58 protein-coding genes and 1 riboswitch (1 of these 59 running past the window's edge) are annotated in these 57,671 nt (G+C 50.2%); of the genes, 56 read left to right on the top strand and 2 right to left on the bottom strand.

Translation table 11 applies throughout. The features are described 5' to 3' along the window. The 6 genes from KJS63_RS25720 to rsmI all read left to right on the top strand — a co-directional run. Positions 1-48, top strand: the final stretch of a protein-coding gene (locus tag KJS63_RS25720) for a YaaR family protein (protein WP_068621676.1). It extends 396 nt beyond the left edge of the window; only the last 48 of its 444 coding nucleotides appear in the window; the start codon falls outside the window, past its left edge; its stop codon occupies positions 46-48. Between the two features lie 80 nt (positions 49-128). After that, positions 129-1,121: a DNA polymerase III subunit delta' gene (holB, locus tag KJS63_RS25715; protein WP_213621617.1), complete on the top strand. Its 993-nt coding sequence runs from the start codon at positions 129-131 to the stop codon at positions 1,119-1,121. Positions 1,122-1,336: 215 nt separating this feature from the next. Then, entirely contained in the window at positions 1,337-2,137 is an 801-nt protein-coding gene (locus KJS63_RS25710; protein WP_068621679.1) for a PSP1 domain-containing protein, read from the top strand. Between the two features lie 77 nt (positions 2,138-2,214). After that, positions 2,215-2,541, top strand: coding sequence for an initiation-control protein YabA (locus KJS63_RS25705; protein ID WP_374706316.1), 327 nt, complete (start codon positions 2,215-2,217; stop codon positions 2,539-2,541). Positions 2,542-2,603: 62 nt separating this feature from the next. Continuing rightward, entirely contained in the window at positions 2,604-3,359 is a 756-nt protein-coding gene (locus KJS63_RS25700) for a tRNA1(Val) (adenine(37)-N6)-methyltransferase (RefSeq protein ID WP_213621616.1), read from the top strand. After that, a complete protein-coding gene (gene rsmI / locus KJS63_RS25695; protein WP_213621615.1) occupies positions 3,356-4,255 on the top strand; it encodes a 16S rRNA (cytidine(1402)-2'-O)-methyltransferase in 900 nt (299 codons plus the stop codon). Before KJS63_RS25700 ends, rsmI begins: the two co-directional genes overlap by 4 nt. 154 nt (positions 4,256-4,409) lie before the next feature. On the opposite strand, the gene KJS63_RS25690 is transcribed toward rsmI, so the two are convergent. Then, complete coding sequence (locus KJS63_RS25690; protein ID WP_068621685.1) at positions 4,410-4,664, bottom strand: AbrB/MazE/SpoVT family DNA-binding domain-containing protein; 255 nt, start codon at positions 4,662-4,664, stop codon at positions 4,410-4,412. Between the two features lie 316 nt (positions 4,665-4,980). Here KJS63_RS25690 and KJS63_RS25685 point away from each other — a divergent pair, with 316 nt between their 5' ends. From KJS63_RS25685 to lysS, 49 genes are all read left to right on the top strand, one after another. Then, on the top strand, positions 4,981-6,267 hold the full coding sequence (locus tag KJS63_RS25685; protein ID WP_068621686.1) for an HD domain-containing protein: 1,287 nt from the start codon (positions 4,981-4,983) through the stop codon (positions 6,265-6,267). Between the two features lie 19 nt (positions 6,268-6,286). After that, complete coding sequence (locus tag KJS63_RS25680; RefSeq protein ID WP_213621614.1) at positions 6,287-7,054, top strand: TatD family hydrolase; 768 nt, start codon at positions 6,287-6,289, stop codon at positions 7,052-7,054. A gap of 276 nt (positions 7,055-7,330) precedes the next feature. Then, positions 7,331-7,534: riboswitch (cyclic di-AMP (ydaO/yuaA leader) on the top strand. 256 nt (positions 7,535-7,790) lie between these two features. Beyond that, positions 7,791-8,936: a resuscitation-promoting factor gene (locus KJS63_RS25675; RefSeq protein ID WP_213621613.1), complete on the top strand. Its 1,146-nt coding sequence runs from the start codon at positions 7,791-7,793 to the stop codon at positions 8,934-8,936. A gap of 259 nt (positions 8,937-9,195) precedes the next feature. Further along, complete coding sequence (gene rnmV / locus KJS63_RS25670) at positions 9,196-9,741, top strand: ribonuclease M5 (RefSeq protein WP_213621612.1); 546 nt, start codon at positions 9,196-9,198, stop codon at positions 9,739-9,741. Positions 9,742-9,744: 3 nt separating this feature from the next. Beyond that, positions 9,745-10,629 (top strand): 16S rRNA (adenine(1518)-N(6)/adenine(1519)-N(6))-dimethyltransferase RsmA, encoded by an 885-nt coding sequence (gene rsmA / locus KJS63_RS25665; RefSeq protein WP_280520855.1) that lies wholly within the window; start codon positions 9,745-9,747, stop codon positions 10,627-10,629. 58 nt (positions 10,630-10,687) lie between these two features. Continuing rightward, complete coding sequence (yabG, locus tag KJS63_RS25660; protein WP_244862773.1) at positions 10,688-11,614, top strand: sporulation peptidase YabG; 927 nt, start codon at positions 10,688-10,690, stop codon at positions 11,612-11,614. 296 nt (positions 11,615-11,910) lie between these two features. Beyond that, positions 11,911-12,192 (top strand): biofilm formation stimulator Veg, encoded by a 282-nt coding sequence (gene veg / locus KJS63_RS25655; protein WP_068621698.1) that lies wholly within the window; start codon positions 11,911-11,913, stop codon positions 12,190-12,192. Between the two features lie 164 nt (positions 12,193-12,356). Then, a complete protein-coding gene (locus KJS63_RS25650) occupies positions 12,357-12,536 on the top strand; it encodes a small, acid-soluble spore protein, alpha/beta type (protein ID WP_068621700.1) in 180 nt (59 codons plus the stop codon). A 153-nt stretch (positions 12,537-12,689) separates the two neighbouring features. Then, positions 12,690-13,544 (top strand): 4-(cytidine 5'-diphospho)-2-C-methyl-D-erythritol kinase, encoded by an 855-nt coding sequence (ispE, locus tag KJS63_RS25645; protein ID WP_068621702.1) that lies wholly within the window; start codon positions 12,690-12,692, stop codon positions 13,542-13,544. 141 nt (positions 13,545-13,685) lie between these two features. Beyond that, a complete protein-coding gene (gene purR, locus KJS63_RS25640) occupies positions 13,686-14,525 on the top strand; it encodes a pur operon repressor (protein ID WP_213621611.1) in 840 nt (279 codons plus the stop codon). Between the two features lie 171 nt (positions 14,526-14,696). Next, positions 14,697-14,981 carry a septation regulator SpoVG gene (gene spoVG / locus KJS63_RS25635; RefSeq protein ID WP_068621707.1) on the top strand — a complete coding sequence of 95 codons (285 nt, stop codon included), beginning with the start codon at positions 14,697-14,699 and terminating at the stop codon, positions 14,979-14,981. A 134-nt stretch (positions 14,982-15,115) separates the two neighbouring features. Then, positions 15,116-16,513, top strand: coding sequence for a bifunctional UDP-N-acetylglucosamine diphosphorylase/glucosamine-1-phosphate N-acetyltransferase GlmU (gene glmU, locus KJS63_RS25630; protein WP_068621709.1), 1,398 nt, complete (start codon positions 15,116-15,118; stop codon positions 16,511-16,513). 210 nt (positions 16,514-16,723) lie between these two features. Further along, a complete protein-coding gene (locus tag KJS63_RS25625; RefSeq protein WP_068621711.1) occupies positions 16,724-17,677 on the top strand; it encodes a ribose-phosphate diphosphokinase in 954 nt (317 codons plus the stop codon). A 128-nt stretch (positions 17,678-17,805) separates the two neighbouring features. Continuing rightward, positions 17,806-17,964 (top strand): hypothetical protein, encoded by a 159-nt coding sequence (locus KJS63_RS25620; protein ID WP_157692518.1) that lies wholly within the window; start codon positions 17,806-17,808, stop codon positions 17,962-17,964. 223 nt (positions 17,965-18,187) lie between these two features. Further along, positions 18,188-18,748, top strand: coding sequence for an aminoacyl-tRNA hydrolase (pth, locus tag KJS63_RS25615; protein WP_213621610.1), 561 nt, complete (start codon positions 18,188-18,190; stop codon positions 18,746-18,748). Positions 18,749-18,834: 86 nt separating this feature from the next. After that, complete coding sequence (gene fin / locus KJS63_RS25610) at positions 18,835-19,065, top strand: anti-sigma-F factor Fin (RefSeq protein WP_082927057.1); 231 nt, start codon at positions 18,835-18,837, stop codon at positions 19,063-19,065. Between the two features lie 138 nt (positions 19,066-19,203). Further along, positions 19,204-22,728, top strand: a complete 3,525-nt coding sequence (gene mfd, locus KJS63_RS25605; RefSeq protein ID WP_213621609.1) for a transcription-repair coupling factor — start codon at positions 19,204-19,206, stop codon at positions 22,726-22,728. Continuing rightward, on the top strand, positions 22,715-23,830 hold the full coding sequence (locus KJS63_RS25600; protein WP_213621608.1) for a peptidylprolyl isomerase: 1,116 nt from the start codon (positions 22,715-22,717) through the stop codon (positions 23,828-23,830). Before mfd ends, KJS63_RS25600 begins: the two co-directional genes overlap by 14 nt. Positions 23,831-24,046: 216 nt before the next feature. Next, entirely contained in the window at positions 24,047-24,589 is a 543-nt protein-coding gene (spoVT, locus tag KJS63_RS25595) for a stage V sporulation protein T (protein ID WP_068621721.1), read from the top strand. Positions 24,590-24,816: 227 nt separating this feature from the next. Further along, the gene (locus KJS63_RS25590; RefSeq protein WP_213621623.1) at positions 24,817-26,583 is read left to right on the top strand and encodes a putative polysaccharide biosynthesis protein; all 1,767 of its coding nucleotides are present in this window, start codon (positions 24,817-24,819) and stop codon (positions 26,581-26,583) included. A gap of 438 nt (positions 26,584-27,021) precedes the next feature. After that, positions 27,022-28,536, top strand: coding sequence for a bifunctional methyltransferase/pyrophosphohydrolase YabN (gene yabN / locus KJS63_RS25585; protein ID WP_213621607.1), 1,515 nt, complete (start codon positions 27,022-27,024; stop codon positions 28,534-28,536). Positions 28,537-28,737: 201 nt separating this feature from the next. Next, entirely contained in the window at positions 28,738-29,010 is a 273-nt protein-coding gene (locus KJS63_RS25580) for an HU family DNA-binding protein (RefSeq protein WP_068621727.1), read from the top strand. Further along, positions 29,010-29,291: an RNA-binding S4 domain-containing protein gene (locus KJS63_RS25575; RefSeq protein ID WP_213621606.1), complete on the top strand. Its 282-nt coding sequence runs from the start codon at positions 29,010-29,012 to the stop codon at positions 29,289-29,291. Before KJS63_RS25580 ends, KJS63_RS25575 begins: the two co-directional genes overlap by 1 nt. A gap of 148 nt (positions 29,292-29,439) precedes the next feature. Further along, positions 29,440-29,721, top strand: a complete 282-nt coding sequence (gene yabP, locus KJS63_RS25570) for a sporulation protein YabP (RefSeq protein ID WP_068621731.1) — start codon at positions 29,440-29,442, stop codon at positions 29,719-29,721. Beyond that, on the top strand, positions 29,718-30,287 hold the full coding sequence (gene yabQ, locus KJS63_RS25565; protein ID WP_213621605.1) for a spore cortex biosynthesis protein YabQ: 570 nt from the start codon (positions 29,718-29,720) through the stop codon (positions 30,285-30,287). The genes yabP and yabQ overlap by 4 nt, the downstream gene beginning before the upstream one ends. Before the next feature lie 20 nt (positions 30,288-30,307). Continuing rightward, positions 30,308-30,658, top strand: a complete 351-nt coding sequence (locus tag KJS63_RS25560) for an FtsB family cell division protein (protein WP_213621604.1) — start codon at positions 30,308-30,310, stop codon at positions 30,656-30,658. Between the two features lie 115 nt (positions 30,659-30,773). Continuing rightward, positions 30,774-31,271 (top strand): S1 domain-containing RNA-binding protein, encoded by a 498-nt coding sequence (locus KJS63_RS25555; protein ID WP_068621737.1) that lies wholly within the window; start codon positions 30,774-30,776, stop codon positions 31,269-31,271. A 444-nt stretch (positions 31,272-31,715) separates the two neighbouring features. Continuing rightward, positions 31,716-34,223 carry a stage II sporulation protein E gene (spoIIE, locus tag KJS63_RS25550; RefSeq protein WP_213621603.1) on the top strand — a complete coding sequence of 836 codons (2,508 nt, stop codon included), beginning with the start codon at positions 31,716-31,718 and terminating at the stop codon, positions 34,221-34,223. Positions 34,224-34,419: 196 nt separating this feature from the next. After that, positions 34,420-35,160 (top strand): vWA domain-containing protein, encoded by a 741-nt coding sequence (locus KJS63_RS25545; protein WP_213621602.1) that lies wholly within the window; start codon positions 34,420-34,422, stop codon positions 35,158-35,160. Continuing rightward, the gene (locus KJS63_RS25540; RefSeq protein WP_213621601.1) at positions 35,123-36,076 is read left to right on the top strand and encodes a serine/threonine protein kinase; all 954 of its coding nucleotides are present in this window, start codon (positions 35,123-35,125) and stop codon (positions 36,074-36,076) included. The genes KJS63_RS25545 and KJS63_RS25540 overlap by 38 nt, the downstream gene beginning before the upstream one ends. Positions 36,077-36,170: 94 nt before the next feature. Continuing rightward, positions 36,171-37,628, top strand: a complete 1,458-nt coding sequence (tilS, locus tag KJS63_RS25535; protein WP_213621600.1) for a tRNA lysidine(34) synthetase TilS — start codon at positions 36,171-36,173, stop codon at positions 37,626-37,628. Positions 37,629-37,680: 52 nt separating this feature from the next. Continuing rightward, the gene (gene hpt / locus KJS63_RS25530) at positions 37,681-38,220 is read left to right on the top strand and encodes a hypoxanthine phosphoribosyltransferase (protein ID WP_068621745.1); all 540 of its coding nucleotides are present in this window, start codon (positions 37,681-37,683) and stop codon (positions 38,218-38,220) included. Positions 38,221-38,320: 100 nt separating this feature from the next. Next, entirely contained in the window at positions 38,321-40,441 is a 2,121-nt protein-coding gene (gene ftsH / locus KJS63_RS25525; RefSeq protein ID WP_213621599.1) for an ATP-dependent zinc metalloprotease FtsH, read from the top strand. A gap of 276 nt (positions 40,442-40,717) precedes the next feature. Beyond that, positions 40,718-41,656 (top strand): quinolinate synthase NadA, encoded by a 939-nt coding sequence (gene nadA / locus KJS63_RS25520; protein WP_213621598.1) that lies wholly within the window; start codon positions 40,718-40,720, stop codon positions 41,654-41,656. A 38-nt stretch (positions 41,657-41,694) separates the two neighbouring features. Further along, positions 41,695-43,308, top strand: a complete 1,614-nt coding sequence (nadB, locus tag KJS63_RS25515) for an L-aspartate oxidase (RefSeq protein WP_213621597.1) — start codon at positions 41,695-41,697, stop codon at positions 43,306-43,308. Then, positions 43,298-44,164, top strand: a complete 867-nt coding sequence (gene nadC / locus KJS63_RS25510) for a carboxylating nicotinate-nucleotide diphosphorylase (RefSeq protein ID WP_213621596.1) — start codon at positions 43,298-43,300, stop codon at positions 44,162-44,164. Before nadB ends, nadC begins: the two co-directional genes overlap by 11 nt. Positions 44,165-44,169: 5 nt before the next feature. After that, entirely contained in the window at positions 44,170-44,937 is a 768-nt protein-coding gene (locus KJS63_RS25505; RefSeq protein WP_068621755.1) for a type III pantothenate kinase, read from the top strand. A gap of 77 nt (positions 44,938-45,014) precedes the next feature. Then, a complete protein-coding gene (gene hslO, locus KJS63_RS25500) occupies positions 45,015-45,902 on the top strand; it encodes an Hsp33 family molecular chaperone HslO (RefSeq protein ID WP_213621595.1) in 888 nt (295 codons plus the stop codon). A gap of 308 nt (positions 45,903-46,210) precedes the next feature. Then, the gene (gene cysK / locus KJS63_RS25495; RefSeq protein ID WP_068621759.1) at positions 46,211-47,149 is read left to right on the top strand and encodes a cysteine synthase A; all 939 of its coding nucleotides are present in this window, start codon (positions 46,211-46,213) and stop codon (positions 47,147-47,149) included. A 461-nt stretch (positions 47,150-47,610) separates the two neighbouring features. Next, on the top strand, positions 47,611-49,230 hold the full coding sequence (locus tag KJS63_RS25490) for an anthranilate synthase component I family protein (protein WP_213621594.1): 1,620 nt from the start codon (positions 47,611-47,613) through the stop codon (positions 49,228-49,230). After that, positions 49,227-49,808 (top strand): aminodeoxychorismate/anthranilate synthase component II, encoded by a 582-nt coding sequence (gene pabA, locus KJS63_RS25485; protein WP_213621593.1) that lies wholly within the window; start codon positions 49,227-49,229, stop codon positions 49,806-49,808. The genes KJS63_RS25490 and pabA overlap by 4 nt, the downstream gene beginning before the upstream one ends. Next, positions 49,805-50,692, top strand: a complete 888-nt coding sequence (pabC, locus tag KJS63_RS25480; RefSeq protein ID WP_213621592.1) for an aminodeoxychorismate lyase — start codon at positions 49,805-49,807, stop codon at positions 50,690-50,692. The genes pabA and pabC overlap by 4 nt, the downstream gene beginning before the upstream one ends. Continuing rightward, positions 50,689-51,549 carry a dihydropteroate synthase gene (gene folP, locus KJS63_RS25475; protein WP_244862772.1) on the top strand — a complete coding sequence of 287 codons (861 nt, stop codon included), beginning with the start codon at positions 50,689-50,691 and terminating at the stop codon, positions 51,547-51,549. The genes pabC and folP overlap by 4 nt, the downstream gene beginning before the upstream one ends. 17 nt (positions 51,550-51,566) lie before the next feature. After that, positions 51,567-51,929, top strand: coding sequence for a dihydroneopterin aldolase (gene folB, locus KJS63_RS25470; RefSeq protein WP_213621591.1), 363 nt, complete (start codon positions 51,567-51,569; stop codon positions 51,927-51,929). Between the two features lie 9 nt (positions 51,930-51,938). Continuing rightward, the gene (folK, locus tag KJS63_RS25465) at positions 51,939-52,487 is read left to right on the top strand and encodes a 2-amino-4-hydroxy-6-hydroxymethyldihydropteridine diphosphokinase (protein ID WP_213621590.1); all 549 of its coding nucleotides are present in this window, start codon (positions 51,939-51,941) and stop codon (positions 52,485-52,487) included. Further along, positions 52,439-52,663, top strand: a complete 225-nt coding sequence (locus tag KJS63_RS25460) for a helix-turn-helix domain-containing protein (RefSeq protein ID WP_068621774.1) — start codon at positions 52,439-52,441, stop codon at positions 52,661-52,663. The genes folK and KJS63_RS25460 overlap by 49 nt, the downstream gene beginning before the upstream one ends. 7 nt (positions 52,664-52,670) lie before the next feature. Further along, positions 52,671-53,672, top strand: a complete 1,002-nt coding sequence (gene dusB / locus KJS63_RS25455; protein WP_068621776.1) for a tRNA dihydrouridine synthase DusB — start codon at positions 52,671-52,673, stop codon at positions 53,670-53,672. Between the two features lie 240 nt (positions 53,673-53,912). Continuing rightward, the gene (gene greA / locus KJS63_RS25450) at positions 53,913-54,389 is read left to right on the top strand and encodes a transcription elongation factor GreA (protein WP_068621778.1); all 477 of its coding nucleotides are present in this window, start codon (positions 53,913-53,915) and stop codon (positions 54,387-54,389) included. Between the two features lie 95 nt (positions 54,390-54,484). Then, positions 54,485-55,996, top strand: coding sequence for a lysine--tRNA ligase (gene lysS / locus KJS63_RS25445; protein WP_068621779.1), 1,512 nt, complete (start codon positions 54,485-54,487; stop codon positions 55,994-55,996). 60 nt (positions 55,997-56,056) lie between these two features. On the opposite strand, the gene KJS63_RS25440 is transcribed toward lysS, so the two are convergent. Beyond that, positions 56,057-56,674: a TetR/AcrR family transcriptional regulator gene (locus KJS63_RS25440; RefSeq protein ID WP_213621589.1), complete on the bottom strand. Its 618-nt coding sequence runs from the start codon at positions 56,672-56,674 to the stop codon at positions 56,057-56,059. Positions 56,675-56,766: 92 nt separating this feature from the next. Here KJS63_RS25440 and KJS63_RS25435 point away from each other — a divergent pair, with 92 nt between their 5' ends. Continuing rightward, positions 56,767-57,318, top strand: a complete 552-nt coding sequence (locus KJS63_RS25435; protein ID WP_068621784.1) for a 2TM domain-containing protein — start codon at positions 56,767-56,769, stop codon at positions 57,316-57,318. The last annotated feature ends 353 nt before the right edge of the window (positions 57,319-57,671 follow it).

The raw sequence follows: 57,671 nt of genomic DNA, 5'->3' as shown, positions 1-57,671 counted from the left end.
CAGAAGATCGGAGAAATTCGGGGGATGCTGATCAATCTGACCTTTTAGGAGCCGAATTGGGTAGGACATGCCGTCCTATCCTTGGCTTATTCACGGGCTAAAGGCCAATGCAGAGGAAGAGAGGAATTATGTCTTTCAAAGAAATTGTCGGGCAGGAAGCGGCCAAGAAGCTGCTGCAAAATGCGCTTAGGCAAAATAAGATTTCACATGCTTATCTGTTCAGTGGTCCTGCAGGGAGTGGTCAGAAAGAGATGGCCTTGTCGTTTGTGCAGGCCCTTTTCTGCACTGAGGGTGGCGAAGACGCCTGCGGAGAGTGCCTGGAATGCCGAAAGTTGCTTCATGGCAATCATCCAGACCTCCATCTGATTGAGCCTGACGGAAACTCTATAAAAATCGACCAAATCCGCGACCTGCAGCGGATTTTCTCTTATCGTTCGGAGAGCGGCAATGTGAAGGCCTATATCATTCAGGATGCTGAAAAGATGACGGTGCAGGCATCGAACAGCCTGCTTAAATTTCTTGAGGAGCCGCCTTCGCCGGCTGTGGCTATCCTGTTGTCGGATAATGGGCGGGCATTGCTTCCCACCATTCAGTCCAGGGCCCAGCTTGTCCCTTTTACGGCGCTTAGTCCCGGAATGATGATGCAGATTTTGACCGGTGAGGATTATCCGGGAGCATTGGTCCGGGCAGCTGTACATTTAGCGGCGGGATTAGGCGCTTGCAGGGAGCTTTTGCAGCAGAATTGGTTTGCAGAAATCAGAAATGTAGTGGTACAATTGGGGAAGGAATCGACGGGCAGAGCGGGCTCAGCTCTCATTACAGCTCAGCAGGGCGTAATGAAGGCGGGGCTTGGTGACCACCTGGATATCCTATTCGACCTGTTTCATTTGTGGTTTAAAGATATGATTCATGCCATGTATCATAAGCACGATAGTATCGTTTTCATAGATGAGTGGGAGTTTATCTCCAATTATGCCAGAACACGCAGCGCCGAAGAATGGGTCTCCTGTATGGCGCTGGCCGCAGACAGCAAGAAGAAGCTGCGGTACAATATGAATGGCCAGCTATGTCTGGAGCAGTTCCTCATCGCTTTGTCGGACAGGAACTCAGCCGGTGCTTAAGTGGCGGCTAGTATGGAATGAACATGGTTAGTTCGGTCCATAGAGTAGGACAAACTTTCTCCCACATATATGGATGGAACAGATTCATGGTTCCTCCGTATAGGTTTAGAATTTGGTGGTATGGATGAAATCAAGCCGGAGATGGTTTAAGATTCACCCATATCCGGGCGGGTAATTCTGCCGGATTAGCACAAGCTATACGAGGGGGTTAGTTTTTGTACACTGTAGTGGGTGTCCGTTTCAAAAAAGCGGGCAAAATATATTACTTCGATCCACTGGAGCTCGCCGTTGAGAAGGAGAACTGCGTCATTGTCGAAACGGCACGGGGGATCGAGTATGGTAAGGTTGTCGTCGGAAAGAAGACGGTGGATGAGTCGGACGTGGTTCTGCCGCTGAAGAAGGTTATCCGCGTCGCAGACGGAGCTGATGCCAAAGTTGTTGAGGAGAATAAGCTTGCGGCGAAGAATGCATTCGCCACTTGTTTAAATAAAATCAAAGACCACGACTTGAAAATGAAACTGGTTGATGTGGAATTTACTTTTGACCGTAATAAAATTATATTTTATTTCACGGCGGAAGGAAGAGTCGATTTCCGGGAATTGGTGAAGGATCTGGCGAGTATTTTCCGGACAAGGATTGAACTGCGTCAGATTGGGGTAAGAGATGAAGCTAAGATGCTTGGGGGAATTGGCCCATGCGGACGAGTGCTCTGCTGTTCATCCTGGCTTGGGGATTTCGAGCCGGTGTCGATCAAGATGGCCAAGGATCAAAGCTTGTCCTTGAATCCAACGAAGATTTCGGGTCTATGCGGCAGATTGATGTGCTGCCTGAAATTTGAGCATGATAATTATGAAAGCACCAAAGAGGAGCTGCCTTCTGTAGGCAAGCTGGTCATCACATCCCTCGGTGAGGGGAAAGTGGTTGGCATTAATGCCGGCTCACGGACCGTGCATGTACAGCTCTTTGAAATCAGCAAGGTTAAAGAACTTCCATTGGATGACGTTGTTGTCAAGTAAACCATAGAGATGATTCTTGGGGTGGGGACTTGGAAAAAAAAGATATTTATACAAACCTGCTTGATTTGGAATCAAAAATGGAAAGCCTCCACAGCGAACTTGGAATCCTCAAGCTCGAAGTGAAGAAGCTGCTCGAGGAGAACCAGCGTTATTCGCTGGAGAATGAGCAGCTGCGCAAAGTGCTGAAGCGGGAAGCTGAGGCAGGTGGGCAGCCGCCTGTACAGACGGAGAGTCATCCGGAGCTGCACGAGCATGGCGAGCATATCGACATCGATATTGTCGGTGAAGGTTACGACAATCTGGCCCGTCTATATCACGAAGGCTTTCATATTTGTAATGTGTATTATGGACATCTGCGTACAGAAGGCGATTGCCTTTTCTGCTTGTCGTTTCTTAATAAATAACAACCGTAGGAGCTACTCCTACGGTTTTTTTCAAATTTGAATAGATTGGACGTATTAATCTTATGTATACAGTACCGGTGTATGATCAAGAGAGGGTGGATGACTTGCTCACTCATGATCTTCATATTATTCAAAGTGATGAGGTATTCAGCTTCTCGATGGACGCTGTCCTGTTGGCCCGATTTGCGGCAGTTCCCAAACATGGCCGAATTTTGGACTTATGTACAGGCAATGGAGTTGTTCCCCTGCTTCTTTCGACAAGGACGGAGGCCCAGATTGAAGGTATTGAAATTCAAGAGCGGTTGGCGGATATGGCGGACCGAAGTGTAAGGATGAACGGACTGGAGAGCCAGATTAAAATCAGACATGGGGATCTGCGGGGCCTGCCGAATCAGGAGGGGCCTGGAGCCTATCATGCGATTACGGTGAATCCTCCTTATATGCCGCTTCAGAAGGGGGATATTAAACTCAATATTCACCAGGCTATAGCCCGGCATGAAATTCACTGCAGCCTGGAGGAATTGATGCAGGCCTCCATGCGGCTGCTTCGCAATGGGGGGAAGTTCTCTATGGTACATAAGCCGCAGCGTCTCGGTGAGATTATCACTTTAATGAAGAAATACCGTCTTGAGCCTAAGCTGGTGCGGTTTGTACACCCGCGTCAGCACCTGGAGGCCAATATGGTTCTGATTGAGGGAATACGGGACGGAAAGCCGGATATGCGGATTCTCCCACCACTGGTGGTGTATCAGGAGAACGGAGAATACTGTCCGGAGATTATGAACATCTATTACGGATCAAATGAGGGAACAAAATGAGCATACAAGTACAGAAAAGTTTTGAGTCGGAGAAAGGGAAAGGAAAAGATTCGCTAACAGGCAAGCTGTTTCTGGTGGCGACGCCCATTGGCAACTTGGAGGACATAACCTACCGCGCGGTTCGTACACTGCAGGAGGCTGATATCATTGCAGCCGAGGATACAAGACAGACCCGTAAGCTGTTATCCCACTTTGAGATATCACCCAAACGCCTGCTCAGCTATCATGAGCATAACAAAGCCGCAAGCGGACCAGAATTGATCAGACTTATAATAGAAGGAAATGATTTGGCACTTGTTAGTGATGCGGGTCTTCCAGCGATTTCAGACCCTGGGCAGGACCTGGTGAAGCTGGCAGTGACTGAAGGTATTCCGGTGATTCCAATCCCTGGGGCCAATGCCGCTTTATCAGCTCTCATTGTCTCGGGACTTCCTACGGACCGGTTCCAATTTGCCGGGTTTTTGCCGCGGGACAAGAAGATCAGGGAACAATTGCTCTTAAGCCTGCGGGATTTTGAAGGAACCGTGCTGCTGTACGAGTCTCCCCATCGGATTATCAAGACACTGCAGCATATTTTAGATACTTGCGGAGATAGAAACATCGCCATGGCCAGGGAACTGACCAAGCGGTATGAGGAAGTGACCCGGGGGCTTATTAGTGAGTGTCTGAGCTGGCTGGGAGAGCATCCCCCTCTGGGAGAATACTGTATCGCCGTGGAAGGGGCTAAGCCCGGGGAAGTTCAGGAGAGAGGCGGATTATGGTGGCAGCCCCTGACCATTGATGAACACGTGAATCATTACGAGCAGGAAGAAGGCCTGAGCCGGAAAGAGGCTATGAAAAAAACAGCAGCTGATCGCGGAGTAGCCAAGAGGGATATCTACAACGCCTTATTATAAAGAAACAAAAATAAGCCTTCATCATGAAGGCTTAGCTGCGTACAACAAAAAAACGACCTCCTTCAGGCCGGGTTCAAGCCTGGAGAAGGTGCCAAGGAGATATGAAAAAGGTTAGAATTAACAGTTTAAGTAAATCTATTATATCCTATTTTCTTTAGTTTGTCACAGGTGCAGGAATTTCAGAAAGACACTCATGACACACAATTTTGCCTTTGAAGTAAGTGACATTCTCAGCGTTGCCGCAGAAAATGCAGGCAGGTTCGTACTTCTTGAGCATGATGCGTTCCCCGTCCACATAGATTTCGAGCGCATCTTTCTCGCCAATACCTAGAGTGCGGCGCAATTCAATGGGAATAACCACCCGTCCTAGCTCGTCTACTTTTCTTACAATACCTGTTGATTTCATCATAACCGATGATTGCCCCTCTCGCTATAATTTAAAAATGTCATAATTCGACACGGTTCTCTGTTTTATGATATTTATAATACCAACGATTGCCAAAACAGTCAACATGTTTAAAGGCATAATGCTATATTTTTCTTTGAGTATTATACCGGAACCCAAACAGGGCTTTGGACAGCACCGTTAAGGAATACTGACGCAGCGTTCGACATTTTGGAAATCGGCTTGTTTATATATACGACATTATTCGACAAAAGTTGTCGACAAATTTCATTTTTTTTAAAATTTTTTATAAAAAAGTTTGGAGAAGGAGTTGGGGATGATGAATTTTTTACTTTCTGAGGAAAAGGTATTTAAAGATCCGGTACATAATTATGTTCATGTTCAAGATGATCTAATCTGGTCACTAATTAATACCCCGGAATTTCAACGGCTTAGAAGAATCCGGCAGTTAGGCACTTCCTATCTTACTTTTCACGGGGCCGAGCATAGCAGGTTCTCCCACTCCTTAGGGGTATATGAAATTACACGCCGAATCATTTCGCAGTTCGAGCGTTCCTCCTATTCGGATTGGCCGCAAGAGGAGCGGCTGGTCGCTTTGTGTGCAGCCCTTCTGCATGATCTTGGACACGGACCGTTCTCCCATTCGATCGAGGAAGCCTTCCATATGAATCATGAAGATTGGACATGCCGGATCATACTCGGGAATACCCACGTTAATAACATATTGAAACGGGAAGGCGAGGATTTTCCGGAGAAGGTTGCGGCAGTTATAAGGAAGGACTATGATAAGGCCATTGTGGTCAATCTGGTATCAAGTCCGCTGGATGCCGACCGGATGGATTATTTGCTGAGGGATGCCTATTTCACCGGGGTCAATTATGGAACCATCGATATTGACCGGATTCTGCGGATGCTCCGCCCCTTTCAGGGTAGAGTGGTTGTTAAGGAGTCCGGCATGCATGCTGTGGAAGATTACTTGATGTCCAGATATCAAATGTACTGGCAGGTATACTTCCACCCGGTAACCCGAAGTTCCGAGATTATTCTGCGGCAGATCTTCCGCAGGGCGAAGGAGCTTCACCAGGAGGGCTTCCGCTTCTCCTTCCTGCCTGACCCGCTTCCGGGTCTGTTCAACCGGGATTTGACCGTTGAAGAATACCTGCTGCTTGATGAGGCTTTAGTACAGACTTCTTTTGTTCAATGGCGACGTGAACACGATCCGCTGCTGGCAGATTTGTGCACACGATTTATCGACAGAAAACTGTATAAATATGTAGAACTTGAAATGTTAGATATGGAAATTATTGATGAAATCCGGCGCTCTTTCCGCGATTTAGGACTTGATCCTAATTACGATCTGGAAATTGATTTCCCTACGGATCTGCCTTATGATGTCTTCCGGCCGGAGGATAACTCCAAGAAGAAACAAATTCTGCTTCTGGACCGGCAGGACCGGCTGCGGGAAATTTCAGAGGTGTCCGACATTGTCCGCTCTATCAGCGGAATACACCGCGGGAAATATCACATGTATTATCCGGAAGAAAAGCTGCGTGGACTCGCCCGCAAGCTGCCGGAGGAAATAGCTGCACTACTTAATTTGCTCTAATGTGAAGGAGGAAATATCCGTGTTATTCGACACACATACCCATTTGGATGCACCGCAATTTGACGAGGATCGGGAGGAAGTGATTGCCCGTGCTGTAGAGCAGGGGGTCAGCCGGATGATTAATGTCGGATTTAACCGGGAGACCATTCCATCCACTATGAAGCTTGCCGAAACCTACGATTTCATCTACGCTGCTGTCGGTTGGCATCCCCAAGACGCGATTACGATGCAGGACGGGGATTTGGAGTGGATTGCCGAATTATGTGCGCACAAGAAGGTTGTGGCCATCGGTGAGATAGGCCTTGACTACTACTGGGACACCTCACCCAAGGAAATTCAGCATCAGGTATTCCGCAAGCAGATTGGACTTGCCCGAAGCTTGAAAATGCCGATTGTTATTCATAACCGGGATGCTCATGAAGACGTGGTCCGGATTCTGCGGGAAGAGAAGGCTGAGGAGGTTGGCGGGGTAATGCATTCGTTCTCAGGCAGCTGGGAGACGGCCAAGATGTGTCTGGATTTGGGATTCCACATTTCTTTTGGGGGGCCCATTACGTTTAAGAACGCTAAGCAGCCCAAAGAAGTATTAAAACAGGTTCCCATGGACCGGCTGTTGATTGAAACGGACTCCCCGTATCTGACTCCGCACCCGTATCGGGGGAAGAGAAATGAGTCTGCACACGTTCGTCTTGTTGCCGAAATGGCAGCAGAGCTAAAGGGTGTATCTGTAGAGGAAATCGCGGAAATTACCACCCGAAATGCACTGGAACGATTTGGAATAAGGTGAAATCGGGAGTAAAACCGATGAAATAAAGAGTATTTGGGAAAGATTAATAGTTTTTAATCTAAAAAAGGATGATTATTACAAAAAATTAACCAATTTTTTAAAAAAACTAGTTGATTCCTGCTTTACAACATGCATATAAACAGGATAGAATCTTTTCAGTAATTGATTTGGTCTGGCAGCACCACGAATTTGCTAGCTATGTGAATTGGATGTAAACCTAACCGGGTATAAAGCCACGAATTACTGGCTCCATTCACACATCAATTACAATTCCAAGAACCAGTCTCGCTGAATCTTCGGGCAACCGGAGAACGGGGGAACCAATACGGATTGTTGACTGAACGTTCCGTATTTGATTTCTTTAACGGGTCTTTGGGGTGAATTCAAGGTCATTGCGCCATGAGCGGATGAACTGAGATAGGGCAGCTCTCTACGCCCGAACCCGACAGCTAACCTCGTAAGCGTATGAAGAGAGAGGCAACTCGTGCATCCTACATTCCTTTAGTCAGCCGGAAGCCACGAAAGAGATCCTCTTACACTCTTTCTCTAGGCTTCTTTTTGTTTTGAATAAAGGAGACAGGAACGTCATACAGTGGTATGACATATGAGTAGCGCTGAACAGGCTGGTGCGGGATGCGAAATGTGCAGTAGGGCATTTCGTCAAAATCGGTATAGTCGCGTCAATTTTTATACAAGTCGATCTTAGACGGCGGGGCTATGAAGGAGGACGTAAGAAGTGGGCTTTTTCGGATCTAAGGAAACTACCCATGAGTCACGATCATCCAGCATGTCTTACGCGTTGCGGTGGAAGAAAGAAAACAAGCGTCAAATTGTTGTGGCAGGGATTGTTACCATCGCACTGCTTGTCGGCGTAACTACCTGGTTCTATGGCCAGGCTGACAAGAACATTTACTTGGTTGCGGATGGTAAGACACCATCTCCAGGCACATCGGTATCAAAGCCTGATCAAGGGCTGGAACAGCAAGCATTGAACCCAAATTCGGGGGATAAGGGTACGGCAGACTTGGGTGGTATGCTCCCTGAGGGAGATCAGTACATTCTGGGCCGTATAGTTCCGGTTAAGGTTACGGCGGACGGAGTCACTAACAAACATCTGACAACGTCAGAGACGGTTAAGGACGCTATTACGAACTTAGGCGTTAAAGTATCGGGTGATGACAAAGTATATCCATCCCTGGATACTCCAGTCAGCTCGGATCTGCACATTCGGGTCGTGCGCGTGGATAAACGTACAACGAAGAAAGCGGAGAGCATCCCTTATACCTTCGTCAAAACGTCGGACCCCTCTCTAGAGAAGGGAAAAACCAAACTGCTGAGCAAAGGCCAAACTGGCGTTGTGGTGCATCACATTGAGAAGGTGTACCAGGATGGCAAGCTGGTAACGAAGCGGTTGGTTAGTAAGTCCGTAGAAAGACAGCCATCTGCAAAAGTATTGGCGGTAGGCACCAAACCTAAAACTCAAGTACTTGCAGCTAGCATTGACCGCTCATCTAAATCTGTGAGCATCAGCCAGAATAACAGTGTCAAAAAGGGCGGCGTGCAGTTCAAATATAAAAAGTTGCTGAAGAATGTATCCCTGACCGCTTACTCTGCGGAAGAGAGCGGGATCGGTACGAATACTGCATCGGGAGCCCGGGTTAAGGAAGGTAGAACGATCGCAGTAGACACCGATGTGATCCCAATGGGCTGGTGGGTGTATATTGAGGGTGTCGGCTTCCGTAAAGCGGAGGATACAGGAGGCGCAATCAAAGGCAATAAGATTGATGTGTATTATGACAGTTTGAAAGCAGCTAACAATTTCGGGCGGAAAAAAGGCCGCACAGTTTATGTAATTGGACCGGTTAAGCCCGAACTGAACTAGTTAGCCTGGCTTAGGCATCGTTTACTTTAATCCATGAATAAGATACTATTACACATAGTAAATATGTGCATGCTAAGGAGAGGAGAATTCCTCTTCTTTTTGTTATGAATAGAACTTATACCGCTGGCCGCTAGCCGTATCTAATCTTTATATCGGTAAGGCAGTGCAGAGATTATAGATACTGGAGTGTTCCTGTTTATGGTAATCGGGCAGGGGATTGTTTTAAGATACAGACACGCACGAAGAAAGGATGGCGTCCATGATTAAGGAGGTCATTGTGGTTGAAGGACGGGATGATACCGTGGCGATTAAAAGAGCGGTGGAGGCGGATACGATTGAAACGGGCGGCTCCGCCATTGGCCCGGCTGTGATTCGTAAAATTAAGCTGGCCCAGGAGCGCCGGGGGGTTATCATTCTAACGGACCCGGATCATGCGGGAGAACGCATTCGCAAGATTGTAGCCGCCAAGGTTCCCGGCTGCAAGCATGCCTTCCTGACGGAGGCGGCGGCAACGCATAAGGGTGATATCGGGGTGGAGAATGCTTCGCCCCAGGATATTCGGGAGGCCCTATCCAGGGTGCGGAGCGAATACAGCGGCGAAGAGATTCTGATCAGCTTCGAGGATTTGATCGAAGCGGGTTTAATCGTCCATCCGCATGCGGCTGAGCGACGCCGCTTTATGGGGGAGCAGTTGGGCATCGGATACTGCAACGGCAAGCAGTTCTTCAAACGTCTGCGTGTGTTCCATATCAGCCGTGAGGAGTTCGCCGCAGCCCTTCAACAATTAGAGAGCAAAGGAGATTAATCCATGAGCAGGATCGAAGATATATCGACGCCCAAAAGAACGAAGGAGATCATACAGCGGCACGGCTTCTCCTTCAAGAAAAGCCTGGGCCAGAACTTTCTGATCGATCAGAATATTCTGGGCAAAATTGTCGGTGCGGCTGAACTAGATGAAACGAAGGGGGCCCTTGAGATCGGTCCTGGAATAGGCGCACTGACCCAGAAGCTGGCTGAAACGGCAGGCAAAGTGACAGCTGTAGAGATCGATCAGCGCCTTATTCCTATCCTGGAAGAGGTACTTGAGCCATACGGTCATGTACGGGTCATCCATGGGGATGTGCTGAAGTTGGACCTCCGTGAGGTGATTGAGCGGGAGTATGCTGATCAGACCGGTGTCAGCGTCGTCGCTAATCTCCCTTACTATGTGACGACACCTATTATTATGAAGCTGCTCGAAGAGCACCTGCCTCTGGAGAATATTGTGGTTATGATTCAGAAGGAGGTGGCAGAGCGTATGGCCGCCTCACCGGGGGGCAAGGAGTACGGGAGCCTGAGCATTGCGGTCCAGTACTACTGTGAGCCTGAACTGGTCTGCACCGTTCCGCATACGGTATTTATTCCCCAGCCGAATGTCGACTCGGCGGTTATCCGCCTGAAGGTTCGTCAGGAAGCTCCGGTAAAGGTGGAGGATGAGGCATTCTTTTTTACCGTGGTACAAGCTTCATTCGCCCAGCGGAGAAAAACGATCTCCAATAACCTGAAGACGCGCTTCTTCGCAAGTGAAGGCCGTGAGGAGCTGGAGAGGCTGCTTGGGGAGGCCCAGATTCTGCCGTCGCGGCGGGCTGAGACGTTAAGCCTTGAAGAATTCGCACGCCTCAGCAATGTTCTGAAGCAGGCAGGACTGAAATAGAAATTGAATGCGCCGTAAAGGCTGACAGAAGGAACCAAAGCCCAGGTTCGCCCATACGATGAGTCTAGAGGTGATGGACTTGACGAATTTGGGAGACCTGGTGGTACGTAAATCTTACGGGGGAGATGTCACCTTCCGTGTGGAATCTTTGACACGTGGCAGCGCGGTTATTAAAGGAACTGAATTCCGCCTGCTCGCGGATGCCCCTATTGCGGACCTGGTAAAGGTGGATCGCCCCGCTCAATCGGAGAAATCAAAGCGGGCGAGAATTAAAGCGACGGAGTCCCTGCAGCGGCTGCAGCAGGATAGAAAAGTGCTTGAGGAACGAAACCAGGCCGAACTGATGCAGGAGCTGCATTCGTACTCGGTAGGGGGACCCGCATACTTTGAGGTGCCGGGGAAGGTGCTGCATTTGGATGGCGATCCAGCCTACTTGAGAAAGAGCTTGGACCTGTATGAGAGGCTGAGGGTGCCAGCGGATGGTTACTACGTTCAGGAGGCAGCTATGGCGGATGCCCTACGGCAGCTGCTTCCAAGAGTACGTCCGGATATTGTGGTGATAACGGGACATGACGGCGTGCTCAAGAGCATGATTCATCATGATCTCTACAGCTTGAACAGCTACAAGAACTCCCGCAACTTTGTTGAGGCGATTCAGGTGGCCCGCCAGTATGAGCGCGACTTCGATGCGCTAACGATTGTGGCTGGGGCCTGCCAGTCCCACTTCGAGGCGCTGCTGCAGGCTGGGGCGAACTTTGCAAGCTCGCCGGCCCGGATCTTAATCCATGCGCTGGACCCGGTGTATATTGCCGCCAAGGCTTCATTCACGCCGATCCGCAGCACGATTCATATTACCGATGTGCTGAACCATACCATCAGTGGTATTCAAGGTGTAGGAGGAATCGAGACAAGGGGGAGCTACCGCATCGGCCTGCCCCGGTTCCGGGATCTCTCCAAGCTGAATGTGGTCCCATCGGCCAATTGATCGACAAAAGCTTATATTGCTTAGACAATCTGTAGGTCCCTGGTATGGGGCCTTTTTTGTTGTATCGCCATGATCATCCTGAGCAAACTAAGTCTCAGTAAACCTAAAACCAAAGGGGAATGGGGCCTTGGTTACAGAACCACTTTCAATGTCCAGAGGAAGAAATCATCAGTATCTATAGGCCTCAGAAAAAAATCATTGACAATGCTTTTTTACCCCTGATATAATTATTTATTTTGACTTGACAAAGAGTCTTGTTAGCGTTATAATGGACAAGAAAGAGGTGGTCATAGGTAATGGCGAAAAATGCGCTGTCGGAAATTAAGAACAATCTCGAAGCTCATGTTGGACAGAAGATTCTGCTGCGTGCGAATGGTGGTCGCCGTAAGACCGTTGAACGCACGGGTGTTCTAGAGGAGACCTATCCCTCTGTCTTTATTGTCAAGCTTGATGAAGAGCAGCAGACCTTCAAGCGTGTATCCTACAGTTATGCCGATATACTGACCGAATCCGTTGAAGTAACGATCTGTGATGACAACACGGATAGCGAGATGAGGATTTCGTATATTAAACCTTGAACCTTAAGTCTTTAACATTTAACAGCAGTCTTGACCTCGGTCTGGCTGCTTTTATTCATTTACAGGGTCTGTAAGGAATATGGATGTGCTTCCCGTGCATGAGGTTCTTGACGCTGCGCATACTAACAGCGTTCCTACTTATCGATCCAAAAGGAGGGTCTCTCATGTCGCGCAGAAGACGCAGTGTCATGTCCGAAGATCTGAAGGTGGAGCTTGCGAAAGACCTGGGCTTTTATGATACCGTCCAAAAAGAAGGATGGGGCGGAATTAAGGCCAAGGACGCGGGCAATATGATAAAAAGGGCCATTCAGCTCGCGGAGCAGTCGGCATCCCGCAATTCCTAAACTTCTTTAAGGCTCCTCCAGTGATGGAGGGGCCTTTGACGTATCTGTATCAAAATAAGACTTCATTAGAACTTTTTGTTATAATAAACAAAATAAAAGCGTTATTCAGTTGAATGCAGCTTACAGATGGAAACTTAAGAGTAGGTGACGCCTTTGAAAATATACGAAAAAGCACCGGCCAAAATTAATTTAATGCTCGATGTATTACATAAACGGCCAGACGGCTATCATGAAGTGGAAATGGTCATGACCATGGTCGATTTGGCGGATCGGCTTGAAATGAAGGAGCTGCCGCGTGATACCATTATCATATCCAGCCAGGTGGGCTATATCCCGCTGGATGAGAAGAACCTGGCCTTTCAGGCAGCCAGGCTGATTAAAGAGCGGTATCAGGTATCCAAGGGCGTGTATATTCACCTGGATAAGAAAATTCCTGTGGCTGCCGGTCTCGCCGGGGGCAGCAGTGACGCCGCAGCGACTTTGCGGGGACTTAACCGGCTGTGGAATCTTGGAATTCCCCTGGAGGAGCTGCAGGAGCTCGGAGCGGAGCTGGGCTCAGATGTCCCCTTCTGTGTCAAAGGGGGCACAGCCTTGGCAACAGGGCGGGGAGAGATTCTCACCCCGCTTCCGAATCCCCCGCAGTGCTGGGTCATTCTGGCGAAGCTGCCTATCAATGTGTCTACCGCAGAGGTGTACGGCCGCTTCCGCAGCGACAAAGTGGTGCGCCACCCTTCCGCACAACGGATGCAGACCGCAATTGAGAGAGGGTCCTTCTCTGCGGTCTGCAGCGAGCTCGGTAATGTGCTCGAGGATGTGACTTTGCAGATGCATCCGGAGGTGGCTCAGCTCAGAGACACGATGCTCCGTCTGGGTACAGACGGGGTACTTATGTCCGGCAGCGGGCCAACGGTGTTCGGTCTCGTGTCGAAGGAATCGAAGGTAGCCCGGATCTATAACGGGCTGCGCGGGTTCTGCAAAGAAGTATACGCGGTGCGCCTGCTGACATAAGGAAGACCGCCAGACATTTACGCTTGGACAAACACGTACAAAAGTGGTATATTTTCATTAAAATATTCGGATTTTATATAGAAAGAGCCAAAGGGCATATGCTTGCCCGGGGTTCTTTGTCTATTTAGCGAGGGGTCTTTCGTGAAAAAATTAAAAAGAAGCGCCAGATTGGTGGAAATGACCCAATATCTGCTGCTCCGCCCGCATCACCTGATTCCACTTACCACCTTTGCCGAACGTTATGGGGCTGCTAAATCCTCCATCAGTGAGGATTTGTCAATCATCAAGGAGGTATTTGAAGAGGAAGGAATGGGCGACCTGCTGACCCTGGCCGGTGCGGCTGGCGGGGTGAAGTTTATTCCTAAAGTTGGGGAAGCGCACGCGCGGGAATTTATTGATCAATTGTGTGCGATGCTGTCCGACCAGAGCCGGATACTGCCAGGCGGATACTTGTATATGTCAGATTTATTGGGACTTCCGAATTTAATGAATGAAGCCGGCAAGCTTTTTGCAACCGTATTCGCGAATCAGAATATCGATGTAATCATGACGGTGGAGACCAAGGGTATCCCGCTGGCCTACGCCACGGGAGCGCAGCTTAATCTGCCTGTTGTGCTCGTCCGGCGGGATCATCAGGTGACTGAAGGTTCAGCGGTAAGCATTAACTATGTCTCTGGCTCTCATAAGAGCCTGCATACGATGACCTTGTCACGCCGAGCGCTTAAGGAGAACTCCCGCGTGCTCATAGTTGATGACTTCATGAAGGCGGGAGGCACTATACAGGGCATGGTGGATCTGCTGGCTGAATTTAACGCCACAGTCGCCGGAGTTGGTGTGCTCGTAGAGTCAGGTGAAGTGGAATCCGAACAGCGTCTGCTGCACGATTATGTGTCTTTGGCCACACTCGCCGCAGTGGACCCCAAGGAGAAGGAAATTGTGGTTCAGCCCGGTAATTATTTCAGCAGGTTGAAAGCCCTATGACCTGTGGATAACCTTACAAATCTTATCGGATTTAGACGAATCCAGTCGAAAACCTTCTTAAATAAAAAAAATTCCTAAATTTAGGCCTTTTTGTTCGTAAAAAAAGAGGATTTCCGTTTGCAATGTGGAATATTACACCAAGTCTCTGATGGAAAAAGGTGGTGAACACATATGCAAATTACGGATGTAAGACTTCGCCGTGTAAGCTCAGAGGGCAGAATGAAGGCAATCGCATCCATTACCATCGACAACGAGTTTGTTGTTCATGACATTCGCGTCATCGACGGAAACAATGGAATGTTTGTTGCTATGCCAAGCAAGCGTACGCCTGACGGTGAATTCCGGGACATCGCTCATCCGATTTCTTCCGGTACCCGCGAGAAGATCCAAGCTGCCGTTCTGGCCGAGTACGATCGCGCAGCGGTTGAGGAAGAAGTTATCGTTGAAGGGGCTTAAGTTTCAATCTGTATAGGAGTTATGTCTTAACTTATTGGGGTTCAAGAAAAGAGAGCCATGTACTTGGCTCTCTTTTCTTTTTGCGCAGAATAAGATATATTCAGTAATGAGTTCAAGAGAGGGAGGCCGGGGCCTTGAAAAGATTAGCAATTGTTCTTGCTGCAGGACAGGGAAAACGCATGAAGTCGAAACTTTATAAAGTGCTGCACCCCGTATGCGGCAAACCGATGGTCGGACATGTTCTTGACACCGTGAAAAAAGTCAATTGTGAACGCAGTATCGTGGTCGTAGGTCATGGTGCTGAAGCCGTCCAGTCTTATCTTGGAACATCAGCTGAATATGTACTCCAGGAGCAGCAGCTGGGTACAGGCCATGCCGTGAAGATGGCCAAAGATCTGCTGGGTAATGAAGAGGGAGTGACTATCGTCATCTGTGGCGATACACCGCTTGTGACCTCAGAGACATTGGAAGAGCTGATGAAGCTTCATCAAAGCAAAGGCGCAGCCGCTACGATTCTTTCGGCAGTAATGGACAACCCTACGGGATATGGACGTATTATCCGCGGGGAAGATGGAGCCGTAACTCAGATCGTGGAACAAAAGGACTGTACGCCAGAGCAGGATGCGGTAAAGGAAATTAACACAGGCACTTATTGTTTTGATAATGCAAAATTGTTTGCGGCCTTGGATAAGGTAACAAATCAGAACGCGCAGCAGGAATATTATTTAACGGATGTTATTGGGATTCTGGTCGGGGAAGGCGAGGTTGTTAGCGCTTTCGTAACCGACGATATATCTGAATCGATCGGTGTTAATGACCGTGTCGCCCTATCCGAAGCGGAAAGATATATGCGTCAGCGTATCATCAAGAAGCATATGCTGAACGGAGTTACCATCATTGATCCAAGTTCAACTTACATCGGGGCAGATGCGGTTATTGGTTCAGACACTGTGATTTATCCGGGAACTATGATTTCAGGAAATACAATAATCGGAGAACAATGTGAAATAGGACCTTCTACAGAGATTACAGACAGCCGTCTGCTGGATGGGGTTACTGTTAAACATTCCGTACTCCATCAGGCGGAAGCCGGCAATGGAACAACCGTCGGGCCTTTCGCTTATTTGCGTCCGGGAACAAAACTTGGCCAGAAGGTCAAGGTCGGCGATTTTGTGGAAATCAAGAACGCTTCACTGGATGACGGCTCTAAAGTATCTCACCTGAGTTACATTGGTGATGCCAAAGTCGGGAAGAATGTAAATATCGGCTGTGGCGCGATTACGGTCAATTATGATGGATATAATAAGTCAATTACCGAAATTGAGGATGATGCCTTCATCGGTAGTAACGTCAACCTGATTGCACCGGTTAAGGTGGGTAAAGGCGCTTATGTCGTGGCAGGCTCCACGATCACCCATTCGGTATCTGATAATGACCTCGCGATTGCAAGGCAGCGGCAGGAGAATAAATCCGGTTATGCGGAGAAAATCCGGGCCCGCGCCCAAGCGAAAAAGCAAAGAGAGCAGGATTAAGCGGCTCTTAACCATACTCATACGGAATGAACAGGAGACGGCGCTGCGGGAGGTTCCTGCGCAGTCCACCTTTAGGAGCCTCCCTAAGATCATTCGCTCTACTTAAGCAAATAATGCGTCCGTTTAGTTCAATCCGTATGGATTGAACTAAAGTCTGGTCATGAATATGTTCTTTAGTTCAATCAATTCAGCACGGAGGGTTTTAATTTTATGACTTATTGTGATTCCAAACTAAAGATTTTCACCTGTAACTCCAATCCTAAGCTTGCCCACCAAATTGCGGACTACATCGGCATTCCGATGGGGGATTCGGAGACAACAAGCTTTAGTGACGGAGAAATTCAAGTGAAGCTGTCGGAAAGTGTCCGCGGCTCCCATGTGTACGTGGTCCAATCCACATGCGGACCGGTCAATGATAACCTGATGGAGCTGCTGGTTATGGTTGATGCGCTTAAACGGGCTTCCGCTAAGAGCATCAACGTGGTTATCCCTTACTACGGATATGCCCGGCAGGACCGTAAAGCCCGTTCCCGTGACCCGATTACGGCCAAGCTGGTAGCCAATCTGATTGAGAAAGCGGGCGCTCACCGCGTGATTACGATGGACCTTCATGCCATGCAGATTCAAGGTTTCTTCGATATCCCGGTTGATCATATGCTGGGCGTACCTATTCTGGCCCAGTATTTCCGGTCCAAACAGATTGAGAACCCGGTCGTTGTGTCTCCGGACCACGGCGGGGTGGTCAGAGCGCGCAAGCTGGCTGACTTCTTGAATGCACCACTCGCAATCATCGACAAACGCCGTCCTGAGCCGAACGTTAGTGAGGTCATGAATATTATCGGGAATATTGAAGGCAAGACCGCTATTCTTGTCGATGATATTATTGATACGGCGGGAACTATTGTACTTGGCGCCAACGCCCTCAAGGAAGGCGGCGTGAAGGAAGTATATGCCTGCTGCACCCACCCGGTTCTCTCTGGACCGGCCATGGAACGGCTGGAGAACTCTCCGCTGAAGGAAGTCATTGTAACGGATACGATTCCGATTACGCATCCTAACCCAACTAGCAAGCTTAAGGTTCTATCTGTAGCTCCGCTTATGGGGGAAGCGATTATCCGGGTTCATGAGGAATTATCGATCAGTAAGTTGTTTGAAATTGAGTAAAGTGTAGACTTGAATAGTGTGGAATGAGCCGGCAGCTTGACCGGTAATCATGCAGAGGGGTTACCTTTCCCATTCAGGAGAGGTAACCCCTATCGGCGTATGCATGGTGGATACGGGGGGAATCCCCGGTGGGCCAGTTAGTAACCGGGCCGGGAAATGAAAATGTAGGACTTTCTCCTGTACAACGTGTCACCCACCAAGACGGCATGTTTATCGTAGTCCTTGATCCAGCCTATATCCACATGGATGCCCTGGCGGTAGATCTGAACCGGAATGGCATGCTCTAAATGGTCTTGGAAGTGGGAGTCCTGAGTAAGTTCTGAGCCAAAAGCATGCAAGGGTGTCTCACCTTCTAACAATGAAATGGTTAGTGGCTGTTAGTGGATATGGATATTAGTGATAGTGACTCATGACATTTATTTTAATCAAAAATCAGCCAAATGAGAACGATTACTTTTAGCAAACCGCTCAAATCTTTTATTTTATATAGGAAAAGGGGATTTACAGGTTATGAAATGGATTGTGGGGCTCGGGAACCCGGGTTCAAACTATGAAAAGACCAGGCATAACATAGGGTTCATGGCGTTGGACGCTCTGGCCTCAAGGCACGGAATATCCATTAAGAACAGCAAGTGCAAGGCGCTGATTGGAGAAGGGAATATTCAGGGAACGAAGGTTGCTCTGATCAAACCCATGACCTATATGAATCTCTCAGGAGAATCCGTTCGTGCTTTTATGGATTATTACAAGGCGCCTTTGGAAGACCTGATTGTAGTCTATGACGATCTGGACACAGAGATCGGCCGCAACCGTCTTCGCTATCAAGGCAGTGCGGGGGGGCATAACGGGATTAAATCAATTATCCAGCATACGGGAACCCAGGTGTTCAACCGGATTCGGATGGGGATATCCCGCCCGCAGCCAGGGTTTCCCATTGTGGACTACGTGCTCTCCCCCTTTCCCAAGAAAGAGGCGGAGCTGCTTAAGCAGTCCATCGAAGAAGCGGCGGATGCGATTGAATTTGCGCTGACCCACACGTTTGAACAAACCATGGCGAAGTTTAACAAGTAAATATAGGCTCTAGGGCGGCACAAGAGGCTAAACTTGCGCGGTCCGGGACATACTGAAGGTATAATTCACCTTCTGGAGGCATAACTATGGCAGTAAACTATGTATGCCGGCATTGCCGGACGTTTGTGGGACGAATCGACTCTGCTCATGTGTCCGAATCGAGGCTGGGCTTCGATTTCTTGACCCCTGATGAGCGTAGAGATATAATAGCCTATGATTCTAATGGGGAAATGACCGTCAGAATTACCTGTGATTATTGCAGGCAAGCATTAGAGAATCATCCGGAGTTAACGCTTCTCTCAAGTCCGCTTCAATAAGCGGAAAGTAATTTCGGTGGTTCTACCGAAGACGTATTGTAGAGCCTTGGCACGAATGCTGAGGCTTATTTCTGGTTATTTTAGGGCTTTGCTGCCTTTAGGCGGCAAAGTTCAGTAAGCATAAGAGAGGTGCAACTCTTGTTACAAGCACTTATTGAAGCATTTTCAAAAGAACCTGATTTCGAATCACTAAGTTCCGGGGTCAACGCAGGTATGAAGGAACAGCTGATCTCCGGCTTGTCGGGTTCCTCCAGACAGGTAATGCTGGCAGCTCTGCATGAACAGATTCAGCGTCCACTCCTGGTGGTGACCCACAATATGTTCTCGGCGCAGAAGATTGCCGAGGATCTTCAGGAGGCACTGTCGCCTGAGCGGGTTCTTCTCTATCCTGCAAATGAGCTCGTGGCTGCTGAATCAGCGGTATCCAGCCCCGAGACGCTGGCTCAAAGAATAGAAGTACTGCTTAGCTGCTCGCAGGGTTTCCGCGGGATTGTTGTCGTACCCTTTTCCGGGGTTCGCAGATATGTACCGATTCCCGAGGTGCTCGCTAACGCCGAGCTTAAAATTGATCTGGGAGGCACGCTTCAGCTGGATGAATTCCTGACCCGGATGATAGAACTCGGTTACGAGCGTGTCCAGCGTGTGGAGAACCGGGGGGAGATGAGTGTTCGCGGGGGGATTATTGATATTTATCCGCTAACCTCGAAGCTTGCCTACCGGATTGAGCTGTTTGATGAGGATATCGACTCCATTCGCACTTTTGATCCGGTGGATCAGCGCTCTGTCGATCAGGTTAAGAGTGTGTCCATCCCTCCCTGTAAGGAGCTTATAGCGTCCGCAGACCGACTGGACAAGGCCGCAGAACTATTGAACGCCAAGTTGGAAGAGCAGCTGGAGAAGATGACGGACCGTCAGGCCAAGGCGAAGCTCCGGGAGGAAATATCCCGTGAGATTGAGCTGCTGCGCGAGCATGTAAATTTCTCAGAAATCTATAAATATATTTCTCTTATTTATCCGGAGAATCAAACCTTGTATGACTATATGCCAAAGGATACTCTCCTGATTATGGACGAACCGTCCCGTCTTCTGGAGACAGGCAAGCAGCTTGAGCGTGACGAGGCGGAGTGGAACCTTCATTTGGTACAGAACGGGAAGAGTCTGCCGGTTCTGCCCTTGTCCACTGAAAGCGATAAGGTGATCTATGAACGCCCGTTCCAGACCTTGTTCTTATCCCTATTTCTCCGCCAGGTGCCGCATATCCAGCCTCAGAACATTCTGAATTTCACCAGCCGGGCTATGCAGGACTTCCACGGGCAGATGAATGTGCTCAAATCGGAGATGGAACGCTGGAAGAAGAGTGGGGCCCGGGTACTGATGCTGGCCAGCAATGAGGAGCGGATCGAGCGCATGCGCCGGGTTCTGCAGGACTACAGCATTGAAGAACCGACCATTCTTCAAGGCAACCTGCAGACCGGATTCGAACTCCCGGCTATCCACCTTGTGGTTATTACGGAAGGGGAGATGTTCTCCCAGAAGCAGCGTAAGGCGCGCAAGGTTGGGCGCAGCATGGATAATGCGGAGCGCATCAAAAGTTATACCGAGCTGAAGATTGGGGATTACGTTGTTCATCAGAACCACGGAATCGGCAAATATATTGGCATCGGCACCCTGGAAGTGGGCGGTATCCATAAGGACTACATGCACATTCTGTACGCCGGGGGCGACAAGCTGTCTGTGCCAATTGACCAGATTGACCTGATCCAGAAATATGTGGGTTCAGAAGATAAAGAGCCGAAGGTTTATAAGCTGGGCGGAAACGAATGGACGAGGGTTAAAAACAAGGTCCGCTCCTCCGTTCAGGATATTGCGGACGAACTGATTAAGCTGTATGCGGATCGGCAGGCTTCCCCGGGTTACGGCTTCGAGAAGGACACACCCGAACAGCAGGAATTCGAAGCCATGTTCCCATATGATGAGACCCGTGACCAGATCCGGGCGATTGAAGAAATTAAGAAGGACATGGAGCGGAATCGTCCGATGGACCGTCTGCTCTGCGGCGATGTGGGCTACGGGAAGACCGAGGTGGCGATCCGGGCCGCATTCAAATGTGCGATTGAAGGCAAGCAGGTCGCTGTGCTGGTGCCGACGACCATTTTGGCTCAGCAGCACTATGAGACTTTCCGCGAGCGGTTCTCAGGCTACCCGATTAACATTCAGGTGCTCAGCCGGTTCCGCAGCCGGAAAGAACAGAATGAGACGACCAAAGGCATCCGCCAAGGAACCGTGGATATTGTCATTGGAACCCACCGCCTGTTATCCCAGGATCTCGTGTTCAAGGATCTGGGTCTGCTTATTGTGGACGAAGAACAGCGCTTTGGGGTGACCCATAAAGAGAAGCTGAAGCGGCTGAAGGTCAATGTCGATGTTCTTACCCTGACGGCAACTCCAATTCCGCGGACACTCCATATGTCCATGCTGGGCGTACGGGATCTGTCGGTTATCGAGACACCGCCGGAGAACCGGTTCCCTGTTCAGACTTATGTGGTTGAACACAGCCAGGCACTGGTCCGCGAGGCGATTGAACGTGAATTGGCACGCGGGGGACAGGTTTACTACCTGTACAACCGGGTTCAGGGCATACAGGAGATGGCTGCGCAAATTTCCATGCTTGTTCCGGGTGCCAAGGTTGGCATAGGCCATGGACAAATGTCCGAGCAGGAGCTGGAGAAGACGATTCTTGACTTCCTGGATGGGGAATACGATGTTCTGGTGAGTACGAGTATAATCGAGACAGGCGTGGACATTCCGAATGTAAACACCCTTATCGTGCATGATGCGGACAAGATGGGTCTATCCCAGCTGTACCAGCTGCGCGGACGCGTAGGCCGCTCCAACCGCATTGCTTACGCCTACTTCACCTATCAGCGTGACAAGTCGTTGACAGAGGTGGCTGAGAAGCGGCTGCAATCGATCAAGGAGTTCACAGAGCTTGGATCAGGCTTCAAGATCGCTATGCGTGACTTATCCATCCGTGGAGCGGGGAATCTGCTTGGGGCTGAGCAGCACGGATTTATCGCTTCTGTCGGCTTTGACCTGTACTCGCAGATGCTGGCTGAGGAGATTCAGAAGCGCAAGGTGACGATGCTTGGAGAGGAAGCACCGGAGGATACGCATTTTAATACGGTGATTGATTTGAGTATTGATGCCTATTTACCACCAGAATATATTTATGATAGTATTCAAAAAATTGAAATCTATAAAAAAGCAGCAGCCGTTTCTTCCCTGGAAGAGGTATCAGAGCTGGCTGACGAGCTGCTGGACCGATTCGGGGAACCGCCGGAGGCGGTAGAGAATCTCCTGGCAGCAGCCCGGCTGAAAATTTATGCCAAGCAATATGGAATCGAGTCGATTACAAGGCGCGGGGACGAGGTTCTGCTCAAGTTCTATGAGGGCCAGGAGAAGGCCGTTATTCCTGCAAAATTAGCCGAGGTTGGAAATCAGTACGGAAGACGTGTACAATTTAACCAAGGAACGGCAATTCAAATCCAGATTAAAATTAAAGGTTTGAGTGACAAGGAGATGATGGACCTGCTTGAGCAGATCATGGAATCCCTTAAAGGCGCATTCAAATCGAAGGGAGAACTACAAGATGCTGCGAAGTAACAGCCGATCATGGAAAACACTGCTGGTAGCTTTAATAGCAGTACTAACCTTTTCCATACTGGCAGGGTGCACGAAGAAGTCCGATGAGACAGGGGCGGGCAATACGAAAACTACCAGTGAGACGAAGAAAGATACAAGTAAAGTTGTTGCCACCTATGAGGGCGGTGAGATTACAGCAAATGAATTTGACTTGGAGCAGCGCATTATGCTGCTGATGTCTCCAGAGATGGAACAGCTTGCTCAAATGGACGAGTTCCGGGATTACCTCATCAAGCAGGAGATTGCTTATGCTTATTTAAGCGGCAAAGCGGATGACAAGTCCAAGCAGGAAGGTGAGAAGAAGGCGACGGATCAGCTTGCCCAGATGAAGAAACAGTTGGGGAACGAGCAGTTCAAGAAAATGCTCGACAGCAAGAAAGTATCCGAAGCAGATTTCAAAGCCTACATGGTCAAAGTCTTCACTGTGATTCAAAGCGAGACGTCTAAAGTAACCGAAGACGAAGTGAAAAAGGAATTTGAGGCCAAGAAGGGTGACTTCACGGTAGCTTCTGTGCGTCATATCCTGATCGGATTCACCGATGCGAAGGGCAAGGAACGCAAGAAAGAGGATGCGCTTAAGCTGGCCAAGGAAATTAAAGCCAAGATTGATAAGGGTGCTGACTTCGCCCAGATGGCCAAGCAGTATACTGAGGATGAACCTTCAAAAGCTGATGGTGGACTTTATAAAGACAAAGAAGTATCCGAATGGGTTCCACAATTCAAGGAGAAAGCTCAGACTTTGCCATTGAATAAAGTGAGTGATCCGGTGGAGACCGACTATGGCTATCACATCATGCGTGTGGAAGCCCGCACCGAGAAAACTTACACAGATCTGACCCAGGCTCAGAAAGATTCCTTGAAATCCAATGTAGCTGCGTCCAAATTGGATGAGTTCATGCAGAACGGCCTGAACAAGATCATCAAGAAGATCGATCTTCCCAAGGTCGAGACCAAAACCGGCACGAAGACCGATTCCTCCAAGAGCGGTACAACCACTCCGGACGACAAGTCTAAGCAAGGTGGAACTGGAACTGGGGAAGGAACCTCCGGCACAGGTAAATAAAAGAAGCCAGGTTGGCATGAGAGGCAGCGCGGAAGCTCGCGCTGCTTTTTGTCCCCATGATGGTGCGAAAGTGAAACGATAAGGTTAATGTATAAGGAAATGGGAGCAGCCTAATACTATGGTCAAGAACAAATAATATGGATTGAACCCATCTCCATTTATAAAAATGCATCAGTAGTTCAATTAACTTCTTTAGAAAGCGGGGCAACATGTGAAATGAAAGCTACTGGAATTGTACGTCGTATTGATGATTTGGGCCGAGTGGTTATACCTAAGGAGATCCGCCGCACATTGCGTATTCGGGAAGGAGATCCGCTCGAGATTTTTGTTGATCGTGACGGTGAGGTTATCCTGAAGAAGTATTCCCCGATTGGGGAGCTTGGCGACTTTGCCAAGGAATACGCCGAATCGTTGTATGAGAGTACAGGCCATATCACCCTGATCTCGGATCGGGACACCATCATTGCTGTAGCAGGGGCTTCCAAGAAAGAGTATTTGGATAAGCAGGTCAGCAATCTGCTGGAGAACTGCATGGATAACCGTAAAATCATTATTGAAGCGAATACCGGGACCTATGAACTTATTAAAGATCATGCGGAAACGATTTCGACTTTCGTCATTGCACCTATTATTGCGGGCGGTGACCCGATCGGTTCAGTTACCTTGGTAAATAAGGATGAATCGGTTAAGATGTCCCAACTTGAGTCCAAAATGGCCGAGACCGCTGCCGGTTTTCTTGGCAAGCAAATGGAGCAGTAAGCTTAAAGTGCAAAAAACTCCCCACGCCCTAACCTGCTTGCAAAGTAAGCGGGTTAAGGATCAGACCCCATTCTTTAAATATCAGGGGTCTTGTTCCAAGGCAGAGGGAGTTTTTTTGCGTGTTCATTTCCCCTTACGGCAAGATGAGATTATAATGGATAAAGCTGTTATTAGGAAAATGAATGAAGGTAACAAAAGGCCTGGTTCATGGTAAAGTGGGGAAATGCATGAAAGAGACTTCCGCAGCCGGCAGGCTGCTTAAGGGAGCGGCACTGCTTGCGGCCGCTGCGCTGTTGACCAAGCTGCTTGGCACACTACAAAAGATTCCCCTGCAGAATATTGGGGGAGACGGGGTATTCGGTATCTACAACACGGTGTACCCGTTCTATACATTGCTGTTAACCCTTGCGACCGTGGGATTTCCGACCGCGGTCTCCAAATTTGTGGCCGAGCGCGAAGCTGCAGGCAACCGTGCTGGCTCAGCCGAGGTTCTGAGGCTGTCGGCGGTGGTCATGCTGAGCCTCGGCCTAGCCGGAGGCTTAGCGATGTATCTGGGGGCGCCGCTGCTCGCGGGCGCCATCGGCAACCAGCAGCTCGTGCCCGCACTGCGGAGCGCTGCGCCGGCACTGTTCTTCGTGCCGGCCTCGGCGGCCCTTCGCGGTTATTTCCAAGGGCTGCAGGATATGCTGCCCACAGCCGTATCTCAGGTTGTGGAGCAGGCTATCCGCGTAGCGGTGATGATTGTGCTGCTGCTGACCTTTACCGCATCCGGCGCTCCTGACAGCACGGTCGCATCGGGAGCGATGATTGGCTCGGCAGCAGGCGGCTGCGCAGGGCTGCTCGTGATGCTCCTGTTCTGGAGCAGGCACCGCCGGAGCGAACAAGGTATCAGGTTGCTTGAGCCTGACCGGGATCGACTCAAGCGGCGGCTGAAGGATGACCCTGCGGCGGGGCAGAACGGAACCGCAGCGGGAGAAGGGTCTGCTGCTGTTATAAGCGGACCAGCGGGGGGCGGAACTACCGCTGTTCCTGCTGTTGGCCCGCAGCTGGATCAGGGGGCGGGTCATGGCAGGCTGCTGAGGCAGCTGCTTGCCTATGCGATACCTATCTGTCTAGCGGCTCTGGCTGTGCCCCTGATCAGTCTGGTGGATACGTTCACCCTTCCGCGTTTGCTTCGTCAGGGAGGATGGGACGAGACGGGGGCTATGGTGCAGGTGGGCGTTTACAACCGGGGAATTCCTCTGGTGCAGCTTGTCACGATGCTGGCGACCTCCTTGTCGGTGCTGTTCATCCCTGCACTGGCCGAACTTAAATACCGGGGGGATCAGGAGCAGATCCGGCACCAGACCCGGCTTGCGCTGCGGTGGTTCTGGCTGATCGGCCTGGCCGCCTCGGCAGGGCTTGCCGCTTTGGCTGAGCCGATTAACATCATGCTCTACAAGGATACGTCCGGCACGGCGGCGATGCAGTGGATTGCCCTGACGGCGGCACCGAGCACGATGGTCACCATCACCGCCGCGCTGCTCCAGGGGCTTGGCTCGGTCCGCGCTCCAGCCCTGTATCTGACAGGGGCTGCGCTGCTCAAGACCGTGCTCAACCTGCTGCTGGTGCCGCAGCTTGGCATCACCGGGGCCGCCGCTGCTGGCGTGGCGGCCTACAGCCTCGCTGCCGCGCTCAGCCTCGCACGGCTGCGCAAGGCCACCGCGCTGCGGCTGCGCCCCGCAGACGCGCTTGGCAAGCCAGCGCTGCTGATCGCTGCGCTGGTGCTGCCGGTGCTCGCGCTGCGCCTGCTCGCGGATGCAGCCGGCTTGGGGCCGGGACGCGCTGCTGCGGCCGCCGAGAGTCTGCTCGGCGTCTTCCTGGGCGCGGCCATCTTCGCGGCCGGCGTGCTGCGGCTGCGCCTGATGACAGGGCGTGACATTGCCGCCCTGCCGAAAGTGGGGCCGAAGCTGGCTTCGCTCCTTCAGCGCCTTCGCCTGCTGCCCCGGGAATGAAGGGCAGGCAATCTGCAAGGGCCGGTGGACATGGGGACAGGCAGCTTGGTGGTGCTGTGGATTTGAATATAAGCAAAGAGGCCGAGTGATTCTGAAGAAGCGGAGCGTCCGCCTTTGTCTCCGAAATGCCCCTACTTGGATATCTGGTTCAAGCATTTCGAAGACAACAGCGGTCGTAAGAACACTCGACATCGCAGCGCCCTAAAGGGTACGTTCATAAATTCATTTTATATAAGGAACCTATCTCCAATACAAGTCTTCAGAAATAATCGATATCTTTTTACGCTGCGTCGGTTGCTTGGGGAAGGGGTTCGGCCCCATGAAGTAACATATTCCGTTCGCGTTATTTAACTACCGGTTGTTATGGTAAATGACAATCAGGTATACAATGAAGTTTATATATCCGTTTAAGTCGGGTCTAAAGGGAGCGTGAGAAGAATGAGTGCTTCGATTACAGTTATGGGTCTGGGATCGGGTGATCCGGATAGACTGACTGTGGGACATTTGAGAAGGCTTCAGCAGGCGGGACATAGGTATGTCCGCACTAAGGACCATCCGGTGGTCGGCTGGCTTGAGGAAACTGGGGTTACCTTTACGTCCTTCGATGAGGTCTATGAATCCAAGGATGATTTTCCATCGGTATATGAGGAAATTGCGGAACGGTTGATTCATGCAGCCAAGGAGCTGCCGGGAGGCACAGAGATGATCTACGCGGTTCCCGGGCACCCCATGGTGGCTGAGTCGACCGTTAAGCTGCTGCGTGAGCGCTGCGGCAAGGAGGGAATCGGCCTTGAGATTGCCGGAGGCGAGAGCTTTCTGGATGAAGCATTTGCCCGCCTGGGGTTTGATCCGATCGAGGGCTTTCAGCTGCTGGACGCTTCGGAGTTGTCCGCATCCTTGGTCGAGCCGCGTGTACATACCTTGATAGGCCAGGTTTATGATGTGTTTACCGCTTCTGATGTAAAGCTTAGTCTGATGGAGATTTATCCGGACGATTATCCGGTTACGGTCGGACATGCTCTTGGTGTGGACGGCCAGGAGAAGATTCTTCAGGTTCCTCTTCATGAGCTTGACCGTGTAGAGGGCTACGGAAATTTGTCGCTGATCTATATCCCCAGAGATGACAGCGAGAGTCTCCGCCAGCGCAGCTTCGAGCGGCTGCATGAGATTGTAGCCATTCTTCGGAGCCCGGAGGGCTGTCCTTGGGACCGTGAGCAGACACATCAGTCTATCCGCAAGAATCTGATTGAAGAGACCTATGAAGTGATTGAGACGATTGACGAGGACGATCCGGACCATATGCAGGAAGAGCTGGGCGACCTGCTGCTGCAGATCATGCTGCATTCTCAAATGGAGGAAGAAACGGGAATGTTCACGGTCTATGATGTCATCGGCAACCTGAATGAGAAGCTGATCTTCCGTCATCCGCATGTATTTGGTGAGATGTCCGCAGAGGATGCCGAGCAGGCGCTGAACAATTGGGAGGGCATGAAGGCGGAGGAGAAGCGGAAGAAGGGCATTGCGCCTGAGGAGCAGTCCGCACTTAGCGGTGTTCCCCGGGATCTGCCTGCTCTTATGAAGGCCTACAAACTGCAGAAGAAGGCTTCCAAGGTTGGCTTTGACTGGGATTCTGTCGAAGGAGCGTTTGGTAAGATCGATGAGGAGCTGGCAGAATTGAAGCAGGCCGTAAGGGAAGGCCATGAGCCATCGGATCAGATGCTTGAGCTTGGGGATGTGCTGTTCACGGTGGTGAACGCTGCCCGGTTTATCGGGGCGGACCCTGAAGAGGCGCTCAGTCTGGTCAACCGCAAGTTCACCAGGCGCTTTCAGTATGTGGAGCAGAAGCTGAAGGAAGCGGGCAAGACCTTTAAAGACAGCAGTCTTGAGGAGATGGACCATTGGTGGGATGAGGCCAAAGGTTTGGAGCATGCAGGCAAAGACAGGAAGAAATAGGAGAAACCACCGCTATTCCAAGGGTTTTTTTGAGAAAACAAAGATTTTCGCGGATTCAAGCAGGATTTTGTCCTTTAAGCAAGAATAACCTAAAGACAACTCGCGGCCCTCTTGTTGGCTAACTCAGCCTTGTTGTACGGGGACTCCCCGTATACCGCCGCAATATACTCTATTTTTCTGAATATTGGGAGGCTTTAATTTATGAACAAGACAGACCTGATCAACAACATTTCGAGCAAAAGCGGTTTGACTAAAAGAGATGTAGAAGTGGTGCTTAACGGATTTCTTGGCGAAATCACCGACGCTCTTTCCAGCGGAGACAAAGTTCAATTGATCGGTTTTGGCACATTTGAGACCCGCAAGCGCTCCGGCCGTACTGGCCGCAACCCGCAAACCGGCAAAACGATCGAAATTCCAGAATCCAATGTTCCTGCATTCAAAGCAGGCAACAAGCTTAAAGAAGCTGTAAAATAATGCGACTTGATAAATTCCTGAAGGTCTCCAGGCTGATTAAACGGCGCACCGTAGCAAAAGACGTCTCGGAACAAGGCAGAGTGCTGATTAACGGCCGGGAAGCCAAACCGAGCAGTTCCGTCAAAGTGGGCGATGAGATCACCGTTCAATTTGGACAAAAGCTGGTGACGGTTAAGGTGGAACGGCTTGCCGAGAATACCCGTAAGGAAGAAGCATCAAGCCTATATACGCTTGTGAAGGAAGAGCCGATTGCCAAGGACCAGGGATTGGACTGGACCTGAAGCCCTTCTTCCTCACCGGAGGCTGCGCCCGGCAGATGATCTGCACGGGTGCAGCTTTTTTAGTTTTTTGACAATGGATCAGATGAACTGGTTCTAATGCTTGTATTCCCTCCATAAGATGAATACTGTAAAGGGAGGGGTACATGCCATGAGCGACCAAGGAAGAGGTAAGCTGCAGGATGTGCACATGCATAACCGCAAGCTGCTTGAGATTTCAGGCGTGAACAACGTGGAGAGCTTTGACAGCGAGGAGTTCCTGCTGCAGACGGAGCTTGGACATCTGACCATCAAGGGGCAGAATCTGCATATCAAGAATCTGAACTTGGAACAGGGGCTGGTGGCTATTGAAGGCCTGGTGAATTCCCTGTCCTACTTAAACCCCGGATCACAGCCCAAAACCAAAGGCTTTATCGGGAAGCTGTTTAAATGAATCTGCATGTGCAGTGGGTGACCCTTTTGTGGATGCTTGTCTCCGGGGGAATCATGGGGGTTGCCTTTGACAGTTACCGTGTGGTGTCCGGCCAGCTGCGCTTTCCCAGGTGGAGTGTTCATGCGCTCGACCTGATTTACTGGGCAGCCGCTTCGGTGTTTGTATTCCGGATGCTCTATCTCAGTAATCAAGGTCAGCTCCGGTTCTATGTATTTTTAGGTTTATTCCTAGGAATTTGGATTTATTTTTTATTCTTAAGTGTTATAACCGAGCGTTTTGTGGTAATGTTAATGGTGGTAACCAGACGGATTTATGCTATTGTGGTGCGGTTATTTCAGTTGCTTATTTTGGCACCTATCCGCATCCTGTGGAAAGGCATCAAACTTGTATTCGGTTTTGCCTGGGTTGTTCTTTTGTTTCTGGGAAGAATCACCCTCCTGCCGATATGGAGAATCCTAAGGTGGATGTTCATGCCTCTCTTAAGACGCCTACATATTCCTGAAGTGGCCTCCAAGCTTAAAGCAAGGGCGATAGGGCTCTGGAACCGGTGGTTTACCAAGAATTAATGGTTTTGGAGGTGGAGAAGATGCGTGTAGTATCCGGGAACGCGAATAAGAATAGCAGACCTACAGCTGGCAAGATCTCAGGCGCCCGCAGGCGGTTCAGACTTTGGCTTGCATTTGTCGTTGTTTTTACGGGGTGGGCGGCGTATACTTTTTTCTCACAAGCTGGCCAGATCAGTTCCAACTCACGTGAACTCTCCCAGAAGATGAACTCCAAAGCCAAGAGTGAGCAAGATCTCAAGAGACTTGAATTTGAAATAGAACGTCTGAAGGATCCCGAGTATATCACCCAAATGGCTATGAAGAAGTATGGGCTTTACAAACAGGGAGAAGTGCCGGTTCATGTGCCGGCCACCGAGGACGAGAATAGATAAACGCATATAGGATATACGTCTGTTGACCTTGTTTGAGTCATTCGGTATAATCAAATCACCGCAGCCAAGAGCTTGAGATCTTGGTGACATTTTTAAGGGAGGATCATTTTATTTTATGGCAATAGAAGTGGGCACCAAGTTAGAAGGCAAGGTGACGGGCATCACGCACTTTGGAGCATTTGTGGATCTATCAGGAGGTGTCACCGGTCTCGTACACATCTCGGAAATCGCCGATAATTACGTCAAGGATGTTAACGATCATCTGAAGATCAACGATGTTGTAACCGTTAAGGTTATTAACGTTGATAAAGACGGCAAGATCGGGCTTTCGATCAAGCAGACGGTAGATAAGCCTGTGGAAGCACCAAGACCTCCACGTGCGCCTAGACCGGATCGTCCAAGTGGCGGCGGTAGAGACGGAGATCGCCCTGGCGGTGGTGGCGGAGGCGGCTTCAACCGGGATCGCGGAGGACGCTCTTTCAAACCTCCAGTGGGCAAAACTTCTTTTGAAGATAAAATGTCACGCTTCCTCAAAGATAGTGAAGAACGGATCTCGTCGCTGAAGAAGAACACCGAAGGCAAACGCGGTGGACGCGGCGCAAAACGTATGTAATTACAGCATCAACTTTTGAATACAACAAACCGTAAGCTTCGGCTTACGGTTTTTTTGTCGCCTTCTCCCTACTGAATTTTTTTAACGACAACATCCGTTGGTTTTCCGTCAATCTCAGGGTAAAAAAGCTAAGAACGCGGGGCGAACAAGCCTTGAAATTATGGCAGCGGAAGGGCGAACATAGATACGGTCAGTTGGTGAAAAGGCAAGAGGGAGCAAGGGCCAGACAGGCAGGCGGCAGTCCTCTCAATTTGTCGGAAATTTCTTTGAGGCATACCCGGCTTTCTGACAAACTTTCCACATAGGCCCTCCTATAATGGGACATACCTCACTATACAGGTTGAGCTAAAGACAGGCGAAGCAAAAGACTTTACGATTACGGGCAGGTCTGGCGTTCATCTCTTTAGTTCAATCTGTATACAAAAATCCAGAATAGGTGGTGCCATGATGGAGAAATGGAATGTGATTGCTTTTCCGGGACTGAAGAAGGCGAAGGAGCAACAACAGGATGGGACGAAGTGGTGGCTGAAGTGGAGGGAGACCCCTGCGGCTATGAGGACAAGCCGGTTCGTTGCAGCCAACAAATGGGCTTTTCTGCTGACCCTTATGGGCTTCCTGCTCGGTAAGGCCACGATCTTAAATGAACTTTCCCCGTTCGCGGTTGCCTACTTTGCAGTGATTGCGTTCATGCGGCGTGATCTGCTGCTGCCGGTATTCGCATCCGTTGTCGCTGGCGTGCTGTTCGCCCCGCATCACCATTTCCTTGCCATTGTGTGGGAGATGATCATGGTCTATCTGATGCAAAAGGGGCTTGAGTCCTTCGAGAAGGCAGAAATATCTTATGCACCTCTGATGGTATTCACCTCAGCCTTTTTCGTTAACCTGTTCGTGGCACTTATTGGTCCGTCACTTTCCTGGTATACCGTAACCATGACCGTTCTGGATTCGGTGCTCAGCTTCGTGCTCACCCTTGTCTTTCTGCAGGCGGTTCCTATATTTACATATCGTAAGAAGAATTACAGCCTTCGGAATGAGGAGATCCTCTGCCTGATCATCCTGCTTGCTTCCGTCATGACGGGTGCGGTAGGCTGGCAGATTAACGGCTTGTCCTTGGAGCATATCTTGTCCAGATATTTGATTCTCCTATTTGCTCTAGTGGGGGGTGCGCCCCTAGGTGCCTCGGTAGGCGTGATCACCGGATTAATTCTAAGCCTCGCCGACATGTCGGCCATCTATCAGATGAGCCTGCTAGCGTTCTCGGGGATGCTGGCCGGCATGCTGCGTGAAGGGCGGAAATGGTCCGTAGGGCTCGGCATGCTCCTCGGTTCATCTATTCTGTCCATTTACCTGACCGGTCCAGGGGAGGTGATGGCCTCCACCTGGGAGACTTGTGCGGCGGTGGTGTTATTCATGCTGACGCCGAAGACTGTTATCGGATTCATCGCCAAATATGTGCCGGGGACCAAGGATTACACCGAGTCCCAGCATGAATATGCGAAGCGGATCCGGGATATTACCGCTGAGCGGGTGACCCAATTCTCACACGTGTTCAAGCAGCTGTCACGCAGCTTCGGCCAGGTATCCAGCGCCGGGGAAATTACCCGGCGGGGTGAGGAAATGGACCACTTTATGAATGCGGTCACCGAGGGGGCCTGCGGAACCTGCTTCCGCAAGAATCACTGCTGGGACGGCAATTTCTATCAGACCTATAAATATATGACCGAAATGATGACTTCTATAGAAGAGAATCCGGAGGTGAAGCATGAAGAGCTGCCTGCCAGATGGGGCAAGGTATGCAAGAAGACGGATTTGGTCCTTAATATTATGAAGCGGGAATACGAGCTCTATCAGAATGATATGCACTGGAAGCGGCAAATATACGACAGTCGGCAGCTGGTTGCAGAGCAGCTATCTGGAGTATCCCAGGTCATGGAGGATTTGGCTAAAGAGATCAAGCGGGAGAGCCAGACTTTATACCGCCAAGAGGAGCAAATCCGGGAGGCATTGGAGATCATGGGTCTGTCTATTCACAGCGTGGATATTATCTGCCTTGATCACGGTAATGTGGAGATCGAAATCGTTCATGCCTATACCCGTGGATACGATGAGTGCCGCAAAATCATCGCTCCGCTGCTGTCAGACATTCTGGATGAGCACATCGCGGTCATGAATGAATCGGTTCCTGCAGGACGCGAGGGCTTGGCGAATGTCACCTTTGGCTCAGCCAAAACCTATGAAATTTCTACGGGTGTAGCCGGTACTGCCAAAGGAGGGGACATGCTGTCTGGAGACAGCTTCAGTGCCGCCGAGCTCGGCAACGGAACTTATGCCGTGGCTTTGAGCGATGGAATGGGCAACGGGGAGCGGGCAAGGCTGGAGAGCAGCACGGCGCTGAACATACTGGAGCAGCTGCTGCAGTCCGGCATGGATGAGACTTTGGCGATTAAATCCGTGAACTCCGTGCTGATGTTAAGATCTCCTGATGAAATCTATGCAACTGTAGATATGGCCCTGATCGACGAGCATTCGGCCCGAACCACGTTTATGAAGATCGGGTCCTCCCCAAGCTTTATCCGCAGAGGGAACGAGGTGATCCCGGTATCGGCAAGTAATCTGCCGATTGGTATTATCCAGGATATTGAAGTGGATCTGGTTACGATGCAGCTGCTGCCCGGTGATATTCTCATTATGATGACTGACGGCATTTATGATGCTCCGGGATATGCGGTAAATAAGGAACTTTGGATCAAAAGGCTGATTCAGGAAGTGGACAGCGATGATCCGCAGACAATCGCAGACTGTCTGCTTGAAGCGGTAATTCGTTACCAGGGCAACCAGATTAATGATGATATGACCGTTGCTGTTGCCAAGGTGGATCACCGCAGACCGGAGTGGTCTACACTGCGGATTCCGGGGGTCGATCGGCTGGAACGGCCGCGGACCGTGAGCTAAGGCAAGCTAAGGACAAGTGGATTGCCCGGGAAATGGCTAGATTGCATGAGACATATCGCAGCGCCCCGAATAGGGTAACTTTCATAAGTTCATTTTATATAGCTGAATTCTTGAAAACTCTCTCTCAGGTTTGAAACTTATGCCCACTGGAGATACTAGAAATAGAGATTCTGGAATCCGGAAAGGGCGGGATTATATGAAGCAAATTTTGTTAATCACAGACGGCTGTTCAAATGTGGGGCAGAGCCCGGTCATGACCGCATCGCTGGCCCGGCAGGAAGGGATCACCGTGAACGTGATCGGGATAGTAGACTATGGAACGATTGGCGAGCTGGGAAGTCTGGAGATCCGGGAGATTGCTAAGGCAGGAGGTGGAATGAGCCGGATATCAGGAACTGAGCAGCTTGCCCAGACGATGCAGATGGTCACCCGAAAGACGGTGGTTCAGACGATCCAGCAGGCGGTTAATAGAGAACTGAAACAAATTTTGGGAAAAGCATCGGTGGAGGACCTCCCGCCGGACAAACGGTCTGAGGTGGTTGAGGTCATGGACGAGCTTACGGAAACAACACCACTCGATATTGTCCTTCTTATTGATGCGAGTGCCAGTATGAAACCCAAGCTTGCTGCCGTAGAGGAAGCGATAAGGGACCTTATGATCAGTCTCGGTGCGCGCGAAGGCCGAAGCCGGGTTGCGGTGTTTCATTTCCCCGGGCGGCACGGAGGCGAAGAGGCCGTGCTGGATCAGGTCTGGACCGAGGATCTCAGCGGTCTACGGAGCTTGTTCCAGCGGCTTCCTGTCAGAGGGGCGACTCCCACCGGGCCGGCGATCCTCAAGGTGATTGATTTCTTCCGGTATGGTACAATAAATGGAAATCAAACGGGTCCGGAGGAAAGAGATGAAAGAGAAGGGATGCTCGGTGACTACGTCGTATAAAGCTGGCATCCCGGCCGGGACGCTTGTTACAGGGAAATGGCGCGGAAGCAGATACTTGATAGAGCGCCGGTTGGGCCAGGGGGCGAATGGTGTGGTATACCTGGTCCAGCAGGCGGGTACCCGGAATCTGTATGCACTTAAGATGGGATATGACACCTTTGATCTTCAGTCTGAGATCAATGTGCTGAAGGCTCTGCAGCGGCAGGGGAAGCCGAATGCGGCAGAGGAACGGGATCTTTCTTATCTGGTGGAGGTGGATGACTTCTCCTATGCGGATAGGGAGATTCCTTTCTATGTTATGCGGTATGTTAAGGGAGAGCCGCTGAGCAAATTTCTGACCCGCCGGGGAAGCCAGTGGCTGGACGTAGCCGGGCTTAACCTGCTTGGGCAGCTGGCGATCCTGCATAAGGGCGGATGGGTGTTCGGTGATCTGAAGCCGGACAATGTTCTGGTCTCCACCTATGGGGATGTCGAGCTGATTGATTACGGGGGCGTCAGCCAGCATGGCCGCAGTGTGAAGCAGTTCACCGAATGGTATGACCGGGGCTTCTGGAATGCCGGGGGCAGGACGGCGGATGCGGCTTATGACTGGTTTTCGTTCGCTGTTGTGTGTATTCATATGATGGCGGAATCCAAGCTGAAGGCTGCGGCCCGGCAGCTGCCGCAGACTCGCAGTACAGCGGACCTGATTCAGATTATCGAGCAGGAGCCGCGGCTCAAATCTTATTCCGGCTGGCTTAAGAAGGCGATTAGCGGCAGTTTTAAGAATACAGAAGAGGCCTATGATACATGGAAAAGAATGATCTCACGCACTCCGGCACGCAAATCCGTTCGCAGGACGCCGGGCTGGCTCAAGGGTGCGTTTGCTATCTCCCTGTTCCTGCTCGTATGTGCCATCTATCTAACATTGCGCTAGTTCAGCGGGGGCACAGTGCGGGCGGTCGTTCCTGAAGAGGACGGGTGCACGCATCGAGCTTATGATTATGCGGGTGATTTAAGGGGAGAAATGCATGGAAGACATGAACATGAATCAGCTTGTGGCTTATCTGAGGCGGATGGCCAGCAAATACGACTTGTGGTCACCTGGTGACTGTATTGTGGTCGCAGTATCCGGAGGTCCGGATTCTGTGGCTCTTTTGCATGCCCTACATCATATTGCCAAAGACTCCAAAGCTAAGCTTAACCTGGTATGTGCTCACGTCAATCATGGATTTCGGGGCAAAGAGTCGGATTCCGAGGCGGAATTTGTAAGAGGGATCGCGAAGGACCTCGGTATTCCCTTTGAGCTTGGAAGTTATGATGTCCCTGCTTATATGGAGGAATCCGGATTAAGTGTCCAGACGGCGGCCAGGGAGAAAAGATATGAATTTTTACATCGTACAGCCCAACATTATAATGCTTCCTCCATCGCCCTTGCCCATCATGGGGATGATCAGGCCGAGACGGTAATGCTGCGGCTGCTCCGGGGTACAGGAATGAGCGGGCTTGCCGGAATGCGGGTGAAGCGGCGGGAAAAAAATGTGGAACTAATCCGGCCACTACTGCGTATATACAAGACGGACTTGATCCAGGTATGCCGGAATTCCGGCTTGGAATACGTGACCGACAGCAGTAATCTGAGCAATAAATATGCCCGAAATGCGGTACGGTTGGATGTGCTGCCTTTTTTGGGGCAATATAATGGTCAGTTGGCTGAATCGCTGAATCGCCTGGCTGAGGTTGCCGGCGAGGAAGATGATTATATGCAGCAGGCGGTGAAAGAAGCCTATGCAGCGATGGTTAGCCAGGTGCAAGGGGGGAGCTGCTTCCCTGTGAAAGAATTTGCCCGCTTACATGTCGCTTTACAACGGAGGTTGATTAAACTAATATTAAATTATCTGCCTTTGAACACGGATGACATGGATTTCGTGAAGATTGAAGCCATTCGTGAAGGCGTATTGCAGGAGCACCCGACCAATTGGACTCTCGACTTGGGAGGAGGCCTGCGTTGTATACGCGAATATAATACAGTATCTATTTTGCCGGAGACTACGGATCAGGTTAAGCAGGAATATACATACCGTTTGGAGGAAGTTCCCGCAAGATTACCGTTACCGGAAGCCGGAAGAGAGTTAAGAATTACCATACGGCCGGTGAATCTCCAGTCTGCCCAGCCGGATTGGAAGACGGCCGGAAGCGAAGAAGCACTATTTGATGCGGATAAGATTAACTATCCGCTGATCGTACGTTCCCGTAAGCCGGGAGATATCATGAAAGTCATGGGATTAAACGGAAGCAAAAAGGTTAAAGATATTTTCATTGATCAGAAAATACCTCCATCTGTCCGCTCTAAGATCCCCATTGTTACGGATGCTTCAGGCCGGATTTTGTGGCTGCCTGGTGTCCGGAGATCCGCCCACGCGGCGGTCGGGAGCAGTACCTCGTCCATCCTGCATATGCAGATGGAGCCATTAGAGGGCGGAAGTTAACCGGTTATCGCCATAGTCAGGCTTTCATAGTATAACTTAGGAGGTTCACGCTTTGCAGAACGATATTCAAGAAGTACTTATCAGCCGCGAACAGATTGAAGAGAAGGTAGTGGAACTCGGCAAGCTGCTGAGCAAGGAATACGAAGGCCGTAACCCGCTTGTAATTTGTGTTCTTAAAGGGGCCTTTATTTTTATGGCCGATTTGGTTAAAGAGATAACAGTACCTATGGAGCTTGACTTCATGGCTGTCTCAAGCTACGGAGCTTCCACGAAGTCATCAGGCGTGGTGAAAATTATCAAGGATCTTGATAATTCAGTGGAAGGACGGGATGTCCTTATCGTTGAAGATATTATTGACAGCGGATTAACGCTGAGTTATCTGATCGACATACTGCAGCGCCGCAATGCGAAGTCCACCAAGGTAGTCACCTTGTTTGACAAGCCGGCACGCCGGACGGTGAATCTGGAAGCGGATTACACCGGGTTTGTCCTTCCCGACGAATTTGTTGTGGGATATGGACTTGATTATGCCGAGAAGTACCGCAACCTCCCTTACATCGGGATTCTAAAGCCTGAGATTTACACCAGCTAATGCAGCACTCCGCAAGTGCCTAGTGCCTCCTTGTGTCATTGTTGAGATGGCCAGACAGGCTATGGTAAAATAACTTAAGTGTTTTGAGAGGAGGTAGGGGATGAATCGGTTCATCCGGAATTCTGGTTTTTATTTAATTCTTTTCTTAGTCGTGGTGGGCATCGTCCAGTTCCTCAGCGGCGGGGGCGAAGCGGCCGACACCCCTAGATATGACCAATTCCGCCAGCAGCTGCAGGCGAACAATGTCAAGGAAATGACAGGTCAATTCGACGGTTACGCATATCTGGTGACCGGTAAATACAGAGCAAAGGTTGATAACAAGGAGAACTTCCAGACCTATGTTCCATATGATACGAATGTAGTCAATGAGCTACAGAATTACAGCCAGAAGAACGACGTGCACTTCTCCTGGAAGAAGATGGAGGGTGACAGCATATGGCTTACGCTCCTAACCTCCATTGTTCCGCTGGCGATCATGTTCATTCTGTTCTTCTTCCTGTTCAATCAGGCTCAGGGCGGCGGCGGCAAAGTGATGAACTTCGGCAAGAGCCGGGCCCGGTTATATAATGAAGAGAAGAAGAAGGTTACTTTCGAAGACGTAGCTGGCGCCGACGAAGAGAAGCAGGAGCTTGTGGAAGTGGTTGAGTTCCTCAAGGATCCGCGCAAATTCGCAGCTGTGGGTGCCCGCATTCCTAAAGGGGTTCTCCTTGTGGGTCCTCCAGGTACAGGTAAGACCCTGCTTGCCCGTGCGGTAGCAGGTGAAGCGGGTGTTCCGTTCTTCAGCATCTCCGGTTCTGACTTCGTGGAGATGTTTGTCGGTGTCGGTGCATCCCGTGTACGTGATTTGTTCGAGAACGCGAAGAAGAATGCACCATGTATCATCTTTATTGACGAGATTGATGCAGTGGGACGTCAGCGCGGCGCCGGACTCGGCGGCGGACATGACGAGCGTGAGCAGACGCTCAACCAATTGCTCGTAGAGATGGATGGTTTCGGTGGCAACGAAGGCATTATTATCGTGGCTGCAACGAACCGTGCGGATATTCTTGACCCGGCGCTCCTTCGTCCGGGCCGTTTCGACCGTCAGATTACAGTGGACCGTCCGGATGTGAAGGGCCGTGAAGCTGTACTTAAAGTACATGCACGCAACAAACCACTGACCAAAGATGTCCGTCTGGATGTTATTGCGAAACGTACCACCGGGTTCACCGGTGCAGATCTGGAGAACCTGCTGAACGAAGCGGCACTGCTTGCAGCCCGCCGTAATCGCAAGGATATCTCCATGCGTGAAGTGGATGAAGCGATTGACCGCGTTATTGTCGGAACAGAGAAGCGCAGCCGGGTGATCAGCGAACGCGAGAAGCGGATTGTGGCTTTCCACGAAGCTGGTCATACGATCGTCGGTTATTTCCTCGAACACGCGGATATGGTCCATAAGGTAACGATCATTCCACGCGGTCGTGCCGGCGGATATGTAATCATGATGCCGAAGGAAGACCGTATGCTGGTAACAAAGCAAGAGCTTCTTGATAAAGTTACAGGCCTCCTTGGCGGCCGTGTATCCGAAGAACTGTTCATTGGTGAAATTGGAACCGGGGCATACAGCGACTTCCAGCAGGCGACCAGTATCGTGCGCAGTATGATTGTGGAGTACGGTATGAGTGAGAAGCTGGGTCCTATGCAGTTCGGGACTTCTCAAGGCCAGGTATTCCTGGGCCGTGATATCGGGCATGAACAGAACTACAGTGATGCGATTGCTTATGAGATCGATCAGGAAATGCAGCGTTTCATCAATGAAAGTTATGAACGTTGTAAACAGCTCCTGATGAAATATTCCAAAGAGGTTCATCTAATTGCCGAAACCCTTCTTGAGGTGGAAACTCTTGAACTGGATCAGATCAAGCAATTGATCGAGACAGGCAAGCTTACACCGGATGCAGATGGGGAAGACAGCGGTTCCTCGGAATCGGGCTCTCCGATTGTAGATACGATCGGTGATGTCAATGTTCGCATTCAGGCCAGAGATGAGGAGGCCCAGCCGCCAGTACCGGGTGGGGACATTCCTAACGATGTGCCGGGAAGTTCAGCGAACGACATCCGTGGAGACCATCCTGTCGATACTCCACAGGGAACGGTCAAAGATGCACCCGATGCCCCTGCTAGTCCGCAGTCTAAGGACGAAGACGGCAACGGGAACACGGGTGGCAACCCTACTGTATAATTTGCAACTACCGTAAAGCTGACATCTGTCTACAAACAGCATTCTAGGAAGCAAACCGGAAAACACTTAGTGTTTTCCGGTTTTTTTGACGATTGCGGCTGATTGACAGCAGAACTAACGTTGTGTAAATTAATTGTTAAACAATGCACAAAGTTTTTGACAGGGGATCAGACAATAGTTATAAGTCTTGAAATTAGCAAAATGCGTGCATCGGTTCACCTTTATAACTATGATTCTAAAAATTCGTATTGCTGTAGATACAAGGGAGGATGTCTGGTGGAGGCATTAGCTTTGGAACGCAAAGCGGAGCAGAACCGTGAGCTGCGCGAACGGCTGGTTCAATTGAAGAAAGAGAGAAACGCCATTATTTTGGCTCATTACTATCAGAGAGATGAGATTCAGGAGGTCGCCGATTTCCGCGGAGACTCTTTTTTGCTTGCACAGAAAGCCGCACAGACGGATGCGGAGGTTATTGTGTTCTGCGGCGTTCATTTCATGGGGGAAAGTGCTAAAATCCTGGCTCCGAACAAGACGGTTCTAATTCCTGACGAGCGCGCTGGCTGCCCGATGGCGGATATGGTCAATGTGGACGGTCTTAGAAAAGTCAAGGCCCAGCATCCAAATGCCAAGGTCGTCACTTATATTAACTCGTCTGCGGAGATTAAAGCAGAGACTGACATTTGCTGTACTTCTTCTAATGCAGTCAAGGTAATAAACTCTGTTGATGCCGATGAAATCATCTGGGTGCCGGACAAGAACCTGGGGCACTATGTGCAGCAGCACACAGACAAAAAGATGATTATCTGGGAAGGTTATTGCAACACCCATGATATGCTTACCGTGAAGGACGTCGTTGAGATGAAGGCGAAATATCCGGAAGCCCAGTTTGTGGTTCATCCGGAATGCCGCCCCGAAGTGGTTGAGATGGGCGACTTTGTTGGAAGCACTACAGCGATTTTAGACTACTGCAAACAGTCTGACTGCAAACAATTTATTGTGGGAACGGAAGATGGCACAGGGTATCAGCTCAGACTGGACAGTCCGGATAAAGAGTTCTATTTCGCAACGAAATTCTTGGTATGCCCAAATATGAAAGTGAATAATTTGAAGAAATTGGTGAAATGTCTGGAGACGATGCAGCCGCAGATTTATGTACCACCGGCTGTTGCAGACAAAGCCAGAGCATCCTTAGAGCGCATGTTACAAGTTAAGTAGCATGCGCTACTCTCTTGCCCTTAAGACAGGTGAATGACATGATACCGAAATATTTAGTGGATTTTGATCTGGGAGAGCTCCCTTCACAACAAACCGATGTACTTGTGATTGGAACAGGAATCGCTGGACTGTTCACGGCGATTAAGGCAAGTGCGGACCGCCAGGTTGTTGTGATTACGAAAAAGGGACTAATGGAGAGCAATACGAGATATGCCCAGGGTGGAATTGCAGCGGTGATCTCGGAAGAGGACTCACCGGCATCACACCGTGAGGATACCTTGTTCGCCGGAGCTGGGTTCTGTTCGGAGCCAGCGGTGGAAGTGCTCGTTCATGAAGGCCCCGATGGAATACGCGATTTAATCCGGATGGGGGCCGAATTTGACCATGAGAATGGAGAATTGGCCTTGACCCAGGAAGGCGCACACAGCCACCGGCGTATTCTTCATGCGAATGGGGATGCTACTGGATATGAGATCGTACGTGCGTTATCCCGTAAGGTCCAAGATACGGACAATATTGAGGTGTGGGAAGATCACTTTGTTATTGACCTTATTGTTGAGGGAGAGGAATGTCTGGGTGCCCTGATTCAGGGACCTGATGGACAGAGATCCTTTCTTCAGGCCGGGGCAACTCTGCTGTGCAGCGGAGGGGCCGGGCAGCTTTACAGTCATACGACGAATCCGGATGTTGCGACCGGAGACGGCGTGGCCTTGGCTTATAGAGCTGGAGCCAGAATCCGGGATATGGAATTTATTCAATTCCATCCTACAGCCTTATGTCTCCCGGGAGCTCCCAGATTCCTTATTTCGGAGGCTGTCCGGGGTGAAGGGGCAGTTCTCCGGAATATCCAAGGCGAGCGGTTCATGGAGAAATATCATCCTCAACGGGAGCTTGCCCCCCGGGATATTGTAGCCAGAGCCATCGTGAGTGAGATGGAAGCTGCCGGGTCTGAATTCGTGTACCTCGATATTACCCACGAAAAGCCGGATACGGTCAAGAACCGCTTTCCAACGATATATGAAACCTGCCGGTCTTATGGGCTGGATATGACCAAGGACTGGCTCCCAGTTGCGCCGGCTGCCCACTACATGATGGGGGGAGTTCAGACGGACCTGAATGGGGAGACGAACATCACCAGATTGTTTGCTTGCGGAGAGGTCTCCTCTACAGGGGTCCATGGCGCCAATAGGCTTGCCAGCAATTCGTTAACCGAGGCCATTGTATTTGGGCGGCGGATTGTTGGAAGAATCCGTGAGCTTCCTCCTCTGGAGAAGGCCATCGGGGGAATATCCCATTATGAAGCGCGAAAGCCAGTTGTATCTGAACCGGATGAGCGGCGTAGAGAGCTCCAGGACATTATGGTGAAGCATGCCGGTGTACGAAGAAACGGAGAGCTGCTTCAGGCTGGTCTTCTTGAGCTTCGGAAGATGACAGACCTGTTTGGGGCGAAGCTGCGGTATAATCATGAGATGGAACTGGCTAACATGCTGATCTGTGCACTTGTGATTACAGAGTCTGCTATCCATCGTAAAGAAAGCCGGGGAGGGCATTACCGGGAAGACTACCCAGGGCAAGACGGTTGTTACGGACTTAAACGAATTGTTCACCACCGTGAACAAGGAATGTTGGAGGAAGCGATCAATGATCTTTAATGGATATAACGAGGGACTAGTAGAGTCCATCCGTGGTTGGTTAAAAGAAGATGTGGGTTCAGGGGATGTAACGACTTCCGTTACGATCCCTTTTGGACATGAATCCAAAGGAATTATTCATGCCAAAACGGATGGCGTGATCGCCGGGATTCCGGTTGCACAGCTCGTCTTCGAGGTGGTTGATCCAACGCTGGTCTTCACCGCCCGTGTACAGGACGGAGAGGCCGTAGCCAAAGGGACGGTACTGATCGAAGTGGAGGGCAGCACCCACAGTATTTTGACAGGAGAGCGTCTGGCTTTGAATTTGCTGCAGCGGTTGTCGGGCATTGCGACCCGGACGCGTACATATGTTGACGCCCTGGAAGGGCATGCGGTCCGGTTGGTGGATACCCGTAAGACGACCCCAGGCCACCGGATGCTTGAGAAGTACGCCGTACGTATGGGCGGAGGGGCTAATCACCGCTTCGGTCTGTATGATGCTGTCATGATCAAGGATAATCACATTAAGGGAGCGGGCGGAATTACGCAGGCTGTTAACCGGGCCCGGGCTAATATCCCACACACGATGACCATTGAAGTGGAGACGGAAAATATGGATCAGGTTGAAGAGGCACTCGCTTGTGGAGCGGATATTATCATGCTTGATAATATGCATCCGGAGCTGATGAAGCAAGCTGTTCAGCGGATCAAGTCAGTATCACCGCATGTGACTGTGGAAGCTTCCGGCAATGTATCGCTGGATACGCTTCAGGGGATAGCTGAGAGTGGAGTGGATGTCATTTCCGTTGGCAGATTAACCTACTCCTTTGAAAGCATGGACATCAGTCTTGATCTGAATGCCAAGAAAGGAAGGTAACTGCCATGATCCTAGTCGTTGACGTAGGCAATACAAATATTGTGCTCGGTATTTATAAGAACCGTCAGCTGCTGCACCATTTCCGTCTTGGAACTAATCGGCAGTCGACGGGCGACGAATACGGAGTCATGATTCATAATTTGTTTCAAATGTCCCATATTGATGTACGGGATATAGAAGGAGTTATCATCTCATCAGTGGTTCCTCCTTTGATGCATGTCCTTGAACAAATGTGCCAGATGTACTTGAAAAAGGCGCCGCTTATTGTGGGGCCAGGGATTAAAACTGGACTCAATCTGCGCTATGAGAACCCGCGTGAGGTTGGGGCCGACCGGATTGTCAATGCGGTTGCCGCTGTTGAGCTGTATGGCGGACCACTGGTTGTGGTTGATTTTGGGACGGCGACCACGTTTGACTGCATAGATGGGCAGGGCAACTACCTGGGCGGCGCTATCGTGCCGGGCATCGGAATTTCCACGGAGGCGCTGTACCAGAGGGCTTCCAAGCTGCCGCGAATTGAGCTGGAGAAGCCGAAGAAGGTGATTGGGCGCAATACGATCCATGCTATGCAGGCTGGGATTATTTTTGGATATGCCGGTCAAGTGGATGGAATTGTAGGACGTATCCGTGCTGAAATGAACGCGAAACCTAAGGTTGTAGCGACAGGCGGATTGGCAGAATTGATTGCCAGCGAGACCACCAGTATTGAAGAGGTAAATCCCCTGCTAACTCTTGAAGGGCTGCGGTTGATTTATGAACGCAATGCAGGGTAGATTGAATTAGCATCTAAACAGGATGCACTGGCGACAGACAGCAGATTCGTACAAAAACCAAGGAGGTGCAACCTGATATGAGCGAAGAGAAAGATCGTTTAATAAGAGGAACAGCTATGGACGGCAAAGTTCGTGCCTTTGCGGTTAGGACAACCCAGCTCGTAGAGGAGCTGCGCCGCAGACATGATACTTATCCAACGGCAACAGCCGCCATGGGACGGACGCTTACCGCGGCGGCCATGATGGGTTCTATGATGAAGGGCAAGGAGCAGTTGACCATTCAGGTCAGGGGTGATGGCCCCATCGGCCAGATTGTGGCGGTTGCAAATGCCGGAGGAGAAGTGCGGGGATATGTTCATAATCCGCATGTCCATCTGCCAAGCAACAGCCTGGGTAAGCTGGATGTGGCCGGAGTGGTAGGGACAAGCGGCTTTATCCATGTGATTAAAGATCTTGGCCTTAAAGAGCCATACCGCGGCAGTGTACCGATCGTATCGGGGGAGCTCGGTGAGGATTTCACTTATTATTTTGCAGTATCCGAGCAGACCCCATCAGCCGTGGGACTCGGTGTATTGGTAGATGCGGATTCTTCCGTAAATGTGGCTGGAGGATTTATTATTCAGCTGCTTCCAGGTCTCAGTGATGCGGAGATCTCCGCAATTGAGCAGGCGGTTGGACAACTGCCATCGGTAACTTCCATGCTGGATCAAGGGCTCAGTCTCGAGGAGATGCTGAAGCGGATTGTTCCGGATGTGCACGTTCTGGATGAAATGGAGATCAAGTTTGCTTGCACCTGCTCCCGTGAGCGCGTGGAGAAGACGCTGATCAGTCTTGGTGAAAGCGAACTGGAGCAATTGATCGAAGAAGAGGAAACAACGGAAGTGGTTTGTGACTTCTGCAGAGAACCGTATGTATTTACCCGAGCCGAGTTGAAAGAGCTGTTGGAGCAAGCCAAGAGCAAATAAGACGTAAAATACTTTGCTTGCAGAAAATTTCTGCATTTTCGGACTGTGGTCTGGAGGGCAAAGTATTTTTTCGTTCTATTATTGACAACCTCCGGTGCATATTGATAAGATAATATCAGGTGAAAACCTACTTATTTACTCGGATATTCACTTAAAGTCAGTTTACCGAAATAGAATCGTTAGCTTACATCATAGGATATATACAGAAATGCTTTTTTTATTTCTTTTCATGAGCTAGATGGATTGAATGAAGGTTGGTTCCATCCATATAGAGATAGGATTGCACTTATCCAAGGGAGGGTTTTATTATGGCTAAAGTCGTAAATAATGTCACAGAACTGATTGGTGGAACACCGCTGGTTCGTTTGCAGCGTATCGTACCGGAAGACAGTGCGGAAATCTATGCCAAGCTTGAGTATCAGAACCCGGGCTCCAGCGTGAAAGACCGGATCGCCATCAGCATTGTGGAAGAAGCTGAGAAGCAAGGACTTCTTAAGCCGGGCGGCACAATTATTGAAGCAACCAGCGGCAACACAGGTATCGGTCTGGCGCTTGTTGCGGCAGCCAAAGGATATAAGGCGGTAATCGTTATGCCTGAAACGATGAGTATTGAGCGCCGTAATTTGCTCCGTGCATATGGAGCTGAACTTGTCCTCACACCTGGGGCAGAGGGGATGAACGGGGCCGTCAAGAAAGCGGAAGAGATTCTTGCTGCTAATCCGGATTACTTCCTTGCTGACCAGTTCAAGAATAAGGCTAACGTGAAGATTCACCGTGAGACAACAGGGCCAGAAATCGTCGAAGCGATTGAATCGCTGGACGGCAAGCTTGACGCTTTTGTGGCGGGTATTGGTACAGGCGGAACGATTTCCGGTGCGGGTGAAGTGTTGAAGAACCGTTTCCCTGACATCAAGATTGTAGCGGTTGAGCCTGCGGCATCTCCAATTCTGGCGGGCGGCAAGCCAGGACCTCACAAAATTCAGGGTCTGGGCGCCAACTTCATTCCAGAAATTTTAAACCGTGAAATCTATGATGAGATCATCCATGTTGAGAATGAAGAAGCATTCGATCAAGCGCGCAAAGTCGCCAAAGAAGAGGGTATTCTCTCAGGTATTTCCTCAGGGGCTGCTGTGTTTGCGGCACTAAAAGTAGCTAAAGAGCTGGGTAAAGGCAAGCGTGTAGTGGTGGTCATTCCAAGTAATGGCGAACGTTATTTGAGTACGCCGCTGTACAACTTTGAAGGTTAATTTACTTTTGAATGGTTTATAGAATTAACTATATAAGTTGAACTTAAGGATTACCCACAGGCAAGAGTGTGAAATGATTCTGGAGAAACGTAGCGTTCGCCTTTGTGAACGGAGTTCTACCGTATTGGGATTTATTGGATCAAGAAATCCGTGAACAACAGCGATCGGAAGAACATTTCATACGGCTGCCTCCATCCGTACAATCATTTGTTCAATTTATATAGCTTAACTGAATGTAAGATAGAAGCCCCTGTAATTTCCGGCGACGGAGTTACAGGGGCTGCTTTGTATATTTTTCGCACCGCATGAGGCTGCCAGCGCGCAGTATGGCGTTGCAAGACGGATGCCTGGAGACTGGACGAAATGACCAGGAGAAAACAAAGATTGGGGCTTTCATCCCGGCGGATCCTTTAGTATACTAGCAGACAATAGACAGGCTTCTTAGGCAAAGGGGGATAGGGATGAACGTTTTAACAACAATGGAGCAGTGGCAGGAGTGGGCTTCTGCCGGATATAATCTGCTGCCTTTTGCCGTGCGGATTGCGGATAACGGCAAGCTCCCCTCCTCTTGGATGAAGGCATGGGAGCATGCCTCCCCCTATTCCTTCGTATTGGAGAGTGGAAAGGACGGAAGGTACACGTTCCTTGGGCTTGAACCAGTCTCGGTGATCCGAGGCAAGGGGAACAGGGCGGAGGTTCAGGATCTTAGCTCCGGGAAGCGCGTTTCTATGAGCGGGCCGCCGCTTGAATTGATCCGGAAATGGATGAGTCCATTTCGTGCTCCTGGTGTTCCGGAACTGCCCAAGTTTAGCGGGGGCTGTGTGGGCTTTCTCGGTTATGACGTCGCCCGTTCCCTCGAGGAGCTGCCTAAGAAGGCGGAGGATGATTTGAAGCTGGACGACTACGTCTGGATGCGGATGGAAGAACTGTGGATCATCGATCAGCAGGATCAGGCGGTTTATGCGGTCATTCATGCCGGGGTAGATAAGGCGTTATCTGATTATATGCGGGAACTGGAACTGAACGGAACAGCAACGCCCAAGGCCGAGCCAGCTGTCCTAGCCGCCTTGTATGAGCAAGCTTGGCAGAGAGGGGCGGCGATGAGCCATTTGTGGGGTGAGATTGCCGGTGCCGCAGAAGCGGGAGTCCAGGCTGATATGGCCGAGCGCCGCAGAACCCGGATTGAAACAGCCCGGCGCGAAGGGCATTGGCCGGTGAGTGGTCTAAGATCCTCTTTTGCGCAAAAAGATTTCGAGCAGGCCGTAGTTCGGATTAAGGAGTACATCGCTGCGGGCGATGTCTTCCAGGTTAACCTGTCACTCAGACAGGAGAGGAAGCTGACCTCATCATCAGAGGAGGTCTATGAATGGCTGCGCCACTTGAACCCTTCGCCGTATATGGGGCTTCTTCGCTTTCCCGAATACCGGTTGGTATCCGGTTCGCCCGAGCTGCTGGTAAAGCTCGAAGCAGGCGAGATGAGTGCCCGGCCTATTGCGGGAACCCGGCGCCGGGGCAGAACCGAAGCGGAAGACCTGCAGATGGCTGAAGAGCTTCGCGGTAGTGAGAAGGAAAGAGCGGAGCATATTATGCTGGTGGATCTGGAGCGCAACGATCTGGGCCGGGTTGCTGCCTATGGTACGGTGCAGGTCAGCGAACTGCTGGCTGTGGAATACTATTCCCACGTGATGCACTTGGTCTCTGAGGTCAAGGGGCAGCTTGCACCGGAGCGCACGCTCTACGATGTCATTGCGGCCAAGTTCCCCGGGGGCACCATAACCGGAGCGCCCAAGGTACGAACCATGGAGATTATAGAAGAGCTGGAGCCGGTTACGCGCGGGCCTTACACCGGGTCCATCGGCTGGATTGACTACCGTGGTAATATGGAGTTAAACATTATCATACGTACTCTGGTTGTTAAAGATCAGATTGGATATATTCAGACCGGAGCCGGAATTGTGATTGACTCCGAGCCATACCGTGAATACAGGGAATGCCAGAACAAAGCAGGGGCTGTGGCGCTCGCGATGGAGCTTAGCGAAGAAGAGGCCCATAAGCACCGGGAACAGGAGATGTTAACATGATTTTGGTTATTGATAATTATGATTCGTTCACGTATAACCTCGTCCAATATCTCGGAGAGCTTGGCGAGGAAGTTACCGTCCGCCGTAACGATGAGATCGATATTGAAGGCATTAAGCAGCTCGCACCGGATCATATTCTGATCTCGCCGGGACCGTGCACGCCGAATGAAGCGGGAATCAGCCTTGAGGTTATTGAGAAGCTCAAGGGAGTGATCCCTATCTTCGGTGTATGCCTGGGCCATCAGGCTATTGGCCAATCGTTCGGAGGTAGAGTAATCCGAGCCGAACGGTTGATGCATGGCAAGACATCCCCGATTCTTCATAACGGCACCTCAGTGTTCAAGGGCCTTCCATCCCCATTCACTGCAACGCGGTATCACTCGCTGCTTGTTGAACGGGAGAGTCTTCCGGACTGCCTGGAGATTACTGCGGAGACGGAGGAAGGGGAGATCATGGGTCTGCGCCACAAAGAGTATGAGATTGAAGGGGTGCAGTTCCATCCTGAATCTATAATTACCGATCATGGACACCAAATCCTGCGCAACTTCCTCAGCCGCAAGGCAGGAGCGAAAGCTTGAATTACATCGGTGTCAATGGGAAGGTTGTGCCTGCTGATGAAGCCGTGATCTCTGTAATGGATCACGGCTTCATGTACGGACTTGGGCTATTTGAGACCTTCCGAACGTATAACGGAACCCCGGCCTTCCTCTCTTGGCATTTAGACCGGCTAAACCAGGGCTGCAGGACACTTGGCATCGTCTATGAGCCGCAGCCGCTTAAGCTGCGGAGCCACCTTTCAGAGCTGCTCGCCGCCTCCGGGTTGACCGAGGCATATATCCGCTATACGGTGACGGCTGGAGAGGATGGACTTGGCCTTCCGTCGAGCGATTACTTGTCACCTCAGGAGATCGTTTATGTTAAGCCCCTTCCCGCTGCTCCTGCTGCTCTTTATACCGATGGCCGGTCACTCCGGCTGCTGGCTACCCGGCGCAACACACCTGAAGGCGATGTGCGTTTAAAGTCGGTGCATTATATGAATAATATATTGGCCAAGCGGGAGCTCAGCGCCAGGTTAAAGCCAGGGGATGAACCTGCAGAGGGGCTTTTGTTGACAGCCGAGGGCTATTTGGCCGAGGGGATTGTGAGCAATCTTTTTTTTATCAGCAAGGATGTTCTGTATACCCCTTCTATCAAGACGGGAATTTTGCCTGGGATTACAAGAAGGTGCGTTCTGAAGCTGGCTTCTGTCTCAGGGCTTGCTGTAGAAGAGGGCCTGTACACATGGCAGGATCTGCTGCAGGCTGACGAGGTATTTATAACAAACTCCATACAGGAACTGGTGCCTGTAACCGCTCTGTATGATTTGGATGATCGCCGGCACAACGTGGGCACGGGGAAATGTGGTAAGCATACTGCTCTGTTGTTGCAAGCGTACCGGGAGAAAGTGAGGGATTTTGGGTGAAACCACAGGTTTATCAGCGCAGCTACCGCTGTGGGGAGAACACACTGAGCTTGGGGGAGAGAACCCTGATTATGGGGATTCTTAACGTCACCCCTGACTCGTTCTCTGATGGGGGACAGTATATCAGCACGGAAGCAGCTGTGAAGCATGCCCTGCAGATGGCTTCGGACGGAGCCGATATTATTGATATCGGCGGGGAATCTACCCGACCCGGACATGAGCCTGTAGGTTTGGATGAAGAATTAAGACGGGTGCTGCCGGTCATCAAGGCGATTCATGAAGCTGCACCACAGATTGTGATTTCCGTTGATACGTATAAAGCCGAAGTTGCTAGGCAGGCACTTCTGGCGGGTGCGCACATCATTAACGATATATGGGGAGCCAAGGAAGACCCGCATATGGCGGCAGTTGCGGCAGAATTCGGCTGCCCGATTATACTTATGCATAACCGGAAAGACCGTAATTACAAGCATTTTATGGACGATGTTGTGGCTGATCTTAAGAATAGTATTGATATTGCGCTTCGGGCCGGAGTTCACAGGGATAACATTATCCTCGACCCAGGAGTGGGTTTTGCTAAGGATCATGATGAGAACTTAAGAATCCTGCGGTCGCTTGACCGGCTTACCGAGCTTGGGTATCCGGTTCTGTTGGCTACTTCACGCAAGAAGTTCATCCGTACCACGCTGGATCTTCCGGCGGATGATGTGGTTGAAGGGACGGCAGCTACCGCGGCATTGGGCATTGCTCAAGGCTGCCAGATTATACGGGTGCATGATGTGGCCCAGCTAAAAAGAACAATTGATATGTGCGATGCGGTGGTGTACAGCAAGGATCATCCCACTGAGCAGAATTAGAGAGGTGTATGAAAGTTATGGATAAAATGACACTAACCCGCATGGAATATTACGGTTATCATGGTGTATTTGAAGAAGAGCGCAAGCTGGGACAGCGCTTCTATATCGATCTGGAGCTCAAGCTTGACTTGCAAGAGGCTGGGGTGAATGATGATTTGACCCGTACAGTCAACTACGCCGAGGTGCATGAGCTGGTTAAGAAAATAGTGGAAGGCCGGAGCTTCAAATTGATTGAGGCCCTTGCCGAGTGTATTGCATCCGAGATACTGGACACTTATACTGTTATAGATGAACTAACCGTGAAGGTAACCAAACCTCATCCCCCTTTTGATATTCACTTCCAGGGTGTCACGGTGGAACTGTTAAGGTCCAGAAAGTGAGAACTTGCGATGAATTCACATTCCTCCTCTGAAAACTCAGAGGCTTATATTGCTTTGGGGGCTAATTTGGGCGACCGGGAGGCTACGCTGCTTGAAGCTATCCATCGCCTGAACCGGCACCCAGAGATTACGATCCTCCGCTGCTCGTCTCTGTATGAGACAGATCCTGTCGGTTATGTGGATCAACCGAATTTTATTAATATGGCACTGGCTCTTCAGACCACGCTTGAACCGGAACAGCTGCTGACGGTGATGCTTCAGATTGAGCTTGATCTCGGGCGTGAGCGCCATATTCATTGGGGGCCGCGGACAGTGGATTTGGACCTGCTCTGGATGGAAGGGAGAACACTAGATACGCCCCGGTTAACACTTCCACATCCACGTATGCACGAGCGGGCTTTTGTGCTCGTTCCGCTGGCGGAGATCGTGCCAGCGACCGAGACTACGGGTCTGTATCCGTATGTTCAACACGCATTGACATCAGGGGGCGGAAAGGAAGGCGTCCGCTTGTGGAAAGAATGCAGCTGGCCCAGCGCATCCGGGCATTCCGCAAATTAAAAGGCTACACCCAGCAGCAGCTTGCCGAACAATCCGGCATCTCCCTTGCGGTGCTGGGAGCCATTGAGCGGGGGAACCGCCGCGCGGAAGACAAAGTCATTGAGACGATTGCACAGGTTCTTGGCATTTCGGTACATGAACTGGTGCATGTTGATACAAATATAACAAAGGAGTGAGACCGACATGCTTAAGATTGGCGATATACAAATGAAGAACCAGGTCGTTCTTGCTCCGATGGCGGGCGTGTGCAATCCGGCGTTCCGCTTAATTGCGAAGGAGTTCGGCACCGGTCTGGTATGTGCAGAGATGGTTAGCGATAAGGCGATCCTTCACGGGAACAAGCGGACCCGGGAGATGCTGTTCGTGGATGAGCGGGAGAAGCCGCTGAGCCTTCAGATTTTCGGTGGGGACCGGTCATCCCTTGTGGAAGCGGCCAAGGTTGTCGATCAGGAGACCAACGCGGACATTATCGATATCAATATGGGCTGTCCTGTGCCTAAGGTGACCAAGTGTGATGCAGGTGCGCGCTGGCTGCTTGACCCGAACAAAATCTATGAAATGGTGTCGGCTGTAGTGGATGCCGTAAGCAAGCCGGTTACAGTAAAAATGCGGATTGGCTGGGATTCCGACCATATCTTTGTAGTGGATAACGCCAAAGCGGTTGAAGCTGCCGGGGGCAAAGCCATTAGTGTTCACGGACGTACCCGTGAGCAGCTGTACACCGGCCATGCCGATTGGAGCTATATCAAACAGGCGAAGGAAGCCGTTTCTATCCCGGTTATTGGTAATGGGGATGTCAGCACGCCTGAGGATGCGCGCCGGATGCTTGATGAGACCGGCTGTGATGGAGTGATGATCGGACGCGGCGCCCTGGGTAACCCATGGATGCTGTACCGGACCATTGAGTATTTGAAGAACGGGGTATTGGCTCCAGAGCCGACACCGGAAGAGAAGATTCGGATTGCGATTCTTCATATGGACCGTCTTGTCGCGCTTAAAGGCGAGAATGTCGCAGTGAAAGAAATGCGCAAACACCTGGCCTGGTATCTGAAAGGCATGGAAGACGGTGCGCGCGTGAAGGACATGATTATGGAAGAGACGAAGCGTGATGAAATGGTCCGTATTCTGGAGGACTATGTGGCGGGGCTTCAAAATGAGCCGGCTGACGTTGCCGTGACGGCGTAGTTAGGTCGGAACCTTAGGTTAATATCTGACAGAGCGGGGCTGTTAAAACGTTTACATTTCTTGCTCTGCATGTCATTGACATTTTGCAGTGCTTACCCTATAATTTCTCAGTATAAATTCGCCTCAGGAGATAACTTCCACAGCATAGGGATGTTCTCATCTCTGTGAGATTGCATATGATATTCTCTAAATGATGCGTGAAATTTGCGAAAATTATTTCCATGACAGGAGAATCGGTTGATGAGCGATAAAGAAGTTATTCTTACCCAAGACGGTCTGAAACGACTGGAAGAAGAACTGGAGAACCTCAAATCCGTGAAACGCCGTGAAGTGGCCGAGCGGATTAAGGTAGCCATCGGATATGGTGATATCAGCGAGAACTCGGAGTACGAGGACGCGAAGAATGAGCAGGCTTTTATCGAAGGCCGTATTATAACGTTGGAGAAAATGCTTCGCAATGCCCGCATCATTAACAATGATGAGATTGATACGGATACAGTAAGCATTGGTTCAACAGTTATCGTTGAAGATTTGGAATTCGGCGACAAGATGGAGTATGCCATCGTAGGTACAGCCGAGTCCGATCCGCTTCAGAATAAGATTTCTAATGAAAGTCCGGTTGGTAGAGCCATTCTTGGCAAGAAGATTGGGACAGTTGTTGACGTAACGGTTCCAGCGGGCGTCATTCAATATAAAATTTTAGAAATCAAGAAGTAAGAGGTAGGAGCTTCCTTAAGGAAGCTTCTTTCACTGTATTTGTAGGAGTTGGCCGTAAGTGCGGTATCAAAGTGAGTAAGGGAGTTGAACGACGAATGAGCGAGGAAAACACAAATCAGGAAGTGGAAGTCAGCGAGCTGCTGCAAATTCGCCGCGACAAATTGGACGAGCTGCGCGGGCTCGGGATTGACCCTTTTGGGAAGAAGTATGAGCGTACCCATAACGCAGGGGATATTTTGAAAAAATACGACAGCTTCTCCAAGGAAGAACTGGAAGAGCAGGCGCCGGAAGTCCGTATTGCCGGCCGCATTATGGCGAAGCGGGGCATGGGTAAGGCAAGCTTTGCTCACATCCAAGACCTGAGCGGCAAGATTCAGATTTACGTCCGTAAAGACACTGTGCCTGAAGCAAAATATGAAGCCTTCGATCTGCTTGATCTGGGGGATATTGTGGGAGTCAGCGGTGAGGTGTTCAAGACCAAGACCGGAGAGACTACAATCAAGGTTAAGGACCTGGAAGTCCTCAGCAAATCACTGTATCCTCTACCGGACAAATATCACGGTTTGAAGGACGTTGAGCTTCGTTACCGTCAGCGTTATGTCGATCTGATCATCAATCCTGAAGTCCAACAGACTTTCATTCTGCGTTCCCGCATTATTCAGTCTATGCGCCGGTACCTGGATTCGCTGGGCTATCTCGAAGTAGAAACGCCTACGCTTCACAGCATCGCAGGGGGAGCTGCGGCCCGGCCGTTCATCACCCATCACAACGCGCTTGATATGGAGCTGTACATGCGGATTGCGATTGAGCTTCACTTGAAACGTTTGATTGTCGGCGGGCTTGAGAAGGTCTATGAAATCGGACGTGTCTATCGTAATGAAGGGATTTCCACACGACATAATCCGGAGTTTACCATGATTGAATTGTATGAAGCTTATGCGGATTACAAAGACATCATGGCGCTTACCGAGAATATGGTTGCTCATATTGCCCAGGAAGTGCTGGGTACACAGACGATTCAGTATCAAGGCCAAGAGGTGGACCTTCGTCCACAGTGGCGCCGGGTATCTATGGTTGATGCGGTTAAAGAGGTCACAGGTGTAGACTTTAGTGTACAAATGACCAATGAAGAAGCTCACCGTCTTGCCCAGGAGCATAAGGTTCCTGTGGAGAAGCATATGACATTCGGACATATCTTGAATGCGTTCTTTGAGCATTTTGTTGAAGAGACCCTAATCCAGCCAACCTTTATTACAGGCCATCCGGTTGAGATCTCTCCGCTTGCGAAGAAGAATGAGCAGGATCCGCGCTTTACCGATCGTTTCGAATTGTTTATTGTTGCGCGCGAGCATGCCAATGCCTTCACTGAGCTTAATGATCCAATCGACCAGCGTCAGCGGTTTGAGGATCAGCTTAAGGAGCGCGAGCAGGGTAACGATGAGGCTCACGAGATGGACGACGACTTCATCCGGGCGCTTGAATACGGAATGCCGCCTACCGGCGGACTTGGGATCGGTATAGACCGTCTGGTTATGCTGCTTACGGATTCCGCATCCATTCGTGACGTCCTGTTGTTCCCTCATATGCGTTCACGTTCAGCCGAATAATACTAAATTTTTGATCTTGAATAGATATTATGAATAAAAGAACAGCTTCTGAGCTTAAACTCAGGAGCTGTTCTTTTTTTGTCCCGTTTGGCTGCAAAGCGCATCAAGATGTTGGGATACCAGCAGCTGCATTCGCTCTGATGACATAGTAGCGGGGCTGATGACCGCGTGCATGGCAAGTCCGTCAATGAGGGCGTGAAGACGTGCCGTCTCAAGCTCAAGATCCAGATCCGGCTGTGCCAGGTTATGAGATATGAGAGCTTCAACAATAGACTGAATGCCAAACCGCATTTTTTCATATACAGCATTGTTTAAAGCTTTAAGAGCAGGATCAGACAGTGCCTTGCTTGTAAAAGCAATCCATACCTCCATCTCTGACCGGGATTCTTCATCTATAGGCAGCAGCTGGTATAATACCTTCTTCATATCCTCTAGTGGAGGGCCGTTAAAAGAAATCGATTGTATTCGTTTTTCGACCCGCTCTGAAACGAGCTGCATAGAATAGGCAAATAGGTCAGACTGGCTTGCAAAGTAATGCCGCAGTGACCCAACCGACATGTTGGCCTCTTTGGCGATATGACGAACGGATGCCTGCTGTATGCCATGACGACAGATAATTCTCCACGTGGCCTCGGCGAGCAGTTGTTTCTGTTTTTCGTGATCTACAATTTTAGGCATAAGTTGATTATACCATGGTTGATTTATTTAATACAGTGTGTTATAAACTTTGTAGCACAGTTGTACTAAATAAATGAATGAGGTGAGTTAGCTTGATTGGCTGGTTAATTGTAGGCTGCGAAATTGCATTTTGGGTGTTTGTATTGGCTGGACTCTGTACGCGTTATTTGCTCAAAAATAAATTTTTGGGTGGTCTGCTTCTTCTATGTACACCTCTTGTCGATCTTGTACTGCTTATCGCTACAGCAGTGGATCTCAAGCAGGGTGCCGAGGCAACTGCATATCACGGGGTTGCTGCGATCTATTTGGGAAGCACAGTGGCATTTGGGCACAGAATGATCAAATGGGCGGATGAACGGTTTGCTTACAAGTTTGCTGGAGGAAGTAAGCCCGCCAAGAAACCGAAGGGTGGAGCAGAACATGCAAGGCGGGAGAGAGCAGGCTGGTATAGGCATTTGTTAGCGTGGGTTATTGGTTCAGCTATACTTGCTTTATTGATTTTGTGGGTGGGGGAACCTGAGAAAACAAAAGTATTCGAACAATTCATTATGGGATGGGGAACTGTATTGGGCATTGATTTTCTTATCAGCTTTAGTTATACCTTATGGCCGCGTGAGGTTAAAAAAGGCCATTCTGTAGACTAAAGGAATTTATTGCATAACCCCGTATTCTGAAAAAGGGGTTGTATATTTCTCGCTGGCATGGTATATTCTAATTCCGGTTAAGAAAAACAACATACTGCTTCGGAAAGATATGAGGCAGCCAAGCAGCATGAATAAGAATTTAAAAATAAGTGTTGCAATGTTGAGCCGGACATGATATACTATAAAAGTTGTCAGCGAGAAACGGTGCTGAGAACGAAATGAGAAATTGATCTTTGAAAACTGAACAACGAGTGAGATACAAGATTGAAGAACTTTGGTTCTTTGATCGAATGAGAATTAAAATTCTCGTCAGTTTCAAAATGAGCAAGTCAAACACTTTAATGGAGAGTTTG

Source organism: Paenibacillus sp. J22TS3 (assembly GCF_018403205.1).
Lineage (GTDB): Bacteria > Bacillota > Bacilli > Paenibacillales > Paenibacillaceae > Fontibacillus > Fontibacillus tuaregi.
This window is presented reverse-complemented; position numbering and strand designations above follow the sequence as displayed.

Bases quoted from the DNA above. Each gene is read 5' to 3' on its own strand.
- holB (WP_213621617.1), top strand. From the start codon at position 129: ATGTCTTTCAAAGAAATTGTCGGGCAGGAAGCGGCCAAGAAGCTGCTG.
- KJS63_RS25705 (WP_374706316.1), top strand. From the start codon at position 2,215: ATGGAAAGCCTCCACAGCGAACTTGGAATCCTCAAGCTCGAAGTGAAG.
- KJS63_RS25700 (WP_213621616.1), top strand. From the start codon at position 2,604: ATGTATACAGTACCGGTGTATGATCAAGAGAGGGTGGATGACTTGCTC.
- rsmI (WP_213621615.1), top strand. From the start codon at position 3,356: ATGAGCATACAAGTACAGAAAAGTTTTGAGTCGGAGAAAGGGAAAGGA.
- KJS63_RS25690 (WP_068621685.1), bottom strand. From the start codon at position 4,664: ATGATGAAATCAACAGGTATTGTAAGAAAAGTAGACGAGCTAGGACGG.
- KJS63_RS25685 (WP_068621686.1), top strand. From the start codon at position 4,981: ATGAATTTTTTACTTTCTGAGGAAAAGGTATTTAAAGATCCGGTACAT.
- rnmV (WP_213621612.1), top strand. From the start codon at position 9,196: ATGATTAAGGAGGTCATTGTGGTTGAAGGACGGGATGATACCGTGGCG.
- rsmA (WP_280520855.1), top strand. From the start codon at position 9,745: ATGAGCAGGATCGAAGATATATCGACGCCCAAAAGAACGAAGGAGATC.
- yabG (WP_244862773.1), top strand. From the start codon at position 10,688: ATGAGTCTAGAGGTGATGGACTTGACGAATTTGGGAGACCTGGTGGTA.
- veg (WP_068621698.1), top strand. From the start codon at position 11,911: ATGGCGAAAAATGCGCTGTCGGAAATTAAGAACAATCTCGAAGCTCAT.
- KJS63_RS25650 (WP_068621700.1), top strand. From the start codon at position 12,357: ATGTCGCGCAGAAGACGCAGTGTCATGTCCGAAGATCTGAAGGTGGAG.
- spoVG (WP_068621707.1), top strand. From the start codon at position 14,697: ATGCAAATTACGGATGTAAGACTTCGCCGTGTAAGCTCAGAGGGCAGA.
- KJS63_RS25625 (WP_068621711.1), top strand. From the start codon at position 16,724: ATGACTTATTGTGATTCCAAACTAAAGATTTTCACCTGTAACTCCAAT.
- pth (WP_213621610.1), top strand. From the start codon at position 18,188: ATGAAATGGATTGTGGGGCTCGGGAACCCGGGTTCAAACTATGAAAAG.
- fin (WP_082927057.1), top strand. From the start codon at position 18,835: ATGGCAGTAAACTATGTATGCCGGCATTGCCGGACGTTTGTGGGACGA.
- KJS63_RS25600 (WP_213621608.1), top strand. From the start codon at position 22,715: ATGCTGCGAAGTAACAGCCGATCATGGAAAACACTGCTGGTAGCTTTA.
- spoVT (WP_068621721.1), top strand. From the start codon at position 24,047: ATGAAAGCTACTGGAATTGTACGTCGTATTGATGATTTGGGCCGAGTG.
- KJS63_RS25590 (WP_213621623.1), top strand. From the start codon at position 24,817: ATGAAAGAGACTTCCGCAGCCGGCAGGCTGCTTAAGGGAGCGGCACTG.
- yabN (WP_213621607.1), top strand. From the start codon at position 27,022: ATGAGTGCTTCGATTACAGTTATGGGTCTGGGATCGGGTGATCCGGAT.
- KJS63_RS25580 (WP_068621727.1), top strand. From the start codon at position 28,738: ATGAACAAGACAGACCTGATCAACAACATTTCGAGCAAAAGCGGTTTG.
- KJS63_RS25575 (WP_213621606.1), top strand. From the start codon at position 29,010: ATGCGACTTGATAAATTCCTGAAGGTCTCCAGGCTGATTAAACGGCGC.
- yabP (WP_068621731.1), top strand. From the start codon at position 29,440: ATGAGCGACCAAGGAAGAGGTAAGCTGCAGGATGTGCACATGCATAAC.
- yabQ (WP_213621605.1), top strand. From the start codon at position 29,718: ATGAATCTGCATGTGCAGTGGGTGACCCTTTTGTGGATGCTTGTCTCC.
- KJS63_RS25560 (WP_213621604.1), top strand. From the start codon at position 30,308: ATGCGTGTAGTATCCGGGAACGCGAATAAGAATAGCAGACCTACAGCT.
- KJS63_RS25555 (WP_068621737.1), top strand. From the start codon at position 30,774: ATGGCAATAGAAGTGGGCACCAAGTTAGAAGGCAAGGTGACGGGCATC.
- spoIIE (WP_213621603.1), top strand. From the start codon at position 31,716: ATGATGGAGAAATGGAATGTGATTGCTTTTCCGGGACTGAAGAAGGCG.
- KJS63_RS25545 (WP_213621602.1), top strand. From the start codon at position 34,420: ATGAAGCAAATTTTGTTAATCACAGACGGCTGTTCAAATGTGGGGCAG.
- KJS63_RS25540 (WP_213621601.1), top strand. From the start codon at position 35,123: ATGAAAGAGAAGGGATGCTCGGTGACTACGTCGTATAAAGCTGGCATC.
- tilS (WP_213621600.1), top strand. From the start codon at position 36,171: ATGGAAGACATGAACATGAATCAGCTTGTGGCTTATCTGAGGCGGATG.
- ftsH (WP_213621599.1), top strand. From the start codon at position 38,321: ATGAATCGGTTCATCCGGAATTCTGGTTTTTATTTAATTCTTTTCTTA.
- nadB (WP_213621597.1), top strand. From the start codon at position 41,695: ATGATACCGAAATATTTAGTGGATTTTGATCTGGGAGAGCTCCCTTCA.
- nadC (WP_213621596.1), top strand. From the start codon at position 43,298: ATGATCTTTAATGGATATAACGAGGGACTAGTAGAGTCCATCCGTGGT.
- KJS63_RS25505 (WP_068621755.1), top strand. From the start codon at position 44,170: ATGATCCTAGTCGTTGACGTAGGCAATACAAATATTGTGCTCGGTATT.
- hslO (WP_213621595.1), top strand. From the start codon at position 45,015: ATGAGCGAAGAGAAAGATCGTTTAATAAGAGGAACAGCTATGGACGGC.
- cysK (WP_068621759.1), top strand. From the start codon at position 46,211: ATGGCTAAAGTCGTAAATAATGTCACAGAACTGATTGGTGGAACACCG.
- KJS63_RS25490 (WP_213621594.1), top strand. From the start codon at position 47,611: ATGAACGTTTTAACAACAATGGAGCAGTGGCAGGAGTGGGCTTCTGCC.
- pabA (WP_213621593.1), top strand. From the start codon at position 49,227: ATGATTTTGGTTATTGATAATTATGATTCGTTCACGTATAACCTCGTC.
- folB (WP_213621591.1), top strand. From the start codon at position 51,567: ATGGATAAAATGACACTAACCCGCATGGAATATTACGGTTATCATGGT.
- folK (WP_213621590.1), top strand. From the start codon at position 51,939: ATGAATTCACATTCCTCCTCTGAAAACTCAGAGGCTTATATTGCTTTG.
- dusB (WP_068621776.1), top strand. From the start codon at position 52,671: ATGCTTAAGATTGGCGATATACAAATGAAGAACCAGGTCGTTCTTGCT.
- greA (WP_068621778.1), top strand. From the start codon at position 53,913: ATGAGCGATAAAGAAGTTATTCTTACCCAAGACGGTCTGAAACGACTG.
- lysS (WP_068621779.1), top strand. From the start codon at position 54,485: ATGAGCGAGGAAAACACAAATCAGGAAGTGGAAGTCAGCGAGCTGCTG.
- KJS63_RS25440 (WP_213621589.1), bottom strand. From the start codon at position 56,674: ATGCCTAAAATTGTAGATCACGAAAAACAGAAACAACTGCTCGCCGAG.